Raw genomic sequence first — 56,158 nt, forward strand, 5'->3', positions numbered from 1 at the left:
TTCCCTACACGACCCCCTTCCGATATCGGCGTCCGGCGAGATCACGGGGGAAGGGGTCACGCTCGACGGGGCCGGCTGGTTGCGCCTCGGGGCCGGCGCCGCGGGGTGTCTGGGGGCCGCCGCACCGCCGCCCGGCCGCGTTGTCGATGCCGCCGTGTCGCCGCCCGCGCCGCCGCGCACGCTGGCCTCGGTGCCGGTGGCGACGTCGCCCTGGGCCATGTCCAGCGCCCGGTGGCGCACGATGCGCGGCGTGATCGACAGGATGACTTCGGTCTTGGCCTTGGTCGTGCTGTCGGTGCCGAACAGCTTGGACAGCACCGGCAGCTGGCCGATGCCCGGGATGCGGTTGCCGGTGCCGCGCTCGTTGTCGCTGATGAGGCCGGCCAGCACCTGGGTCTCGCCGTCGCGCAGGCGCAGCGCGGTCTGGGCGCTGCGGGTGCCGATCTGGTAGGCCAGCGAACCCTGGGGTCCCGAGATCTCGCGCACGATGTTGCTGACCTCGAGGTTGATGCGGATGCCGACCTCGGATTCGGCATAGACCTGGGGCTCGACCTCGAGCTTGAGGCCGACGTCGATGTACTGCACCGAGCCGGTGACGACCGGCGCGCCCGACTGCACCGGCGTCACGGTGTTGACGATCACCGGCACCTTGTCGCCGATCAGGATCTTGGCCTTCTCGCGGCTGCGCGCCCGCAGCCGCGGGCTGGCCAGCAGGTTGGCGTCGAGGTCGCGCAGCTTCAGATTCAGGCCCACCGCCAGCCCCGGGCTCAGGATCAGGTCGTTGCCGCTGAGCGCGCGCAGCGCACCCACGGTGGCGCCGGTGGCCGAGGGCGTGCTGAGGGTGGCGCCGGTGGGCCAGCTGATGCCCAGCTCGGTGAGGCGCTCGCGCGAGACCTCGAGGATCTCGACCTCGAGCATGACCTCGGGCTCCACGCTTTCCTGCGAGGCGATGATGCGCTGCGCCACGTCCAGCGTCTCCAGCGTCTCGCGCAGCACGATGGCGTTGGCGCGCTCGTCGACCACCACGTCCTTCACCTTCAGCAGCGTGCGCAGCACGTTCTGCACATGCTTGGCGTCGGCATTGCTGAGCAGGAAAGTGCGCAGGTGCAGATCCTGGTACTCGCGCATCTTCTGCGCCGTGGCCGGGTAGATCAGCACCGAGTTGGCCGTCAGCATGCGCCGCGCCAGCTGGTTCTGCACCAGCAGCAGGTCGATGGCTTCCTCCAGCGGCACATTGGTGACGAAGATGGTGGTGCGCAGATCGGCCTTGACCTCCTTGTCGAAGACGATGTTGATGCCGGTGCTGCGCGACAGCGCCTCGAACACCTGCTTGAGCCCGGCCTCGCGGAACTGCAGCGACACCGGCTTGGCCATCGGCGATTCGGCGCGGCGGCGCTGTTCGGCTTCGCGCTGCTGGCGCGTCTCCTGCTCGGCTATGCGCTGCATCAGCTGCACCGCGGCCAGGTCGGAGCCGTCGGCACGCATCAGCTCCTGGGCGATCTGGCGCGCCGCGGCGTAGTCCTGCTTCTCGAGCAGCTTCTCGGCCTGCTGCTTGTGCTCGCCGCGCTGGCGATGGGCCTGCACCGCCAGCACGCCGCGCTGGGCGCCGACATGGCTGGGCTGCCATTCCAGCATCTCGCGGTAGACGGCCAGCGCCGCGTCGTGCTCGCCCTTGGCGAGCAGGCCCTCGGCGCGCGTGCCCTGGCTGCTCATCCAGCCATTGAGTTCGCGCAGATAGGCCAGGCGCAGGCGCGCATTGGTCGGTTCGAGCTGATGGCCCTGGCGCAGCAGGCTCAGGCCTTTGAGGCCCTGGCCGGATTCGATCAGCTGCAGGCCCTCATCGTGCAGGCGGGTGGCGGCGCAGCCGGCCAGCGTGGCCGCCAGCAGCCAGGCCGCGACGGTCATCCAGAGGCGCTTGCGCGGCGGGGTCAGGGCTAGAGTGGGATGGTTCATTCAGCCCCCAGGCGGGACGGTGGCAAGGGTGAATTCAATCCGTCGCTGCTCGGGCAGGACGGTGACGACGACTTTCTGGGCATTGACGGTGTCGATCCTGAAGCGGCCGTCTATCAGGTCGCCCACATGGGCCAGCACCAGGCGGTCGGCGATGGTGAAGTAGACCTGCGGCGCCGGCGATTCAGTCTTCACCACGCCTAGCAGCTGCAGCGGCGGGACCGCGGGCGGGGCCGGTGGCTGGGCCTTCGCCGGCGCCGCTGCCGGCGGGGGCGGTGGTGGCGGTGCGGGCGCGGCGGCCGGCGGCGGCGGCGGCGCCCAGGCCTTGTCCATCAGGCCGCGGCCGCTGTCGGGGTCCACCGGCGCGCGCCCCTGGGCCTGCAACGCGGGGGCCAGCGCGCCCGCTGCGGCAGGCGACGCGCTGCCGCCGTTGGCGGGGCGGGTCGGCTCCACCAGCTCGGCCGGCGCGCCGGCTTCGGGCGCGTCGCCCAGCACCACCCACAGCAGCGTGGCGGCCAGCGCCGCCCACCAGATCGGGCTTACCTTGGGCATCACGGTGCCCTCCGGTGGTAGAGCACGATGCCCAGACGGGCCTCGGACTGGTCGGACTCGATCTCGCTGCGCGCCCACGAGGCGCCGCTGATGGCCGCGTTGGGCAGGCGGTTGAGCAGATCGACGATGAGCGCACGCCAGGCCTCGTAGCCCTGGCGGCCCTCGAGCGTGATCTCCAGGCGCTCGATGCCGGGCGAGCGTGCCTCGAGCACGCGGTAGCGGGTGGGCATGTCCTGCAGGCCGCGTGTACGCATCGCCGCCATCAGCTGGGCGATGTCGTCGGGCCGCTGCGCCAGCGGTGGCAGGCGCTCCAGCTGGCTGGCGGCGAGCCCGGCCGCGGTCGGCGCCGGTGCGGGGCGCGGCTGGCCGGCGCTGCGCAAAGCCTGCTGCAGGCGCGCCTGTTCGTCGGCCAGCGTGGCCAGGCGGGCCAGGCCGGCGGCCAGCAGCAGGGCCGCGGCCAGTGCCAGGGCCAGCGCCACCAGCCCGGGCAGGCCCAGGCGCTGGCGCCAGCGCCAGCCGGCGTGGCGCAGGCCGGCCAGGATCTGGGGAGCGGAGAGGCGTGCGGCCATGGCTCAGGGCTCCTGGCGCTGCCAGCGCGCCGACAGACGGAACTGCACCGGCAGCCGCAGTGCCCGGTCTGGCACTTCGTGCGACAGCAGCTGCACGTCGGCGAGCACGCGGCCGTCGCCCAGGCTGCGGGCGTAGGCCAGCGCCGCCTCGGGGCTGGCGGCGCTGCCGCCGATCAGCAGATGGCCCGTGCGGGCGTCGGGTTCGAGCTGGGTCAGCGCCACGTCGCGCCGGTTGTGTCCGGCCAGGTGCTCGAGCAGCGGCCCCCAGCCGACGCCCAGCTCGAGCGCGGTCTGGCTGGCGTCGCTCTCGACCAGCGGGTCCAGCGGCGCCGTGGCCACCGCACTGGCGCGCGGCCGCGCCTGCCGTGCCAGTGCAGCATTCAGGCGCGCTGACTCGGCTTCCTGCTGCTGCCACTGCAGGCCCACCGAGGTGGCCGCCACCAGCAGCACGGTGGCCAGCAGCACCGCTGCCCAGGCCCAAGCGCCCCAAGGCGGCCGGGCGACGAAGTCCAGGCCTTGCGGCAGGCGGGCTGTGCGCGGCAAGGGCCTGCCGCCGGCCTTGGGCTGGCGTGCAGGCTTCATGCCGATGCTCCGAGCAGCTGGCGTGCGTCCTGCCAGCCTTCGAGCGGGGGCCCGCCGGCGTGGGCGGCGGCCCAGCACAGGCCTTCCAGCGGCGGCAGGCCGTGGAAGCGGCCCAGCGCCAGCGCGCGCTGGTGCAGTGCCGCATCAAAGGGCCGCAGCTCGTTGACCATGGCGATCCAGCTGTCGCCGCTGCGGCAGGCCAGCAGCACGCCGCTGCCATGGGCCAGGGCCAGCACGGCGTCGCGCGGCCAGCGGGCGGCGGGCCGCAGGAAGCGCTGCGCCGCCGGCGCCAGTGCGGCCAGCGTGAGCCCGGCCTCGGCGGCGGTCTCGACCAGGCGCTGGCGCAAGGCCGCCGGCAGGGCGGCCACCCAGAGCGAGCGGCCGTCGGGCTGCGTCAGTGCACACAGGGCCAGCTCGGACGCAGGCTGCCCCAGTGCCTGGGTGAAGAAGCCGGCTGCGGCGTCGGCCACGGCGCGTGCGCTCATGGACTGGAAGTCGCCGCGCAGGCAGACGTGGTGGACCCAGGCATCGTCGATCTCGATGGCCAGGCTGCGCGGCCAAGGCAGCGCCTCGCGGCCGAGTTCGTCGCGTGCCAGCACCAGCGCCTCGCGCAGCGCGTCGGCGCAGCCGGCGCGGGTGGGCACGCCGGGCAGGTCGAGCCGCCACAGCGTGCGCGCGGCTCGCCAAGGCAGGCGGCTGGCCAACTGCAGTTGCAGGCCCAGCGGGCCCAGGCGGGCCTCAAGCCGCGTCGTCCAGCGAGCTGACACGGTTGATCTCCTCCAGCGTGGTCAGGCCCTCGGCGACGAGGTCCAGGGCGGTGTCGCGCAGCGCGCGCATGCCCAGCTTGCGGGCGGCGGTGCGGATGGTGCGCAGCGGCGCGCGCTGGCTGATGAGCCCGCGCATCTCGTCGTCGATGCTGAGGGTTTCGACCACCGCGCGGCGTTGCTTGAAGCCGGTGCCGCGGCAGTGGGCGCAGCCCAGGCCGTGCATCAGCTGCTTGCCTTCCAGCCAGCCGGGCGGCAGGCTGCTCACGTCCAGCAGGGTGGCGTCGGGCACCAGCGGCACGGCGCACTCGGGGCAGTTCAGGCGCACCAGGCGCTGCGCCAGCACGCCGTTGAGCGCGGCGGCCAGGTTGTAGGCATCGGTGCCCATCGATGTGAGCCGGCCCACGACGTCGATGACGTTGTTGGCGTGGACGGTGGCGAAGACCTGGTGGCCGGTGAGCGCCGCCTGCACTGCGATGGTGGCGGTCTCGGCGTCGCGGATCTCGCCGACCATGATCTTGTCCGGGTCGTGACGCAGGATCGAGCGCAGGCCGCGTGCAAAGGTCAGGCCCTTGGCCTCGTTGACCGGAATCTGCAGCACGCCCTTGAGCTCGTACTCGACCGGATCCTCGACGGTGACGATCTTCTCGAGGCCGTTGTTGATTTCCTGCAGCAGCGCGTACAGCGTGGTGGTCTTGCCGCTGCCGGTGGGGCCGGTGACCAGGAACAGGCCATGGGGCCGCGCCGCCATGCGCCGCGCAAAGGCAGCGTCGCGCGGCTCCAGGCCCAGGGTCTCGATGCTCAACGTCTCGCGCCCGGCCGACAGCGCGCGCCGGTCCAGCACGCGCAGCACCGCGTCCTCGCCGTGCAGGTTGGGCATGATGGACACGCGCAGCGCGATGCTGCGGTCGCCGAGCGCCACCGCCAGGCGGCCGTCCTGCGGCACGCGCTGCTCGGCGATGTCGAGTTCCGACAGCACCTTCAGGCGCGAGATGAACTGCGCCGCCGCCGCCTTGCCGTCGACGCGGTTGATGGTGTTGAGCACGCCGTCGAGGCGGTAGCGCACGGTCAGGCCGTCGGCGTCGGTCTCGATGTGGATGTCGCTGGCGTCGACGTTGAGGGCGTCGATCAGGGTGCCGTTGACCAGGCGCACGATGGGGCTGTCGGCCGCATACAGGTCGGCCATGGTCAGCGACAGGCCGGACTCGCCGCGCTTGGCTTCGGCCCCAGGCGTGGCGGCGGCGCTGACGCGCACGTCGCGCTCGCGCCGGCGCAGGTAGGCCGTGAGCACATCGCGGCCGGCCACGACCCAGCTCACCGGCGTGCGCGGATGCAGGAACAGGCGCTGCTCGATCCACAGCCGCAGCGATTCGTTCAGCGGGTCGGCCACCACGATCAGGCAGGGCCCGTCGGGCGGATTGAAGGCCAGGCACTGGCGCCCGCTGGCCTCGACGAAGGGCACGAGCTCGAGGTCGAGGTGGGCGCCCAGGGCCTCGAGGGCCTCGGGCGCCAGCCAGTCCAGGCCCAGCGCCTGCGCCAGGCGCTGGCCGGCGGCATCGGCGTCGTCGCCCAGCGCATCGAGATAGGAGCCGCGGCCGGCCTGGCGCGCACGCTGGCGCGCCGCGTCGACGGCGGCGTGGTCGGGCAGGCTGCTCGCGGACGGCGGCGGGGGAAGGTCTTCAGGGGCGCCCATGTGCGGTCTATTCGATGGCCGTGGCCAGTTCGAGGATGGGCATGTACATCAGCACCACGATGCCGCCCACCACGAGGCCGATGAACAGCATCAGCAGCGGCTCGAACAAGCGCGTGGCCCAGTCGATGCGGCGCGAGACCTCGATGTCCATCAGCATCGCGACGCGCTGGAACTGCTGGCCCAGGGTGCCGCTGCGCTGGCCGACCTCGACGAGGCGGATTACCAGGTCATCGTCGATGCCCTCGGCGCCCAGCGCCCCGGCCACGTCCTGGCCGGCCGACAGGCGCGCGACGACGCCGCGCATGCGCTCGCGGTTGACTTCGTCCAGCGTGTCGCTGGCGAGTTCGATGGCGCGCACCACCGTCAGGCCTCCGCGCAGCAGCAGCGCCGCACTGTTGAAGAAGCGCGCCAGGTGGTATTCGTGCAGCGTGCGGCCCCAGGCCGGAATGCGCGCCAGCAGGCGGCCGACGAGAGCGCGCCCGCGGGCGGTACCAAAGGCCAGGCCGGGCAGGGCAGCCACCGCCAGCAGCAGCACCAGGGTCAGGGCGCCGCCGCGGTGCATCACCGCCGACAACTCCATCAGCACGCGGCTGCCGCCGGAGATCTTCATGTCGGCCTGCAGCACCATCTCGGCAAAGCGCGGCATGACGTAGGTGAGGAGGAAGCCGATCACCAGCAGGCCGACCGAGACCACGACGGCCGGGTACAGCGCCGAACCCAGCACGCGCCGCCGCATCGCCTGCTGCGCCCGCATGTCGCTGCTGTAGCGGCTCAGGCTCTCGCCCAGGTTGGAGGTGCGCTCGGCGCTCTGCACCAGCGCCACCAGCACGTCACCGAAGACCTGGCGGTGGCGCCCGAGTGCGGCCGAGAGGCTGAGGCCTTCGCGCAGCGCGCGGTCGAGTTCCTGTACCAGCCGGGCCAGCGCCGGCGAGGCGGCACGCTGGCCCAGCGTGTGCAGCGCGTCGAGCACCGGCAGCCCGGCCTCGAGCAGCGCCGCCAGGCTTTCGGCAAACAGCGCCGGGTCTATGCGTCCGCCGCGCGCCACACGCGTGGCCGGCTCGGCGCGCTCGGGTGTACCGATCACGCCGTGTTCGTCTACCGCCGGCAGGGGACGCTGCCCGTTCATCGGGACACCAGGTCGGCGTTGTCGCCGCTGCCCCCCGGCAGCCCGTCGGCGCCGAGGCTGTAGACACGGTATTCACGCCCGTCGCTGCCCGGCCGCTCGTAGCCATAGGGCCGGCCCCAGGGATCGGCCGGAAGAGCCCGCTTGAGGTAGGGGCCGCGCCACGGCGTGGCACCGGCCGGCGCGGTGTGCAGCGCGGCCAGGCCTTGCTCGGAGCTGGGGTAGTGGCGCGCATCCATGCGGTACTGGTCGAGCGCCTTTTCAAGCAACTCGATCTGGGCCCGGGCCGCCTGCGCATGGGCGCCCGAGTGGCGCTCCAGGAAACGCGGCGCAACGACGCCGGCCAGCAGGCTGAGGATGGCGAACACGATCAATAGCTCGAAGAGGGTGAAGCCGCGGCTCATGGCGACAGGGTTGATGCGCAGGTTCCGGCGGCTGGCGGGGTCAGGCCCGGCCGGGAAGGGGCGGGACTCGCGTCCATCCCGGCGCCGGCAGCGGGTGCCGCCGTCCGGACCATTCCGGGCGCCTGCACCGTTAGCCGGTCTGACGATCAAGGACGATACGGCATGCGCGAGGCCTTTCGGCGGCGGCCTTCGTGGAATTGGCCACCGCTGCGGCCGTTTCCTGGCCCTGCGGCCCGCGGCGCGGGCCGAGGCGGCGCGGGCTCAGGCGGCCAGCAGGGGCCGTGCGGAGCGCGTCTGCCACTCGGCCTCGGGCGCGGCGTCGCCCAGGCACAACAGGCGGTCGGCCTCGCCGACGATGGCGCAGGCGAGGCGATGCTGTTGCTCGGGCGCCAGGGCTGCGCCATCGCACAGTGCTGTGGCGGCCTCGCGGATGGCGTCCAGGCTCTGGCGTTGCTCGCGCGCCAGCGCGGCGGTCAGCGCATTGCGCAGGGCCTGGGTCTCGGCCGCCTCGCGCAGCCGCGCCGCACCGTGCAGGGTGTCGGCGCGGTCCAGTGCCGCGGCCATGCGGTCACACAGGTCCTGGGCATTGCCGCGGGCGCGCTCGTCGGCAAGCGCAGGGTCGGCGAACTGGACCAGGGCCGCGCCGAAGGCGGTCTGACGGCGCTGTATCGGCAGCAGCCAGCAGTCGCGCCCGGCATGCCGGGCCGTGCCCTTGCCCATCGGCAGTTGCTGGCGTGCGCATTGGCGCAGCAGTGCACGCTCTTCGTCGTCGGCGTTGCCGAACCAGATCTCGCGCGAGCCGGCCTCGCTTGCCGCTTCGGCGTAGAGCAGCAGGCCGACCGAGGCGCCGCCCAGCGAGGCCAGGGCCCCCTGCAGATGGGCGCCGCGGGCGCGCGGATCCTCGACTTCCTGCAGCGACTCGCCAAGCGCCCGCAGACGCTCGGACTGCTGGGCTTGCCGGCGCAGGCTGTCGGCCAGGCGGCGCAGATGCCCCATTGCCAGGCTCGCGGTCCAGATCATCGCCAGCATCAGGGCCAAGGTCAGGGCGTGGCGGGAGGGCGCCGCTGCAATCTGTTCGCGTGGTGCTACGAAGAGTTGGTCGAAGGCCAGCACGGCCAGGGTGCCGGCGACGACCGAAATCCGGGTCGGTTGCCAGTACGCCGCCAGCAGCAACGCAAACACGAAGGCCAGGACCTGGGTGCTGCGGTCGAACGGCCAGTCCAGGGCTGCCGCGGCCGACCAGGCCGCCAACCAGGCGACGGGCGCGATCCAGGGCCGCAGGCGCTGCAGCAGCCGGTGGCCGGGCCCGGACGGATCCAGGCCATCCAACGGATGGGGCAGGGTGGAGGCCGGCGGTGACGGGTGCTTGGACATCGGATGGGTTGTTCTTGAGGCAGGGTGCAGGCTGGGGTGGCTGGCAGGGAGCCGGCCTCAGCGTGCGCCGCAGGCTGTCAGCGTTCGAATCGGCGCGCGCCCAGCAGCACCGCGACCCCCATCAAGGCCAGGGCCGATGACGGTGCGTCGGGTGCGGCCGGCAGATGCGACGCTTCGGCGGCGGGTTCGGCCTGGCTCACGGCGGGCGAAACGGCCGCCGCCGGCGCTGGCGCTGGCGCCGAGGCAGCCTGGGCGCAGCCGATGGACAGGGCTGTCAAGGCGGTGCAGCAGGAGAGGCGGATGACGCTGTTCATGGGATTTCGGCGGGCGGATTCCTGAGGGGCTGTCCAAGCAAATGCAAGAGCCGGACCAGACCCAGGTCCGACCGCCGCGGCAGCCCCTGACACCGGGCTGTCACAGGCGCAACGGCGCACGCCCAGCGGTCCGGGGCCTGCGCCCGCCAGCGCCGGTTTGGTGGAATTGACCCGCGGACCTGGGGCAAATTGCCCAATAGTTCGCACCACCGGGAGTCCGGCCTGCGGCCCGACCCGCAGGCCAGCGGCTAACCTCGGCCGGCCCTGTCACGCCCCCTTGCCGTTGTGCCCTGACGGCTGCGGCGGCGAGTCCGGCGCTTCCCCCAGAACTCCCTTGCCGCCCCATCCATGAGTCGAACACCCCGAGCCGCCCCTCTACGCCTGCTGCGCTGGTTCGCCGGGCTCGGTGGTGCGGTGATCGCGCTCATCGGCCTGGCCAATGCGTGGGTGATCTCGAGCTTCCTGACCTGGCAGCTGCTCGAGCGCGAGGCGGCGGTGTCGGCCGAGTTCGTGCAGAACATTCTCTCGTCCGACGGCTCGCTGGGCTATCTGGTCGACCAGAACTCGGATCAGTTGCGCGAGCGCTTCCTCGGCTCGGTGCTGCACCTCACCAATCTGAAGGGCGTGCTGCGCGCCAACGTCTACGGCGTCGACCGCCGCGTGCTGTGGTCCAGCGATGCCCAGCTGATCGGCAAGCGCTTTGGCGAGAACGACGAGCTCGACCGCGCGATGGCGGGCGAGCTGGTCGTCGAAGGTGGCCGCCTCAAGGACGACGACCTGAGCAAGCGCGAACACGAGGGCCTGTCGCCCGCGGCGGCCTTCTTTGTCGAGACCTACATCCCGGTGCAACTGCCCGGCGGCGCGAACGTCGATGGCGTCGTCGAGCTCTACAAGGCGCCGCAGGCCCTGACCGCGGCCATCCACGAGGGGCAACGCTGGGTTGCGATGTCGGCGACGGCCGGGGCGCTGGTGCTCTATCTCAGCCTGTTCTGGCTGGTGCGGCGGGCCGACCACACGCTGCGCCGCCAGCACGAGCAGTTGCGTGACGCCGAGACCATGGCTGCAATGGCCGAGCTGGCGGCCTCGGTGGCGCACAACATCCGCAATCCGCTGGCCTCGATACGCTCGTCGGCCGAGCTGAGCCTGGACGCACCGGGCGAGCAAAGCAGCGAGCACGCCGCCGACATCCTGATCCAGGTCGACCGCATCTCGACCCGCATCAACGAACTGCTGCGGCTGTCGAGCACGGGCGAGGGCAATGTACGTCTGGTCGACGTGGCCGACCTGCTGCGCGACTGCGTGGCCGATCACCAGAGCACCTTCCAGCAGCGGCGTCAGGTGCTGGTGTTCGAGAACGCGGCCTCCCAGACCCACGCCAGCACCGACCCGCAACTGCTCAAGCAGGTGCTGCAAAGCCTGCTGTCCAACGCCTCCGAGGCGATGGGCAGCGACAAGGCCTGCCAGGTGGTGTTGCTGGGCGAGGCGCCCGGGCCACTGCTGATCGAGGTGCGCGACGCCGGCCCGGGGCTGGAGCCGGCCCAGGTGGAAAAGATCTTCCGCCCCTTCTTCACCACCAAGCCCCAGGGCCTGGGCCTGGGCCTGACCCTGGCCCGGCGCATCGTTGACCGCCTGGGCGGCAGTCTGGGCCTGGACAGCCGGCCCGGCGAGGGCACCACCGTGCGCATCAAACTGCCCCGATCCTGAACCATGACTCACATCCTGATCGTCGACGACGAGGCCACCTTCGCGCGCAATGCCGCGCTCTATCTGGCACGCACCGGCAATGAAGTCGCCGTGGCCGGAACGGCCGCCGAAGGGCGGGCGCTCTATGCCGAGAAGCCGCCGGACATCGTGGTGCTGGACTACCGGCTGCCCGACGCCACCGGCCTGGAGATGATCGAGTTCATCCGCAACACCGACAAGACCGTGCCCATCGTGCTGATCACCGGGCACGGCAGCATCGAGCTGGCGGTGGAGGCGATGAAGGCCGGCGCCAATGACCTGCTGACCAAGCCGGTCTCGCTGGCCGAACTGCGCAGCCGCGTCGAACTGCTGGCGCAGCGCCAGCGCGAGTCCAGCCGCCTCAACTACTTCGAGTCGCGCGAGCGCGAGGCCAGCCACGAGATCCTGGGCAACTCGCCCGAGATGCAGGCCCTGCTGCAGCGCATCGACCGCATCGCCTCGATCGACGGCGGCGGCCAGGGCATGCTGCCGCCCATCCTGATCACCGGCGAGACCGGCACCGGCAAGGAACTGGTGGCGCGGGCCTGCCATTACCGCAGCGCGCGGCGGCAGCGTCCCTTCATCGAGATCAATTGCGCCGCCCTGCCGGCCACGCTGTTGGAGACCGAGCTCTTCGGCCACGAACGCGGTGCGTTCACCGATGCCAAGCAGCGCAAGCTGGGCCTGCTCGAGGCCGCCGACGGCGGCACGCTCTTCCTCGACGAGATCGGCGACATGGACCTGGCGCTGCAGGCCAAGCTGCTGAAGATCATCGAGGACGGGCGCTTCCGCCGCATCGGCTCGGTGCAGGAGCAGCAGGTCCAGGTCCGCATCGTCGCGGCCACCAACCAGGATCTCGAGGCCCGCGTCGCACAGGGCGTGTTCCGCGCCGACCTCTATTTCCGCCTGCGCGTGCTGCAGCTGATGGTGCCGCCGCTGCGCCAGCGCGCCGGCGACGCCTTGCTGTTGGCACGCCATTTCTGCCAGACCTTCGCCCAGCGCTACCGCCGCGAGGGCACGCGCCTGGGCGCCGCCGCCGAGGCGGCCATTGCCCGCCACGGCTGGCCTGGCAATGTGCGCGAGTTGCGCAACCTGATCGAGCAGGCAGTGATGCTGGCGGCCGCCAACGAGATCGTGCCGGCCGAGCTGATGCTGCCCGACGGCGGTGTTCCGGCCGCTCTGTCTGTGCCAGTCGAGGATGGCGGCAATGGCGGGGGCGGGAGCGGCTCGTCGCTGGACCGTGTCGAGCGCGAGATGCTGGTCAACGCCATGCGCGAGGCACAGCAGAACGTCTCACGCGCGGCGCGACAGCTCGGCATCAGCCGCGACACCTTGCGCTACCGGCTCGAGAAGCACGGCCTGCGCGTCTGAGCCTCAGGCCTGCAGGACATAGTCGCCCGGCGCCGGGCCCAGCGGCGGGTAGGCGGCACTGCCCAGCATGCGCGGCGCCTTGACGCGCGCCCCGCTGCGCGGCGCCAGCCAGGCACCCCAGTGCGGCCACCACGAGCCGGATCGGCGCTCGGCGCCGGCCAGCCAGGCCTCGGGCGCGGGCGGCAGCGCCTGCCCGGTGAAGTGCTCGGTGCGCGGCAGCCGCGGCGGGCGCAGGATGCTTTGCACATGGCCGCTGTTGCTGAGCACGAAGCTGTGGCTGCCGCGGAAATGCCGCGCCGCGCGGTAGACACCCTGCCAGGGCATCAGGTAGTCCTCGCTGCCGGCGACGAAATAGCCGTCCACCTGCAGGCGGCGGAAGTCGATGGCGCAGCCGCCGATGCTCAGCGCGCCGGGGCATTCGAAGACCCGGCGGTCGACCATGTCGACGAAATCGCGGTGCAGCGCGGCGGGCAGGCGGGTGGAATCGTTGTCCCAATGCAGCACGTCCAGCGGCGGCGGCTGGCGCCCCATCAGGTAGTTGTTGACCCAGTAGTTCCAGACCAGGTCGTTCGGGCGCAGCCAGGCGAACAACCGCGCCAGTTCGGCGCCGTCCATGCTGCCGCGCTGGGCCGACCAGGCCACGCTGGCGCGCATGGTGTCGCGCGAGGCCAGGCTTTCGAGCACCGAGCCATTGCCGGCCAGCGGCGCTGTCACCAGCATCGAGTGGTGGGCCACCGGGCGCTGGCGCTGCATCGCCAGCAGGCCCATGGCGGCGATGGCGGTGAGGCCGCCGGCGCAGGCGCTGATCAGGCCCAGCGTGGCCGAGCGCGTGATCGAGCGCACCACCTCCACCGCCTGCAGCGTGGCCTGCACATAGGCGGTCAAGCCGGCGTCGCGCAGCGCCGCGTCGGGGTTGCGCCAGCTGATGGTGAAGACCTGGAAGCCCTGTGCGAGAAGCCAGCCGAAGACGCTGTTCTCGGGCCGCAGGTCGAAGACATAGAACTTGTTGATCTGTGGCGGCACCATCAGCAGCGGCCTGCGGTGTACGGTGGCCGCGGCCGGCGCGTACTGCAGCAACTCGAACAGCGGATGGCGGTAGACCACGGCGCCGGGCGTGGTGGCGAGGTCGATGCCCACCTTGAAGGCATCGGGCCTGATCTGCTGCGGCATGCCGCCGTGGTGTACGGCGTCGTGCGCCCAGGCCTTGAGGCCCTGCACCGCGCTCGCGCCCACGGTGACCTCGGCGCGCTTGAGCGCCGCGGGGTTGAGCGGCAGATTCGAGGGTGCCAGCGCCGCCACCAGCTGATCCAGCACGAACTGCACGCGCTTGCGGTCTTCGCAGCCGAAGTGCTGGCCGGCCGCCCAGGCGCCCAGGGTCTGCTGCCAGGCCAGGTAGACCTGCACCAGCATGCGGTGGACCGGGCTGGTGCGCCACAGCGGATCCTTGAAGCGGCGGTCGGCCGGGTCGGGCTCGAGCTCGCTTTCCTGGCGCGCCGCCTGCAGCACCAGGGCGGCGAAGCGCGCGTAATGCTGCGACAGCGATTGCGGATCGTCGAGCACGCGCGCCAGCATCAGGCGCAGCGTGTGCAGCAGGCCGGAGCTGGACAGGCCGCTTTCCGCGGCCGTGGCGGCCTCATCGGCGGTGTCGCCGGCCCCGACCGGGCCGAAGTGTTCGTCACGCAGCCAGTCGACGAAGCCGGCCACTTCGCCCAGCAGGCGCTGCAGGCGTTCGGCGCCGGGTTCGCGTGCCTGGGCGTCTTGCGGCGCCGCTGCCGACGCGTCCATCGCGCCCTGGGGCCGCGCCGCGTTCAGCGTTTGGCGCGCGCCGTGCGCGGGGCGCTGGTTGATGCCTCGGGCGCCTCGGGTGCGTCGGTGGCCGTCGATGGCGGCGCGGCGTCCGGTGCGCCACCCCCTTCGGCGGCCAGGCGGCGCACGATGAAGGGCACGCCCTGGGCCGCCAGGCCTGGGGCGACCACGGTGCCGGGGTGGTCGCGCTCGGCCTCGAGCTTGTCGTCGATGGGCACGACGATGCGCACGATGGTGCCCTTGCCGGCATCCAGCGAGAAACGCGCCGGGTCGAGCCGCACACGCTCGTCGCCGAGTTCGCCCTGCACCAGCAGATGAACCTGGATGGGCTTGTCGCCGGGGTTGTTGATGGCGAAGGCGGCGTTGGCAAGGTCGCCGCTGCGGCCGGCGATGAGCAACGGCGCCCGCGCCGGAGCCGTGGCCGGCGGCGGTGCCGGCGCGTCGTCGCGCGTGAGCACCTCGCCGGCGTCCTTGAGGTAGTCCTTGGACAGGTGCAGCAGGGTTGAGGTGTAGCGCAGGTTCAGCTCCACCGCGCCCTTGAGCAGGTCGGTCACCCGGCTCATTTGACGACCCCCACGGCGACGCCGCCGGGCACGCGCGCCGGTGCACCGGGGCAGGGCCGCGCGATGTAGAAATGGTCATACCAATGCAGCACGTAGTCGGGCTTGTCGTCGACGATGACCTCGTGGCAGCAGGGCTTGCTCTTGGCCACTTCGTCGATGCTCCAGCGCAGGTAGTGGTTGCGGCAGCCGCGCACCCAGATCAGGGCTTCGTGGTCTATGCAGCGGCAGTCTTCTGCGCCCTTGTTGTCGCGCGGCACGCTGAAGGTGGCGGTGACGGCGATGCGCTCCTTCGGTCCCAGCACCGCACCGGCCTGCGAGAAGCTCACGTTGGCGGCCGACTTGCCACTGGCCACGAACTGGTAGCTGTGCGGCCGGAAATCGTGGTTGGTGACGACCAGGCAGACCGTGCCCTTGTCGCCGGGTGCCAGCTGGCAGCTGATCTCGCCCAGCGGCAGCGGCATCCAGCAGGGTTCGGGGATCTCGCAGCCGCAGCCGCCCTTGGGCAGTCGCATCGCACCGGCCCGGTCCATGGCCGCGCTGCCGGCGCTGCCAAGCAGGCGCACCAGTTCCTTGCCCAGCAGCAGCTGCGCATGGAAGAGCGACCTGATGCCGTCCTCGATGCCGCTGTCGGTGCAGCCATTGCCCGTCTTGCAGTCCTTCATGCCTTTGCTCCTGTGCTGCGCCCGTCATCTGCGCGGCGCTTGCTCACCGCCACCTCGACCGCGATGCCGTGGCCGGCCATCTCCAGCACCCCGTGGTAGCCGTGGCCGGGCACGAGCTTCTCGCCCAGCCGGGCCTCGAGTTCGAGCACGCGACGCTCACCCACCGCCAGCGGGCCTGCGCCCTGGCGCACGCGCAGCTTGAGCAGGCCGCCGTGGGCCTCGCGCAGCTTGCTGAAGGCGTGGCCGACGATTTTGTTCACGTCGTGGCTGTCGAGGTTGTAGACCGAGGCCATCGCGGCCTCGATGCCGTCGTCGTCAAAGAGGCCGGCCACCAGCACCGGGCCTATCTCTACGGGCACGTTGCCGCGGTTCTCGAGAAGCAGGGCCGCGCAGGCGCTGGCGCCGGCCGCGGCCGTCAGGCGCAGGGCCGACGGTGTGACGCGCAGCCGCGGCCGTGCTTGCACATCGACGCTGGCGCACTGGCTCTTGCCGCCGGCCAGCGCCAGCGTGATGTCGTAGCGGCCGGGTGGGGTGTCGGGCGGCAGGCGCAGGCGCGCACGCGCCGGGTCGCCGCCGCGCCGCAGCGCGGGCCGGGCACGCCGGGGCTGCAGCGCCTCGGGCAGTTGCACGCCTTCCACCTGGGCCCATTGGCGCGCGTCAACGCCGGCCAGGCGCAGCCGCCCCGGCGGGCCCATGAAGCGCGGTGTGGCCGGCGCGCCCTTGTCCTGCTCAGCCACGGTCCAGCTCCGCGACCAGGCGGTCCAGCGTCTGCAGGTCGGGCTGGGGTTGCAGCACCGCCGCCGGGCGTGCCTCGCAGGGGTTGGGGGCATAGGGCTCGGTGATCACCTGGCCCTGGCCGCACAGGCGCACGCACAGCAGTTCGGAGCCCAGCACGCTGAGGCCGACGCGGTAATCCAGCGGCAGGTGTACGCGCACCGAGGGGATTTCCTTGACGCGCAGCGAGAAGTCGATGGGCTTGATCTCGATAGGCGCCAGGTCCAGGTGCATGGACAGCGGCTCGACCTTGGTCGCAATGCTGTAGCTGGTGGGGATGCCGGAGATGTCGAGATCGACACCCAGGTCGATGCCGAAATCGAAGCTCGAAGGGATCTTGACGCTCATGCCGACCTCGCGAGGGTGCGCGGGTCAGGGGCCGGCGCGGCCCCGGACCGCCCGCTCCGGCAGGGGTACCGGAACGGGCGCAGTCTAGGCCTGCGTTCCTGGCGCGGCCCTCCCTAGAACCGCGGGCCGCGTAAGCAGGCGCGTCAGCCGCGCAGCACCGCCGTTGCACGCAGGCGGCCGACCGCGATGCCGCGCCAGTTGCCGAGGCCGACATCGCTGAGTCCGCGCATGAAGCTGGCATCGCTCTCTTCCAGCGGCAGCAGGCGCTCGATGATGGCGGCCAGCGCCACTTCGCAAGCGCGCGCCGTGTTGCCGTCGTCCATCTTGATGGCCACGCCCAGGCCCAGTTCGGGGATCGCGGCGCAATGCACGCCCTCGGCGCCCACCTTGCAGAAGACGCGTGTGCCCAGCCGCTCCATCAGCCGGGTGTCGAAGCGTCCGCTGCCGGCCACCATGTGGGGCGCCGCGGCCACCGCCGCACGCAGGCGAGTCGCGGCCCGCGCGTGCTCGGCCGACAGTCCGACGCCGGTGGCCACGCGGGCGAAGGCCAGGGCCAGCTGGCGCAAGGGGATGGCATGGGCGGGGATGCTGCAGCCGTCGGTGCCGACCGGCATGCGCGCCAGGTCGCAGCCGGTGGCGGCCTGCAGCGCCGCCGTCACCTCGCGCATCACCGGGTGCCCGGGCCCGACATAGCCGCGCAGGAAGGCGCGGCGGTCACCGCCCTGCGCCCCCTTTTCGGCCATCAGGCAGCCCAGGCAGACGAAGCCCGCATGCTTGCCCGAGCAGTTGTTGTGCAGCGCGCTCGGCGCCTGGCCGGCGGCGGCCAGAGCCTTGAGCGAGCCGTCGTGATAAGGCCAGTGCGCGCCGCATTCCAGCGCCGCGGCGTCGACGCCGGCCTTGGCCAGCATGGCCGCCGCAGTGGCGGCATGGCGGGGCTCGCCGCCATGGCTGGCGCAGGCCAGCGCCAGCTCTTCGTTGGTCAGGCCATAGCGTTCGGCGGCGCCGCTGGCCACCAGGGGCAGGGCCTGCAGCACCTTGACGGCCGAGCGCGGGAAGATGGGGCGGGCTATGTCGCCCAGTTGCGTGTGCACGGCGCCGTCGGCGTCGACGATGGCCAGGGCGCCGCGGTGGACCGATTCGACGGCGCCGCCGCGCAGCGCCTCGACGAGGATGGGATGGGCTGTCATGGGGTCGACTCTAGCCGGCGGCGCCCGCGGCAGAATCGGCACATGCCCCTGACCGCCCTGCTGCTCGTGCTGCTGGCCGCCCTGGCCCACGCGAGCTGGAATATCGCGGCCAAGCGCGCCGGTGGCGACCACCGCTTCACCCTACTGACCAGCCTGCTGACGGTGGTGGTGTGGCTGCCGGCCGGGCTGTGGTTCGGCGTGCAGGAACTGCCGCGCTGGGGCGGGCTGGAATGGGGTGTGGTGGTGGCCAGCGCGGTGGTTCACCTGCTGTACTTCAATGCCCTGCTCACCGGCTACCGCGTCGGTGACCTGACCGTGGTGTATCCGCTGGCGCGTGGCAGCGGGCCGCTGATGACGGCGACGGCCGCGGTGCTGCTGCTGGGCGAGACGCTCGGCGCCGTGGGCCTGGCCGGCGTCCTGGGCGTTTGCGTGGGCGTGTTCCTGATTGCCGGTGGCCCGGCGCTGTGGCGGGGCGCACACGATCCGGCCCAGCGCGCCCGCACCCTGGCCGGGATCCGCTGGGGGCTCATCACCGGCACGCTGATCGCCGGCTATTCGGTGATCGACGGCTATGCCATCAAGGTGCTGGTGATCGGCCCGGTGATCTTCGACTACATGTGCAACCTCTTGCGCCTGCCGCTGCAACTGCCGCTGTTCTGGCGTGACCGTGCCGGCTTCACCTCGGCCTGGCCGCGGCAGTGGAGGCACGCGCTGGCGGTGGCCGTTCTGGGTCCGCTGGGCTACATCCTGGTGCTGTCTGCGCTGCAGCTGGCACCGCTGTCGCATGTGGCGCCGGCACGCGAGGTGTCGATGCTGGTGGCCGCCGTGCTGGGGGGGCGCCTGCTGGGTGAGGGCGACCGTGGCCCGCGCCTGCTGGGCGCGGCCTGCATCGCTGGCGGCGTGATGGCGCTGGCGGTCGGATGAAACTGCTCGGCGTCGACTTCAGCAGCGCGCCGAGCCGGCGCAAGCCCATCGTCGTGGCGCTGGGCAGTTTCGACGGCCGCCTGTTGCGCCTGACGGGCCTGCAGGTGCTGCCGTCCATGGCCGGCTTCGAGGCCTTGCTGGCCGAGCCCGGTCCCTGGCTGGGCGCTTTCGACTTCCCGTTCGGCCTGCCGCGAGAATTCGTGCAGTCGCTGGGCCTGGGCGACAGCGCCGCCGCGGTGAGCGCCGAGTTGCACCGCCGCGCACCCACGCGCATGGCGCTGCGGGAAATCATCGACGCCTGGGGCAACACGCGCCCTGCAGGGCAGCGCCTGCTGCATCGCGCCACCGATACGGCCCTGCCCGGCGTGCGCTCCACCAGCCCGCTGCAGACGCGCTATGTGCCGGTGGGCTTCATGTATTACGAGGGCTTTTCGCGCCTGCTGGCCGCGGGCTTGGACCTGCCGGGCCTGCAGGCCGGCGACGCGGCGCGCACCGCGCTCGAAGGCTATCCGGGCCTGCTGGCCCATGAGCTGGTCGGGCGCCGTTCCTACAAGAACAGCGCCGCGCCCGACCGCCTGATTGCACGCAAGGACATGGTCGATGCGCTGGAACAGGGGCGCACGCGGCTGGCGCTGCGGCTCAAGCTCAGCCACGCCCAGCGCGAGGCCCTGGCCGACGATGGCAGTGGCGACCGCCTCGACGCCGTGCTCTGCCTGGCCCAGGCCGCCTGGGCCAGCCGGCAACCGCGCTGGGGTCTGCCCGAGCGCATCGATCCGGTCGAGGGCTGCATCGTCGGCGCCCAAGGCTGAGGCGCCGGCTTGCGCGATCAGTTCTCGGTGTCGTTGCGGCCCGCGCCGGGCTTGCCCGCCCCATCGTCCGGCTCGCTGCCCAGCTTGCGCAGCGCCTGTCGCAGCAGGGTGAACTGCTGCTCGACTTCGCGGCAGGCGTCGCAGATCACCAGGTGCAGGCGCAGCCGGGCGCGCTCGGGCGGAGGCAGAGCCTGATCGAGGCCGTCGCTGAGCAGGCGCGAGACCTCGCGGCAAGTGAGCTTGTCGGCCATCAGGACTGCCCTATCCAGCGCTGCTCCAGGCAGCCGCGCAACTGCATGCGGGCGCGGTAGAGCATGACGCCGCAGTTGCTGCTCGTGATCTGCATTTCGTCGCAGATCTCGGCCACTTCCAGTTCGAGCCATTCGCGCGCCATGAAGATGCGCGCCAGGCGCGGCGGCAGGCGGTCTATGCAGCTTTGCAGCACCTCGAGGAACTGGGCCTGGTGCAGCACGGCCTCGGGCTGGCCCCAGGGCTGGGGCTTGTGGTCCCAGTGGCCGTCGGCGCGGAAGTGCGCGTCGATGGCCTCGTCCAGGCTTTGCTCGTCCAGCGGCTCCAGGGGCAGCTCGCGGCCGCGCCGGCGCAGGGTGTCGACCAGCTTGTGCTTGAGGATGGCGGTGGCATAGGTGCGCAGCGAACTGGCGCCGGCAAAGCCCTCGGGGCGCTCGAGGATGGCCAGCAGGGTTTCGGAAACCGCGTCCTCGGCCAGGGCTGCGTCGCGCAGCTGCAGCTGGGCATAGCGCAACAGCGGGGTGCGCAGAACCACGAGTTGCTGATCGAGCGTCATGCCCGGCCTCCTGTTGCGGCTGGCCCCACCGCTGCCGGCCCTTGCGAAGGCGCGAAGGCTACTGCGGCGATTGGCCGCCGGCAAGCCGCCTGGCGTCTGCCGGCGGCTCACCCCCTACTTCGGCTGTAAGCGCGGCCACCCCGGTGCGACGAACGGCCGTCCCGCTCGACATCGGCAAGGCGCCGGCGGCAGCGGGCACCCTACCGTCCCACCCAGGAGCAGCCACCATGATTCTTCAGCGACGTGCCTTCATATCCAGACTGGCCGCAGCAGCGGCGGCCACCAGCGTCGGCGTGCCCGGGCTGGCCCGCGCCGACGGCCGCACGCTCTTTGTGCGGAGCGCGCACGAAAACGCCGACAACACCGCCACCTTGCCGCTGTACCGCGGCAGCAGCCGGGGCCGCGCCGTGTGGTTCATCCTGCTCGATGCCTCCGATGGCGGCGAGGCCGACCGGCTGGGCGTCAACCGCTCGTCCAAGCTTGAGGTGGCACGCGGCACGGCCGCGGTGCAGAAGGTGAGCGTCGTCGACGGCGTGATCGACTTCCCGGCCACGGTGCGCTTCGACCGCCAGCGCGTCGTCGTGCCCGGGCCCACCGGCTTTCCGCCCGCCGCCGCGATGCATGGCCCCGAGGGTGAGTTCGGCTACAGCCCGCTGATCGAGCTGCCCGACGGCAGCATCCTCAACGCGCCCCAGATGGCCAACGACAGCGGCCGCCACCCCAAGGTGGCCGCCATCGACTTCGCCCGCGGCACGGTGGCGGTGGCGCAGTCCTTCGGTTATGCCAACGGCCGCCGCGTCAAGTACATCTCCACCGACGCCTCGGTGAGCGATGTCGCGGCGCTGGAGAACGCGACCCTGGCCGGCGCGCTCAACGCCGCGCCCCGGGCGGGCGGCGACGGCACGGATTCGGCGCGCACCACGCTGGTGGCCTTCATCAACGGCCAGACCGGCCTGGGCAACCCGCAGCGCCAGGGCCTGAACTCGGCCCTGCTCGACGGCGCCGACCCGCTGAACCTGCTGTTCTGGGCGCCCAAGCAGGGCCGTTACAGCCCCCTGTGGGATGTGTTCCCGGCGGCCTGGACCGAGGCCGCCATCGGCGCCGGCTTGAACGTGGCGCAGAAGGACCGCAGCGAACTGCTGGGCCTGGTGAGCAAGGGCCTGGTCACCGGCCCCGGCGGAGCGCGCTTCGGCGCCGCCGGCTTCGTCGTCAACTGCCCCATCGTCAGCAGTGACTGAGGCAGCCGGTGCGCCGCCGGCCTACGTGGCCGCGGCCAGCACGCCTTCCATCCACGCACCCATGGCGACGCCGAGCTTGGCGTAGCCGCTGCGGTTGGGGTGGATCTCGTTGACCCAGTCGCCCGAGGACCCGGTCTTGCTGGTGTCGGGCGGCTGCAGCACCACCGCGGTGGCCGAGTCGAAGACGCGCACCGCGGGCAGGGCGTTGGCGTGGCCGGAGCCGGCATCCAGCGACAGCAGCAGGCGGCGCAGGCGGCCGAACAACTCTTCGGCCACGCCCTGTCGCTCGGCCGCGGGGATGCCGGCAGCCTCGAAAGCCGGGTAGAGCCAGCCCTTCTTGCTGCCCACCGTGCCCACCGGCCACACCGTGGGTACCGAATAGGTGTGCAGCAGCAGCGGCCGGCCGCGGCTGGGGCCTTCGTCACGCCGCGCCACGAGCACGCGGAAATTGGCCAGCAGGAACTGCTCCAGTTGCTGCCAGCCGGGCTCGCTGACATAGCGCGTCGCGCCCTTGGCCTTGGGGTTGAGCTTGGCGGCCTCGGCCGGCGTGAGCAGCAGCCGGTGCTCGGTGGGCGTCGGCTTGCCGGCCTGGTCGACCAGGGGCAGCTGGGCGGCGGCTATGAGGTCGTTGCCGCCGGCCGAGACGACGATGGCCTCCCAGTAGCTGGCGAAATTGGGCTTGCGCAGCATGCGGTCGAAGTCGGCGTCGTTGATGCCGGCCACCATCTGGACCAGTGTGTCGCCGGGATAGGCGCAGTTGACGACGATGGTGGTGGTGGTGACCTGCAGCTCGTAGAGCAGGTTGGAGTTCTGCAGCAGGTTGAGACCGCCCAAAGTGAACCAGGAGTCGCCCTCGGCCAGCAGACGCCGGCCAAAGCCTTCCAGCGGCGGCGGATTGTTGGATCGCAGTTCGGCAGGGTTGGTGAGGCTGACCTTCAAGGCGGGCTCCTGGCGGCGGGGGTGGGCGCGATGCTAGAACGTCATCGAACGGCTTGCCAGGGCCCTAACCCCGATGCGGCGGAGTTAGGGAGTGGCGCGGTGAGGTGCGGTGTTGCGCTTTGGCGCGGCGACAATGCCGGCCGCGATGACGATGCGATCACGATCCTCCGCTGGCGGCCTGGTCTACTCCACCGAGGCCGGCCGCATGTGCCCGGACTGCCGCCGGCCCGCGGCCGACTGCGCCTGCAAGGCCGCCGCCGCCCCGCGCGACCAGGGTCCGGTGCGCGTGAGCCGCGAGACCAAGGGCCGCGGTGGCAAGGCCGTGACCCTCGTGCGCGGCCTGGCTCTGGAGGCCGAAGCCCTGGCCGCGCTGGCCAAGCGCTTGCGCACGCTGTGCGGCGCCGGCGGCACGGTCAAGGACGGCGTGGTCGAGATCCAGGGCGAGCACTGCGAGCGCGTGCTGGCGGCGCTGGCGGCCGAGGGCATCACGGCCAAGCGCGCCGGCGGCTGAGGCGGCGCTCGGGTACTCCGCCGCCGGTTTCACGCCGGGGCTGAGAATGGCGCCCCTGGCCCCGTCCGGCCCGCCACCCCGCCCCGTCAGAACGGCGAAGGGGTCATGGTCTAGATTCCGGCCGCGCAACCCCTATCCATGCTGGAGGAACGACATGACCGCAGGCAAGTCCAGGATCATCTACACGCTCACCGACGAGGCGCCGCTGCTGGCCACGGCCGCCTTCCTGCCCATCATCCGCGCCTTCACGGCGCCGGCCGGCGTGGAAATAGCCAAGAGCGACATCTCGGTCTCGGCGCGCGTGCTGGCCGAGTTCCCCGAGTTCCTGAGCGATGAGCAGAAGGTGCCCGACAACCTGGCCGAGCTGGGCAAGCTGACGCTGCTGCCCGACACCAACATCATCAAGCTGCCCAACATCAGCGCCTCGGTGTCGCAGCTGATGGCCTGCATCAAGGAGTTGCAGGCCAAGGGCTACAAGATCCCGGCCTATCCCGAGGATCCGAAGACCGACGAGGACAAGGCCATCCGCGTGCGCTACTCCAAGTGCATCGGCAGCGCGGTGAACCCGGTGCTGCGCGAGGGCAACTCCGACCGCCGCGCGCCGCGCGCCGTCAAGGAATACGCACGCAAGAACCCGCATTCGATGGGCGAGTGGAGCCAGGCGTCGCGCACCCACGTCTCGCACATGCACCACGGCGATTTCTACCATGGTGAAAAGTCGATCACGCTGGACCGCGCCCGCGACGTGCGCATGGAACTCGTCACCAAGAGCGGCAAGACCCAGGTGCTCAAGGCCAAGGTCGCGCTCAAGGACGGCGAGATCATCGACAGCATGTTCATGAGCAAGAAGGCGCTGTGCGACTTCTACGAGCGCGAAATGGAAGACGCGCGCAAGTCGGGCGTGATGTTCTCGCTGCACGTCAAGGCCACGATGATGAAGGTCTCGCACCCCATCGTCTTCGGCCACTGCGTGCGCATCTTCTACAAGGAAGCCTTCGCCAAGCACGGCGCGCTGTTCGACCAGATCGGCGTCAATGTCAACAACGGCATGGTGAACCTGTACGACAAGATTGCCACCCTGCCCGAGAGCAAGCGCGAGGAGATCATGCGTGATCTGCACGCCTGCCACGAGCACCGGCCCGAGCTGGCCATGGTCGACTCGGCCAAGGGCATCACCAACTTCCACTCGCCCAACGACGTCATCGTCGACGCCTCGATGCCGGCCATGATCCGCATCGGCGGCAAGATGTGGGGCGCCGACGGCCGCCCGAAGGACGTCAAGGCCGTGATGCCGGAGAGCACCTTTGCCCGCATCTACCAGGAGATGATCAACTTCTGCAAGTGGCACGGCAACTTCGATCCCAAGACCATGGGCACCGTGCCCAATGTCGGCCTGATGGCCCAGCAGGCCGAGGAATACGGCTCGCACGACAAGACCTTCGAGATCGCCGAGGACGGCGTGGCCAACATCACCGACATCGCCACCGGCGAGGTGCTGCTGAGCCAGGACGTCGAGGCCGGCGACATCTGGCGCATGTGCCAGTGCAAGGACGCCGCCATCCGCGACTGGGTCAAGCTGGCCGTCACGCGGGCGCGCAATTCCGGCATGCCGGCGGTGTTCTGGCTCGACCCCTACCGCCCGCACGAGAACGAGCTGATCAAGAAGGTCAAGACCTACCTGAAGGACTACGACACCAGCGGCCTGGACATCCAGATCATGTCGCAGACGCGCGCCATGCGCTTCACGCTGGAGCGTGTGATCCGCGGCCTGGACACCATCTCGGTCACCGGCAACATCCTGCGCGACTACCTCACCGACCTCTTCCCCATCATGGAGCTGGGCACCAGCGCCAAGATGCTGTCCATCGTGCCGCTGATGGCCGGCGGTGGCATGTACGAGACCGGTGCCGGCGGTTCGGCGCCCAAGCATGTGCAGCAGCTGGTGGAAGAAAACCACCTGCGCTGGGATTCGCTGGGCGAGTTCCTGGCGCTGGCGGTGTCGCTGGAAGACCTTGGCATCAAGACCGGCAACGAGAAGGCCAAGCTGCTGGCGCGCACGTTGGATGCCGCCACCGGCAAGCTGCTCGACAACAACAAGAACCCCAGCCCCAAGACCGGCCAGCTCGACAACCGCGGCAGCCAGTTCTACCTGGCCATGTACTGGGCCCAGGAACTGGCCGCGCAGACCGAGGACGCGGCGCTGCAGGCCCACTTCGCGCCGCTGGCCAAGGTGCTGACCGAGAACGAGGCCACCATCGTGGCCGAGCTCTCGGCGGTGCAGGGCAAGCCGGTGGACATTGGCGGCTACTACAAGGCCGATGCCGCCAAGTGCGTGGCCGTGATGCGCCCGAGCCCGACCTTGAATGCCGCGCTGAAGTCGGTCAAGGCCTGATCGTCGCAGGGCAGGGGGCCTCGAGGGCCCCGCCCTTCAATGCCGCCCGCGTGTGCGCACCTGCGCCAGCGGGCGGTGTCCTTTGAGCTGGCGCTCGATGCCGTCGTTGAGCGCGCCGCGCAGCGCCACGACCTCGGCTACGTGGCCGTAGATGCCGGGAAAGCGCAGGTCCAGCCACAGCCACAGCGTACACGCGCGCAGGGCCTGCTCCATGCGGTCGAGGCGGCTGTGGCCGTCCACCTCGTCCAGGAACCAGGGCTTGCCGGCGCGGTTGGTCGTGGCGTGGTTGGCGGCCCAGTCCAGGTAGTGCTGCACCTGCGTCGGCGTGCGCGTGTCCACCGGGGCCTGGGCGTAGATGAAGCGCTCGCGCAGGCTCAGGCGGCCGGCGTGGCTGTCCAGCTGCTCGGCCAGCTCCAGCATCTGTTCCAGCTCGGCCACCGCGAAGTGGGCGTTGTCCAGCTGCAGCTGTTCCATGAAGACATCCAGCACCTCGCGCAGCCGGCGCAGCTGCAGGCGCTCGGCAATGGTGTCGATGTGCCAGCCGTTGGGCGCCACCGGCGCCTTGAAGTCCTGAGGTGCGCGTGGCGTCTTGGGCAGCAGGTCTCGCAGCGCGCGCAGGGCGTTCGGCTCGGCCTCTTTCAGCACGCCGACGAAGCCTTCCTCGTGGATGCCGTAGCGGCCGGCGCGGCCGGCGATCTGGTGTACCTCGCCCTCGTCCAGCGGGCGGTCGCCCTGGCCGTCGAACTTGCTCATGGTGCTGAAGAGCACGCGGCGTATGGGCAGGTTCAGGCCCATGCCGATGGCGTCGGTGGCCACCAGGATGTGGCTCTCGCCCAGCGAGAAGCGCTCGGCCTCGCGCCGCCTCACTTCGGGCGGCAGGGCGCCGTAGATCACGCTCACCGGGTGGCCGGCGGCGGCGATGCGGTCGCGCAGCATCAGCACGTCGCGTCGGCTGAAGGCCACCACCGCGTCGCCCAGCTTCAGCGTGGCCGTCGGCACCGGCGCCGGCAGCAGCTCGACATGCTGCTTGCGCTCGAAGTGGCGCACCGTGCAGCGCTCGCCGCACAGGCCGAGCAGGTTCTCTATCGCCGGCACCGCGTAGGCGCTGCAGATGATGATCACTTCATTGGCCGGCACCGCGACGATGGCCTGGGTCCAGGCCCAGCCGCGCGAGGCGTCGAAGATCATCTGCGCTTCGTCGATCACCGCCACGTCGATGGGCTTGCCGGTGCCCACCATCTCGATGGTGCTGCTGACCACGCGGGCGCCGTCGGCGGGCACGTTCTCTTCGCCGGTGAGCAGCGAGCAGGGCACGCCGCGTGCGGCCAGGCGGTCGCGGCCTTCCAGCGCCAGCAGGCGCAGCGGCGCCAGGTAGGCGCCGTCGAAGGCCTGGGCCAGGCGCTCGAAGGCGGCGTGGGTCTTGCCGCTGTTGGGTGGGCCCACAAACAGCTTGACGGTGCGCTGCAGCTTGCGCGCGGTCTCGAAGGTGTCGGGATAGCCCTGGAAGGCGAGTTCCTGGTTCAGGCCCTCCAGCGCCTCCAGTTCGGCGACGCGCCGCTCCCAGCGGTCTTGCGCCCGCGTGCAGGCGGCCTTGAGCCCGTCCAGCCCTTGCGGCGTGGCGCATTCCGACTGCAGCCGCGGCAGCAGCGAGGCCAGGTGGCGCGGCTGGTAGGCGCGGCTGCGCGCCAGCAGGCCTTCGATGTGGGCCGCCAGTTCGCCGGCGTGCAGCCAGGCTGGCGGCGGGCCCAGGGCGGTGTCCAGCGCCGCCCTGTCGCCATGGCGCAGAAAGGCCCACAACGGTGCTTCCTCAACGGCCGACAGAAAAGGCACGGCCAGCTCCCAGCCCGGCTCGGGCAGGGCCAGGCGGTGGCTGACGCGGCGGCTCCAGCGCCCGGCCTGGCGCGTGATGCCCAGGGCTTCCAGCGCCACGAAACGCTCCAGCATCAGTGGCCGCGCAGCCGGGCCCACGCCGACGGCGTCCAGGTGGGCCAGCGCGCTGTCCATCAGCGCCGGGTCTATCCAGCGGCTGGGGCGCGAGCCGGCCACCGCCTTCTGCAGCAGGACGAGGCCCAGGGCGTGCAGCTTCTCCTCGCCGGCCTTCGCGTGCTCGGTGCCGGGCTCGGCGCCGTAGTCGGCCGGCTTCACCACCTGGGGCAGGGCGTAGGCGGCCTGGCGGATGCGGGCCAGCTGCTGGGGCCCGATGTGCGGCGGCAGCCGGGCCGCGTGGCGCGGGTCGGGCAGGTTCAGGGGCGGCGGGGTGGGGATGGGATGGGGGTGCATCGGTGCGTCGGCCAGGGGGCCGGGGGTCGGCGGTCCAGGCTCCGATAATCGCTCATGAACAGCCCCCTGACTTCGCCGCCGCCCAAAGGCGCATCCGGCCCCTCCTTCAGCGAACTGCCGCTCTCGCCCGCGACGCTGGAAAACCTGGCCCGCCTGGGCTATGACGCGATGACGCCGATCCAGGCCGCCAGCCTGCCGCTGGCCCTGGCCGGCCACGACCTCATCGCCCAGGCGCGCACCGGCAGCGGCAAGACGGCGGCCTTTGCGCTGGCGCTGCTGGCCAATCTCAACCCGCGCCGCTTCGCCGTCCAGGCCCTGGTGCTGTGCCCCACGCGCGAGCTGGCCGAGCAGGTGACCCAGGAGCTGCGCCGCCTGGCGCGTGCCGAGGACCACATCAAGGTGCTCACGCTGTGCGGCGGCGCCACCATGAGGCCGCAGCTGGCCAGCCTGGAGCACGGTGCCCACATCGTCGTCGGCACGCCCGGGCGGCTGCTGGACCACCTGGAGCGCGGCAGCCTCAAGCTCGATGCGCTGAACACGCTGGTGCTCGACGAGGCCGACCGCATGCTGGACATGGGCTTCCACGATGACATCGCTGCGGTGGCCAGGCAGTGCCCGGCGCAGCGCCAGACCCTGCTGTTCTCGGCCACCTATCCCGAAGGCATTGCCAAGCTCAGCGCCGCCTTCCTGCGCCAGCCCAAGGAGGTGAAGCTGGCCGAGCGCCCGGCGGCGACGCAGATCCGCCAGCGCTTCTACGAGGTGCGCGAGGACGAGCGCCTGCACGCCGTGGGCCTGCTGCTGGCCCATTACCGGCCCGTCAGCACGCTGGCCTTCTGCAACACCAAGCAGCAGTGCCGCGACCTCGTGGCCGTGCTGCGCGCCCAGGGCTTTGCGGCCGAGGAACTGCACGGCGACCTCGACCAGCGCGAGCGCGACCAGGTGCTGGTGCGCTTTGCCAACCGCAGCGTCAGCGTGCTGGTGGCCAGCGACATCGCGGCGCGCGGCCTGGACATCGCCCAGCTCGAGGCGGTGGTGAATGTCGACATCTCGCCCGACCCCGCCACCCACACCCACCGCATCGGCCGCACCGGGCGCATGGGTGAAGGCGGCAGTGCCGACGGCTGGGCCTTCAGCCTGGCCAGCCTGGACGAGATGGGCCGCGTCGGCGCCATCGAGCAGGCGCTGGCCTTTGCCAGCGAGTGGCAGCCGCTGGCCAGCCTGGTGCCGGCCGCCGGCGGGCCGCTGCTGCCGCCCATGCAGACGGTGCAGATCGTCGGCGGTCGCAAGGAAAAGATTCGCCCCGGCGACGTGCTGGGCGCGCTGACCAAGGACATGGGATTCGCCGGCGCGCAGATCGGCAAGATCAATGTCAACGAGTTCAGCACCTATGTCGCGGTGGCGCGCGAGATCGCGCCGGCGGTGCTGAAGAAGCTGGCCAGCGGCAAGGTCAAGGGCAAGACGGTGAAGGCGCGGCTGCTGTAGCGCGGCCGTCAATGAAAAAGGGCGCCCCCGTCGCCGGGAGCGCCCTGGTGCGCGAGGCCTGTGGCGGGCCGATCAGGCGCGGCGGCGGCGCGCGGCGCCGAAACCCGCCAACGCGAGGCCGAGGCCGGCCAGCGCGACGGAGGTGGGCTCGGGCACGGCATTGGCGTTGCGCACGGCCTGGATGGTGTTGGCGCTCACCATGAAGCCATCGTTGAAGAAGGAGATGCCGGCGGCATTGCTGCCCCACTGCTGCAGCCAGCGGTAGTTGATGCTGCCGTCGGGGTTGGTGGAGTAGTTGCTGGCGGCCAGCACATTGCCGGCGGCGGCCGGTGCGGCGATGACGCGGCCCTGGGCGAGGTAGTTGTTGTAGGTGATGCGCTCGACATTGTTCTGGCCGTTGTAGCTGCCCAGGTAGTCGAAATCCAGCTGCGCCGCGAGCAGGCCGTCGACCACGAAGAAGAGCTTGTTCGAGGCGAAGCTCGAATAGAGGTTGGCGATGTACAGCGTGATGTCGGGCGTGTTGGCCATCAGGCTGCTGGCGTTGGTGGGCGCGCCGGTGAAGCTGCCCGCCGCGCCGGAGCCGGAGTACAGGAAGGGGTCGCCGTTGTTGCCGGCGTAGAAGGTGGTGAGGGCGTGGTTGGCGAGGGTGTAGTCCTCGAACTTGATGTAGGCCGCCTGGGCTGCCAGGGGTGCTGCGAGACTGAGTGCCAGCACGGCGGCTGAGCTGAAATTCTTGATCATCGACTGCGCTTTCTAGGTATGGAGTGATGCTTGCGGCCAGCAGCGCCGCCGCTGGCGGGCGGCCACGGCGCCGTGGTGGCCAGCTGCAATGCAAATACCAAGCCACGTATATAAGCCGTTGATTCGCAAGGAATTTGCGGTTTCTGCCGGGCGCGATGTCAAGCTCCCCGACGGGCCTCGCGGTAATAGTTGGCAGCTCGGCATCCGCGGTCCCACGTACACGGCGGGTGCCGCCGGACTGCTAACCTCGCGCCCTGCCCAGGCGCACCTGTGGATGCGCCCTCACCTCAGGAGACCGGATCCATGAACAGATTTCCCCATTCCCGTACCCGCCGTCTGTGGCTGACGGCCGCGCTGGGCGCACTCACCGCCGCCGCTCAGCCCGCGCTGGCCCAGGAGGCCGCCAAGGACTACCCGAGCAAGGTCATCACGATGATCGTGCCGTACGCCGCCGGCGGCAGTTCCGACACGCGTGCGCGCCAGCTGGCCGAGAAGATCGGCGGCTACCTCGGCAAGACGGTGATCGTCGAGAACAAGCCCGGCGCCGGCGGCAACATCGGTACCGAGGCCATCGCCCGCGCCAACCCCGACGGCTACACCATCGGCATCGGCAATTTCGCGCCGCTGTCGGTGAACAAGGCCTTGTTCCCGAAGATGGGCTACGACGCCATCCGCGACCTCGCGCCCATCATCCTGATCGAGCGCGGCCCGCTGGTGCTGGTGGTGCCCGAGAAGTCGCCGCTCAAGACGATGAAGGACTTCATCGCCAACGCCAAGGCCAACAGCGGCAAGGTCAGCTACGCCTCGGCCGGATCGGGCGGCGCCTACCACCTGGCCGGTGAACTGCTGGAGGACACCATCGGCACGAAGATGATCCATGTGCCCTACAAGGGGGGCGGTCCGGCCGTCAACGACCTCATCGCTGGCACGGTGGACTTCATGTTCGACATGCTGCCGTCGACCACGCCCTACATCAAGTCAGCGCCGGCGCGCATGCGCGCGCTGGCCGTGGCCACCGACAAGCGCCTGCCCCAGCTGCCCGACGTGCCGACGCTGGCCGAATCCGGCCTGCAGGGCATGGAGATGTCCAACTGGTTCGGCGTCATCGCACCCAAGGGCGTGCCGGCGCCCATCATTGCCAAGCTCAACGCGGCGCTGAACAAGGCGCTGCAGGATCCCGAGCTGGCCCAGCGCATCACCGGCCCGGGCAACATCATTGGCGGCGGCACGCCCGAGGCCTTTGCCAGCTTCGTCGCCGCGGAATCGGTGCGCTGGCAGAAGCTGATCAAGGATCGCGGCATCAAGCCGGAGTGACCGCCATGGTGGACGCCGCCATCGTCAGTGCCTTCGCGCCCGCGGGCGTGCTGCGCGCCTCCATCAACCTCGGCAACCCGGTGCTGGCTCACGCTGGCGCCGGCGGCGTGCCCGGCGGCGTCTCGGTCGACCTGGCGCGCGGCCTGGCCGAGCGCCTGGGTGTGGCGGTCGAGTTCCAGGTCTTCGACACCGCCGCGCGCTCGGTCGAGGCGGTGACGGGCGGTCAGGCCGACATCGGCTTCTTCGCCATCGACCCCGCTCGCGGCGCCACGCTGGCCTTCACGCCGCCCTATCTGCTGATCGAGGGCTGCTACCTCGTGCGCGACGACTCGCCGTTGCAAGCCAATGAGGAAGTCGACGCGCCGAGCCGCCGCATCGCGGTGGGCAAGGGCAGTGCCTACGACCTCTACCTGACGCGCGAAATCCGCCATGCCGAGCTGGTGCGCGCGCCCAGCTCGCAGACGGTGGTCAGCACCTTCGTCGAGCAGGGCCTGGACGTCGCCGCCGGTGTGCGCCAGCAACTGCTGGCTGACGCGCCCCGCTACGGCGGCCTGCGGCTGCTGCCGGGCCGCTTCATGGTCATCCGCCAGGCCATGGCCTGCCCGCGCTCGCGCGGGGAGGCGGCGGCGGCCTTCCTGGCCGCCTATGTCGAAGCGGCCAAGGCCGGCGGCGCGGTGGCCGCGGCCCTGGCCCGTCACGGCGTGGCCGGCGCCGCGGTGGCGCCGCCCGGCGACGGCTGAGCCGGCTGCCGAAGTCCCGGGGGCCTGCATGGGCTCCTGGGGTTTACCTTGATTCTGCTTGATCCGGTATGTAGAATTCATGCATACCGAATCGCCGGCCCCGGCCTGCAGAGAAGGAAACGCATGGAAGCCACCGTAGCCGAACGCGGGCAGATCACCCTGCCCAAGGCCGTGCGCGACGCGCTGGGCCTGACCAAGGGCACGCAGCTGAAGGTCGAGCTCGACGGCAGCCGCATCATCCTGCGCAAGAACGTCGACGACGCCATCTCGCGCCTGCGCGGCCGCTTCAAGCTCGACGGCTTTGCCTCCACCGACGAGGCCATGCGCGCCATCCGCGGCCGTGCCCCCGGCGACCCCTACCTGCCGCCCGAGGACGAAGCGGCTTGATCGCGGTCGATTCCTCGGTGCTCATCGAACTGCTGGGCGACGGTGAACGCACGGCGGCCGCGGCCGATTCGCTGCGCGACGCGCTGCACCAGGGGCCGGTGGTCTTGTGCGACGTGGTGCTGGCCGAGGTCTGCACCGCGCTGCAGAACGGCAGCGATGCGCTGCAGTTGCTCGAGGACGCGGGCCTGGTCTACCTGGCCATCGAATCCAAGGCCGCGCTGCGCGCCGGCGAGATGCAACGCCGCTACCGCCAGCGTGGCGGCCGCCGCGAGCGCACCATTCCCGATTTCCTGGTCGGCGCCCATGCCCTGCTGCAGTGCGACGGCCTCGTCACCTTCGACGCCGGTTTCTTCCGCGACTATTTCAAAGGCCTGAAGGTCATCGTCCCGCAGGTTTGACGTCAGCCTGCCCTGCCATCCTCCCCCCGTTCACTTCCGGAGCCACCCCCCATGCTGCAAGCCTATCGCCAACATGCCGCCGAACGCGCCGCGCTCGGCATCCCGCCGCTGCCGCTGACCGCCCAGCAGGTGGCCGCGCTGATCGAGCTGATCAAGTCGCCGCCGGCCGGCGAAGAGGCCTTCCTGCTGGACCTGCTCACCCACCGCGTGCCCCCGGGCGTGGACGATGCCGCCAAGGTCAAGGCCAGCTTCCTGGCCGCCGTGGCCCACGGTGACGTGAAGCTGGGCCTGATCGGCAAGGCCAAGGCCACCGAGCTGCTGGGCACCATGGTGGGCGGCTACAACGTACACCCGCTGATCGAGCTGCTCGACGACGCCGAGGTCGCCGGCGTGGCCGCCGAGGCGCTGAAGAAGACGCTGCTGATGTTCGACTTCTTCAACGACGTGGCCGAGAAGGCCAAGGCCGGCAATGCCCACGCCAAGGGCGTGATGCAGAGCTGGGCCGATGCCGAGTGGTTCACCAGCCGCCCCGAAGTGCCGCAGACCATCACCGTCACCGTCTTCAAGGTGCCTGGCGAGACCAACACCGACGACCTGAGCCCGGCGCCCGATGCCTGGAGCCGCCCCGACATCCCGCTGCACTACCTGGCGATGCTGAAGAACACGCGCCCCGGCGCCGCCTTCAAGCCCGAGGAAGACGGCAAGCGCGGCCCGATGAAGTACATCGACGAGCTCAAGAGCAAGGGCCATCTGGTGGCCTACGTGGGCGACGTGGTGGGCACCGGCTCCAGCCGCAAGAGTGCCACCAACAGCGTGATCTGGGCCACCGGCCAGGACATCCCCTTCGTGCCCAACAAGCGCTTCGGCGGCGTCACCCTGGGCGGCAAGATCGCCCCCATCTTCTTCAACACGCAGGAAGACTCGGGCGCGCTGCCCATCGAAGTGGATGTGAGCAAGCTCGAGATGGGCGACGTCATCGACATCCAGCCCTATGCCGGCAAGATCGTCAAGAACGGCGCCGTCGTCACCGAGTTCCAGATCCGCAGCGAGGTGCTGTTCGACGAGGTGCGCGCCGGCGGCCGCATCAACCTGATCATCGGCCGCAGCCTCACCGCCAAGGCGCGCGAGTTCCTGGGCCTGGCCGCCAGCACCACCTTCCGCCTGCCGCAGGCGCCGGCCGCCACCAAGGCCGGCTTCACGCTGGCGCAGAAGATGGTCGGCCGTGCCTGTGGCCTGCCCGAGGGCCAGGGCATGCGCCCGGGCACCTATTGCGAGCCGCGCATGACCAGCGTCGGCAGCCAGGACACCACCGGCCCGATGACGCGCGACGAGCTGAAAGACCTGGCCTGCCTGGGCTTCAGCGCCGACCTCGTGATGCAGAGCTTCTGCCACACCGCGGCCTACCCCAAGCCGGTGGACGTGAAGACCCACCGCGAGTTGCCCGCCTTCATCAGCAACCGCGGCGGCATCGCGCTCAAGCCCGGTGACGGCGTCATCCACAGCTGGCTCAACCGCATGCTGTTGCCCGACACCGTGGGCACCGGCGGCGACAGCCACACCCGCTTCCCCATCGGCATCAGCTTCCCGGCCGGTTCGGGCCTGGTGGCCTTCGGCGCTGCCACCGGCGTGATGCCGCTGGACATGCCCGAATCGGTGCTGGTGCGCTTCAAGGGCCAGATGCAGCCCGGCATCACGCTGCGCGACCTGGTTCATGCCATCCCGCTTTACGCCATCAAGAAGGGCCTCTTGACAGTGGCCAAGGCCGGCAAGATCAACGAGTTCTCGGGCCGCATCCTCGAGATCGAGGGCCTGCCCGACCTGAAGGTGGAACAGGCTTTCGAGCTGAGCGACGCATCGGCCGAGCGCAGCGCCGCCGGCTGCACCGTGCGCCTGAATCAGGCGCCGATCATCGAGTACCTCAACAGCAACATCGTGCTGCTGAAGAACATGATCGCCCAGGGCTATGCCGACAAGCGCAGCCTCGAGCGCCGCATTGGCAAGATGCAGGAATGGCTGGCTGCGCCTTCGCTGCTCGAGGCCGACAAGGACGCCGAGTACGCCCACGTCATCGAGATCGACCTGGCCGACATCAAGGAGCCCATCCTGTGCTGCCCCAACGATCCGGACGATGCCAAGTTCCTGAGTGAAGTGGCCGGCACCAAGATCGACGAGGCCTTCATCGGCAGCTGCATGACCAACATCGGCCACTTCCGTGCGGCCAGCAAGCTGCTCGAAGGCAAGCGCGACATTCCGGTCAAGCTGTGGGTGGCCCCGCCCACCAAGATGGACGCGGCCGAGCTGACCAAGGAAGGCCATTACGCCAACTTCGGCAGCGCCGGCGCGCGCACCGAGATGCCTGGCTGCAGCCTGTGCATGGGCAACCAGGCGCAGGTGAAGGAAGGCGCGACGGTGGTCTCCACCAGCACGCGCAACTTCCCCAACCGCCTGGGCAAGAACACCAACGTCTACCTGGCCTCGGCCGAGCTTGCGGCCATCGCCAGCAAGCTGGGCCGCCTGCCCACGGTGGCCGAGTACCACGCCGACATGGGCGTCATCAACGCCGACGGCGCCCAGGTCTACCGCTACATGAACTTCAACCAGATCGAGGAATACGCCGAGGTCGCCAAGGCAGTGACGGCCTGATCGGCCAAGGGCACGCCGCGCCATGGAAAGGCCCGCTTCGGCGGGCCTTTTTGTCGGGCGTCTGGCAAGACTGCAGGCCTGGGTGTAGGCGCCCCTCGGCCGGCGTGCATCGCCCACCAACCGGAGTGAAGACGATGAGCTTGACGATCATCCGCGACAAGCTGCTCACGCTCGAGGCCTACGCCAAGGTGCGCAAAGGCAGCCGGCCATCCGCCATCGCGCACCGGCGCCTGCGCAGCGTGCAACTGGGTGGGCACATGACGCTGCAGTTCGAGGACGAGGCCACGGTGTGCCGCCAGATCCAGGAGATGCTGCACATCGAGAAGATCTTCGACGAGGCTGGCATCCAGGGCGAGATCGAGGCCTATGCGCCGCTGCTGCCCGACGGCAGCAACTGGAAGGCGACCCTGCTGCTTGAATACCCCGATCCGCACGAGCGCAGATGCGAGCTGGCACGGTTGATCGGGGTCGAGGACCACCTGTTCGTCGAGGTCGAGGGCCATGCCCGCGTCTACGCCATCGCCGACGAAGACCTGGACCGCGAGAACGCCGAGAAGACCTCGGCCGTCCACTTCGTGCGCTTCGAGTTCGGCGCCGCGCAGAAGCAGGCATTGCGCGCCGGCGCGGTGGTGAAGCTGGGGTGTGACCACAGCCACTACCCCGTGCATGTGCAGATGGGGGCGGAGACGCTCGCGAGCCTGGCTGGCGATCTGCGCTGAGGCGGCGGCGTCGGCGCCGCCGCGCGCTCAGGGACGCGGCATTTCGAACACCAGCGTCGGCTTCAACCCCTGGTCGGGCGTGGGGTGGAACAGGTAGACCGCGCCCCGGTTGCTGACCAGCAGCAGCGCCGCCGCGGCGGCCTGCGGCGTCAGCAGCAGCGCTTCGGACGGCGCCAAGCCCGGGGCCACCAGCAGCACCCGGCCCAGGGTGGTGGCCAGGGTGGCGAACAGCTGCCGCCCCTGGCGGGCGAGGCGAACCTGGGTGAGTTGCTCGCCTTCGCCCAGCAGCCCGCGGTCGAACTCGACCTCATTCACCTGGGTCGCGCCCGGCACGCCGGCGCGCAGCGCCACGCTCAGCAGGCGCAGCAGTGCCACCGGCCGGCCTTCGCGCTCGCGCTCGACCAGTTGGGCCAGCAGCGCCGCCGGCGCCGACGCCCAGGGCAGGCCGACCTCGAGCTGCAGGCCCAGGATGCGGCTGCGGCGAACACCCGGGTCGGCGGCCAGCAAGGCGTGCTGGGTGGCCGCACCGTCGGCGCCGAACACCTGCAGCGAGACCGCCGCCGACGCACGTTGCGCCTGCAGCACCAGGGTGCGGCGTTCGACGTCGTCGGCCACCACCTGCAGATCGTGCGCGGCCAGGCGGCCCAGCACGCGCTGGCCGGTGATGGCCGGCGCGGCGGAAAGCTCCAGCCGCGTCAGCGCGCCATCGGCGGCCAGCAGCGTGAGGCTGATCGAGGCATCGCGGTGTTCGACCGGGCGGCCAGCGATGGCCGTGGCGGCCGGCAGCGCCAGCGTGCGCAGGGGCGCGGGTGGCTGGTCGGCCGTCACGCGCAGCCAGTGCAATTCGGCGCCCTGGGTCCACACCACCCAGCGCGCAAAGTCGGCCGCGAAGGAGTCGAGCGTGGCGAAGTCGGTTTCCGAGAGACGCGGCTGGGCCTCGGCCGGCAGTTCGAAGCTGACGCGCTTGTCCGGCGCGCCGATGCTGCCGGTGTGCAGGAACTGCAGCACGGTGGTGGCCGGGCTGCCTTCGTGGCAGCGCTGCAGCACGGCGGTGATGTCGAGCGCGGCGCGGCTGCGCGCCACGTCGAACCAGCCGCAGCGGGCTGCCTGCTGCGTCAGCACCGCCGGCGCGCTGGTGACGGCCGGGCCGCCGGCTGGCTTCTGGAACTCGCCGCGCACGCGGTAGATGCCGGGCAGACCGGTGTCGAAATACTCGGCCAGGTCCAGCTCCCATTCGAGGCTGGCGCCGCCGGCCAGCCACTGGGGCGGTGCCGGGGCGCGCTTGAGCGGCGGCGTCGTGCGGCGTTCGCCGTGGCGCGCGCGCGCCAGCACCTCGCCGTCCTCGCCCACCAGCAGCAGCGTCAGGCTGTCGGCGGCCTCGCGCAGCGGCGGCAGCGCCAACTGTTGCGGGCCCTGGTTGGTGAGCCTGACATGCACCCGTGCCGGCTCCTGCACCAGCGCGACGGGGCGCGCAAACTCGAGGGCAAGGTCGATGCCAGTCATCTCAACTCCGATCGGGCAGGCCGGTGATGATCCGCCAGCCACGCAGCTTGAGCGTGCACTTGCCGCAGAAGCGCGCCTCGGTGGTGTCGCCGATGTCCCAGCTCAGGCGCGGACGCGAGGTCACGCCGTTGGGGTAGCTCATGGTGCAGTTGTGGTCGCTCAGGTCGTGGTGCTGCCTGCTGTCGTAGTTGGGCAGGCGGAACAGGCCCCGCAGGCCCCGGCTGTGCGAGGTCTCGTGGTGCCACAGGAAGCGCGTGTGCGCGACTTCGTGCGAGTACAGGAAGCCGGGCTGCTCGGTCGCCGTCATCTGGTTGTTCATCTGCACCACGCCGTCGGGGCCGGCCTGGCAGAAGAGGCCGAACTGGTTCTGGGCGACGCCCCCGATCACCGGCGCCGGGCACCAGTCCATCTCCCAGATCACGGCGCCGGCGCGGCAGGTCGCGCGCACGCGGGCGGCGATCTGGGTGCTCAGGTCCATCATCATCTGGCCGCCGTCGGCGTCGCCGAAATCCTGCATCAGCTCGGCCAGGCGACCGTAGTAGTCGTTGTCGTCCTCGGCAATGCCTTGCGCCGGCAGCGCCCAGGGGAACAACTCGGCGTTGATCGCCGGCGCCGGGAAGGCGTTGGTGGGGTCGAAGGCGGCCTGCATCGTGCCGAGGAACTGGGTTTCTTCGGGCGAGCCCAGCGCAAACAGTGCCACCGGCGCCAGGTTCTGCGCCGCGCCGGCGTCGAATTCGCACAGGGCCTGCGCATAGGCGGTGGCCATCGCGCCCCAGTTCACGGCCCGTCCCGAGGCCGGCCAGTTGACCACCGCCGCGGCATGGTGGCGGCGCCAGAGCACGATCTTGCCGGTCTTGCGGGCCAGCACCTCCTCGGCCTTGCGGTTGGCGTTGGCGGGCAACTGGCCGTGGTGGGCTTCGTGCAGGGCCTGCAGCGTGGCCTTGTTGCCGAGGTCGACGCCGGCCTGCGTGAACGAGACATTGGCGTGCAGGATGTAGTCGTCACCGGCGATGGTGGAGCCCCTGAACAGCGCGCCGGCCCGGCCCAGCTTGGGCGCGTGTGCGGGGTCGACCGAGCAGGTGCCGAAGATCTCGTCGCCGACCAGCGTCACCGTGTAGGGCTCGAGTTCAACGCCGACGCGGAAATAGTCGCGGTCGGTGCTGCTGGCGCGCTCGCCGTTCTGCGCCTGCGGGCAGTTGTCGAGATCCGGATCGCCGGCACGCGTGGCCTTCAGTGCCTTGTTGACGTACTCGCGCACGGGGCTGGGTATGTCGGCATTGCGCGGCTTGTTGGTCGGCAGGGTCGAGGTGTCTTCGGCCGGGTCTTCGACATGAAAGCGGATGTCGATGTCGCCCACCGCCGCGGGCGCGTTGATGCCCACGCTCACCGCCGTGCCGTCGTCGGCCTTGCCCACCAGCAGCACCCGGCATTCGAGCGGCGTCTCCCAGCGGTCGAGCTTGGCCTGGTCCTTGGTGACGGCGCCGTCGGCCTGGGAAAACTCGGCGATGGACGAGAAGAAGTAGTCGTGGTCGATGTAGGCCCGCGCCGTCGTCCCCTCGGCCGGCAGTGCGCCCCCCTGCAGCCAGGTCAGCGCGCCGTCGCCATTGGCCAGATGCGTCACGAAGCTGGCATCGGCGTGGTTCTGGATCTCCTTCTGCCCCGCGTAAAGCCCCTCGTGGGCATAGGTGTAGCGGGCAACCGCGCGTTGCAGCTGCGGCGTGACCGCGCCCGTCACCGGCCCGGCAAAGTAGCCCAGCCGGTTGAGCTCGTACTGGGCCCACTTGATCGGATCAGCCAGCCGGGCGGGCGCGGCACCGGGAACCCAGGTGCCTTGTTCGAGCACCACGCTGTGGTACAGCACCTTGAATTCGACCTCGCGCACGCCGTCGTGGCCGAGGTTGGTGCTGAGCTTGACCTTGTAGGGCGCGTACTTGGGATTGATGTACAGCGTGCCCGCCAGCGGCCCGGCGGGGCAATTGGCCTTGCCATCCCAGGCGATGATCTTGTCGTCGCCGTCGTCGCGTTCGGCATCGCTCAGGTTGCGGCTGTAGACCGGGTTGTTGGGGTAGTTCGTGCCGGTGATCTCGAGCTTGACCGTGCGTCCGCTCAGGTTCTTGATGTGGTACTTGATGTCCAGCGTTTCGACGCTGGGCGCGAAGTGGTCGTCGACCGAAACCAGTTCAAGCTTGCGCGGCTTGAGCCACAGCGTGGCCCCGACGACGGCTCCGCTGCGCGGCAGCACCGGCGGCGCCACCGCCGGCAGCGTCGGGCGCCAGCGGTACTGCTTGCGCGTCTCGCCTTCTAGATGGGGCTCGACGCTGTAGTTGCCGGCGTCTATGAACTCGAAGCTGGACACCCCCTGCGCACTGCTGGTCAGCTCGAGTGGCGCGGCGGCGCCGGCCAGCAGGGCGCGCACCTTGACGCCGGCGACGACTTCGTTGCTGTCCTCGTTGCGCACCGTCACCTTGAGCGTCGGCTTGGGTTCGAGCAGAAGGTCGATGGCGGTGGTGGCGCCGTCGTTGGCCAACACCGGCGTCGCGGCGACACCGTCCCAGAGGTAGCGCTTGGTCTGATCTGGATCGAGCATCAGGCCCACGCTGTGGTTGCCGGCCTCGACCCGGTCGAGCCGCGCCACGCCGTCGCCACCGCCGGTGGCCTCAAGGGTGTGGCCGTTGACGATGCTGCGCACCTTGACGCCGGCCACCACGGCCTGGGTGTCGTTGCGCTTGACCGTGACGTGCAGCGAGGGCTTGGGCGGCAGCAGCAACTGCAACACCTGCTGCTGGCCGCGCACCAGCGTCACCGCGCTCTGCGCGACGGCCACGTACTCGGCCGGCGGCGTCACGTCCACCGTGTAGTCGCCGTGGCTCAGTTGCGGGAAGTGAACCTTGCCGTTGAAGGCCGTGGGCGTGGTGCGGGCGCTGCTCGGCCGCACCGGCGCCGCAGCGCGGTTGGAGGGGCCGGTGACGACGACATCGGCCTTGGCCACCGGGGCGCGGTCGGTGCTGCGCAAAAGCTCGACCACCAGGGAGGCATAGGGATCGACGACGACATCGCAGAAGGTCTGCTGGCCCACCGTGACGGCGACATTGGGCACCGCGTCCGGCACCTCGTAGAGCGCCGCGTTGCGGTCGGCGAGGCTCACCGACACCGTGTACTGCCCCTGGGCGCAGGGCTGGTAGGCGGCCGAACCGACGCCATTGGTGGGCTTGGCGCCGGCGGTAGGCCCGCCGGCCAGCGCGACCTGGGCACCAACGACGGCCGCGCCGGTGTCGGAGCGCGTGACCAGCACAAAGAGCTCGCCCGGAAACGGGCAGGGCGCCACCGGCTGGACGCGCGGACGGCGGGAGAACAGGCGCCAGGGCATGGGGGCTCGTGCCGGTTCAGGCCAGGCCGTCGGCGGCCAGGCGCCGTGTGGCCAGCGCCAGCTTCTCGTCGCCCGAGACGCCTGCGACCTGCAGCAGTTCTCGCAGGGCGGCCAGGCGCGGTTCGGTGTCGAAGGCCGCACCCCAGCGGAACAGCAGCCAGACGACGAAGGCCGTCTGCTGCTCGGTGACCATGCCCCAGGCGTCGGCGCGAGCGATGGCCTGCTCGACCTGCCGCCGCGTGCCAGCTTCGCCCAGGCGCGCGCAGCTGTCGGCGAAGGCCAGGCCCACCATCTGCAGCAGACGCTCAACGAGGCGTGCTTCGAGCGGCGCGTTCAAGGCCTGCATCTGGGCTCGACGTATGACGATCATCGGGCGGCGCTGTCCATGGCGGTGGCGGGGCGAGCCGGGATGATGCATCAAGAACGGCCCCGGCCGCGCTATCGTGCGCGCTACCGCCACCTCGCCTGCCGCCGATGAACACCGCTGCCCGCGCCCTGACGCTGTCGCCCATCGTCGCCGGCCTCTGGCGCATGGCCGAATGGGGGCTTGACGTGCCCGGCCGCATCCGCTGGATCGAACAAGCGCTGGACCTCGGCATCACCAGCTTCGACCACGCCGACATCTATGGCGGCTACACGGTCGAGGCGCTGTTCGGCGAGGCCCTGGCGGCAGCGCCCGGGCTGCGCCAGCGGCTGCAGATCGCCACCAAGTGCGGCATCAAGCTGGTCAGCGCGCAGCGGCCGGCGCACGCCATCAAGTCCTATGACAGCGGCCGCGCCCATGTGCTGGCGAGCGTGGACGCCTCGCTGCGCGCGTTGCGCACCGACCGCATCGACCTGCTGCTGCTGCACCGGCCCGACCTGCTGCTGGACCCCGACGAACTGGCCGACACCTTGCGCCTGCTGCTGGCCGCCGGCAAGGTGCTGCACTTCGGCGTCAGCAACCACAGCCCGGGGCAGCTCAATGTGCTGCGCAAGCGCCACCCACTGGCCACGCACCAGATCGAGTTCTCGCCGCTGCAGATGCAGGCCCTGGCCGACGGCACGCTGGAGCAGTGCGTTGATCTGGGCCTGCGGCCCATGATCTGGTCGCCGCTGGGCGGCGGCCGGCTCCTCAGCGGCCAGGATGAGCAGGCGCGGCGCGTGCGCGGCGCGCTGGCCGAGCTGGGCGCGCGCCATGGCGGCGCCTCGGCCGCGACCCTGGCCTGTGCCTGGATACTGCGCCACCCCAGCCGGCCCATCCCCATCACCGGCAGCGGCCGCATCGAGGGCTTGCGCGAGGCCGTGGCCGCGCTCGACATCCGCCTGAGCACCGAGGACTGGTACCGCGTCTGGCAGGCCAGCATGGGGCGCGAAGTCGCCTGACCGATCAGGAGGCCGGCGGCGCGCCGCCCGCACGACGCAGGGCGTCGGCACTCACCAGGGCCAGGGCCGACCAGATGAGGGCAAAGCCGATCAGGCGCTGGGGGTCGAAGGGCTCGCCGAAGGCGAACACGCCCAGCAGCAGCTGCAGCGTGGGCGAGAGGTACTGAAACATGCCCAGCGTGGCCAGCGGCATGCCGCGTGCGGCGGCGCCGAAGAAGAGCAGGGGCAGGGCGGTCATGGGCCCGGCCAGCAGCAGCCAGCCCAGCAGCACCGGGTTGCCCTGGGTGAACACGCCGCCGTGCTGCCAGGTCCACCAGGCCAGGGCCGGCAGCACCAGCGGCGCCATCAAGAGGGTCTCGAGCGTCAAGCCTTCGAGCGCGCCCAGCGCCGCCGTCTTGCGCATCAGGCCGTAGAGGCCGAAGCTGGCCGCCAGCGTGAGGGCGATCCAGGGCGGGCGCCCGACCAGCCAGCCCAGCCAGGCCACGCCGGCCGCGGCCAGCGCCACCGCCACCCACTGCGGCGTGGTCAGCCTTTCCTTCAGCACCAGCACGCCCAGCACGACGCTGAACAGCGGGTTGATGAAGTAGCCCAGGCTGGCCTCGACGACATGGCCTTCCTGCACGGCCACGATGTAGACCAGCCAGTTGACGGACAGCAGCAGGGCGCTGACGGCAAAGCGGGCCAGCAGGCGCGGCTGGCGCGCCACCTCGCGCAGCCAGGCCAGGCGGCCCAGGGCGGCCAACACCGCGAGCAGGAAGACGAGGGCCCAGGCCGAGCGCTGCAGCAGCACTTCCATGGCCGGCACGCCGGCGAGCTGGCGGATGTAGAGCGGCATCAGGCCCCAGAGGCCGAAGGCGAGCAGGGCGTGGACGGCGGGGTGGCGCATGGGGCCGCCGATTGTCGGCTGTGCGGGCGAGCGGCCGGCCCGCGCCGGCCAGAATGGCCCCATGAGCCTGCCCGCCACCGCCATGCCCCGCGTCATCGCGGCCGAGGCGGTGTCCAACTTCGGCAGCATGCTCAGCCGCCTGGCCATCCCCTGGCTGGCGACGCTGGCGCTGCAGGCCACGCCGGCGCAGATGGCGGCCCTGCTGGTGGCCGACGTGGCGGCGGCGGCGCTGGCCGCACTCGTGCTGGGCGCCTGGGTCGACCGCCATGGCCGCCGCGCCGTGATGCTGCTGGCCGATGGGGCACGCGCCGCCGTGCTGGGCCTGCTGGCGCTGGCCGCCTGGCGCGGCTGGCTCGGCATGGCCGGCCTGCTGCTGGCGGCGGCGGCCGGTGGCGCCTGCACCGTGGTGTTCGAACTGGCGCGCTCGGCCTGGATGGCCCAGGCCTTGGCCGAAGCGGACCTGCCGCGCCGCAACGCCCAGATCGCGGTGGCCGGCAGCCTGTCGGAAACAGCGGCCTTTGCGCTGGGCGGCTGGCTCTACCAAGGCCTGGGTGCCCTCGCGGCGCTGCTGGTGGATGCGGCCAGCTATGCGGCCTCGGCGCTGTGCCTGCGCGGCGTGCCCGAGCAGCGGGCCGCTGTCACGCCGGCAACCGATGAATCGGCCTGGCGGGCCTGGCGCCGCGACACTGCAGCCGGCCTGCAGGCCATCGCTGCGCGACCGCCGCTGCGCGCGCTGGCGGTGATCGAGGGGCTGCTGGCCTTCAGCATGGCGCTCACCGGCACGGCCTACATGATCTTCGTCAGCCGCGACATCGGCCTGCCCACCGGCCAGCAGGGCATGGTCTTCGCGATGGGTGGGCTGGGCGCGGTGCTGGGCGCGGCGCTGGCGCCGCGCCTGGGCCGGGGCATCGGGCCCGGCCGCACGATGGCGCTGGGGTTGGCTTTGCATGCGGCGGGCCTGTTCTGCCTGACGCAGATTCCCGGCCCCGGCTGGTTGGCGCTGGCGCTGCTGCTGGCCCAGCAGATCGTCGGCGACGCCGGCCACACGCTGCACCAGGTGCACGACCGCACGCTGCGCCAGACCGCCGTTCCCGCCGAACTGCTGGCGCGCGCCGATGCCGGCCTGCGCGGCGTCGGCCAGGCCGCCACGCTGCTGGGCGCGCTGGCCGGCGCCGCGCTGGGCGAGATCTGGCCGGTGCGCGGCCTGCTGGTGCTGGCGCTGGCCTTTGCCGCGGCGGCGGCACTGTGGGCGGGTTGGCGGCTGGCCGAGAAGTCTCAGCCGGTGTCGCCGTCGACGTAGAACCAGCGGCCACCCTGGCGCAGGAAGCGGCTGGTCTCGTGCAGGCGCGTGGCGCGGCCGCTGCTGTGTTTGCAGCGGGCGACGAACTCGACCGTGGCGTGGTCGGCGTCCTGCGCCTGGTGGCGGCGCACCTCCAGCCCCAGCCAGCGCAGCCCGGGCTCGAAGGCGATGGCCTCGGCGGGACGGGTGTCGGCGTGCCAGGTGTCGCGCAGGTAGTCACCCAGCCCGAGTACAAAGGCGCTGTAGCGCGAGCGCATCAGGCTCTCGGCATCGGGCGCCTGCAGGTGCTGCACGCCGGCGTGCCAGCGGCCGCAGCAGCGGGCGTAGCTGCGGGCGGGGTCGCAAGGGCAGGGGGCTTCTTCGCTCACGGCGGCGATTGTGAGGGCCGGTGAGGGCCGCTGATCGCCTTGCTAGACTGGCCGCAGACCCTTGCGGAGCCCCATCGACATGCCCATCCCCGCCCCCCAGCTCGACCCCCAGGCGCGCGCCCTGATCGACCTCATCATCGAGCGCAAGGTGCCGCCGGTACACACGCTCAGCGTCGAGGAAGGCCGGCGCATGTACCTGGAGCGGCGCTTCTTCACCCAGCCGCATCCGCCGGCCGTGGCCGCGGTGAGTGAGCTGCGCACCGACGGCGGCATTCCGCTGCGCCTTTACCGGCCGCTGGCGGATGGCAAGGCGGTGCTCGTCTATTTCCATGGCGGCGGCTGGACCATCGGCGATCTCGACACCCATGACGTGCTGTGCCGCCAACTCTGCGCCGCCGGTGGCGCTGCGGTGATTTCGGTGGACTACCGGCTGGCGCCCGAGCACCGATTCCCGGCCGCCTTCGACGACTGCCTGGCCGCCACGCGCTGGGTGCGGCGCGAGGCCGCCGCGCTGGGCCTCGACCCGGCTCGTCTGGCCGTGGGCGGCGACAGCGCCGGCGGCAACCTGGCCGCTGCCGTGTGCCTGGGGCTGCGCGAGGCGGGTGAGCCGCAGCCGGCGCTGCAGTTGCTGATCTACCCGGCCACCGACCAGCGCGCCGGCTCGCCTTCCCACGCCAGCCGCGGCCAAGGCTATCTGCTCACCGCCGACAGCATCGCCTACTACCGCGGCCACTACCTGCCCGACCCGGCGAGCTGGGCCGACTGGCGCGCCAGCCCGCTGCTGGCCGCAAGCCACGCGAGCCTGGCGCCGGCCCTGGTGCTGACGGCCGGCTACGACCCGCTGGTGGACGAGGGCCGCCAGTACGCCGATGCGCTCTCGGCCGCCGGCACGCCGGCGCAATACCTGTGCTTCGAGCGCCAGATCCACGGCTTCATCACGATGACCAAGGTGATTGCCGAGGCTCGCACCGCGGTGGCGGTCTGCGCCGCGGCGCTGCGCGAGGCGCTCGGCACGCCGTCCTGACCTGAGCCTCAGGCGCCCGGGCGCAACAGCGCGCGGAAGGGCGCAAACAGCCAAGAGCGCATGCCGATCACCAGCGTGAAGGCCTGGCGCTCGGCCGGCGGCAGCTTCTGGTCGGCCAGGTGCTGCTGGGCGAAGTCATGCGCCAGGCGCTGCAGGCGGTCGTTGAACAGCGCCGCATGCGCCGGGCTGATCTGGCCGTGTACCAGGGTCAGCATCTCGCCGTTGCCGTCGAAGCCGCCGTCGAAGTAATCGCCCATGGCGTGGCGGCGGAAGAAGTCCATCACCGGGCCGTTGGGCAGCCAGCGAAAGGTCTTGTCCACGCGCAGCCGGTAGCGGTTGTTGGCGCGCAGCTCGATGATGCCCAGGCGGTCCAGCGCCAGCAGGCAGGCCACGCCCTGGGGCTTGCTGAGGGTGTAGGTCTGCACCATCTGCTCCAGCGTCCACTGGCTCAGCACGCAGATGGCGGCCAGCAGCAGCTTGGGGTCGGCCACCACGGCAGCCTCTTGCTCGGGCGTGAGCTGCTGGCGCGCCGGCGAGGCCAGCGCCACCTGGCGCGCCAGCTCGGCGAAATCCAGCTTCAGCACCGCCAGCACCTCGTCGATGCGCGACAGCGGCATGTCGCCTCGGGCAAAGATGCGCTTGACGCTGCTTTCCGCCAGGCCCAGCTCGGCCGCCAGCTGCGCATAGGTGATGCCGGCGCGGCGCAGCTCGGCCTTGAGCACGGCGACGAGATCCTGGCTGCTGCTCATGGCATCCCCTAAAAGTATCGCATTACGATACCAAAAGGCCGGCCTAGTGCCACGTCATTCGGTGTGATTGATACTTTTTGGGCGCTGGCCGACGATGGAGTCCTCATCCACTCCAAGCCCCCACCATGACCACCCTCCGCCCCGACACCAAGGCCTGGAAGCTCCAGGTCTGGGCCAGCTTCGGCACCGCCGCCACGCTGGCCGGCACCGGCCTGGCCTGGCTGCCGGGCCAGGATCTGGACCGCGCCTTCATGGTCATGGGCTATCTGTTCACGCTTTCTACCGCCTTCGTGGTGGCCAAGCATGTGCGCGACCGCGAGGCCGGCCGCACCGACACGCCGCTGTGGGGCGGCGTGGTCTGGAGCGGCTTTGCCGGCGCCATGCTGCTCACCGCCTGGGGCCTGTGGCGCATGGACATCAACCCCACCTACAAGGCCTTTCTGGCCGTCTCCTGGCTGTTCCTGATCTCGACCGTGTTCACGCTGGCCAAGACCCTGCGCGACGCCCACGAGGCCGCGCTGGCGGCGGCGCGCGAGCAGGGCTCATCGCCACTGTGACCGCACTCTGAAGCTTCGCAACGACCAGGAGAAACCGCATGAAGAAGCTCGTCCTCATCGCCGCGCTGGGCCTCGCTCTTGCCGGTGCTGCCCGCGCCCACGACGGCGCGTCCGAAGCCAGCGCGCTCTCGGCCCTGCCCATCGCGGTCTCGGTGGCCGCGCCGGTGGGCCTGCTCTCGGCCGGCGCCATGCTCACCGTGGTGGCCGTCGACGCCGCCTCCGACGGCACCGTGTGGGTGCTGGAACGTGCCTCGGACGGCGCCCGCGCCAGCGTCAGGCTCAGTGGCCAGGTGGCGGGCGGCGTCTCGGTGCTGGCGGGCACCGCGGTGGTGGCCACGGCCTTCAGTGCCGGCTGGGTGCTCTCGGCGGCCGGCAAGGCGATTGCCTATATCCCCAACGAGGTCGGCCGTGCCCTGCTCTACAACGAGAGGGTGACGCGATGAAGCGCCGACTTGCCGCGCTCTGTACCGCCCTGGCCCTGGCCGCCGCGGCGCCGGCCCGGGCCGGCCGCAACTGCGAGGCGCGCCTGCCCGATGCGACAGCCGTGCAGCGCTCGCTGCAACTGGCCGAGCGCGCCGCGCGGGCGCTCGATGCCAGCGGTGCCGACGTGGTAGTGCTGGCGCGTGCCGGCCAGGATTTGAGCAAGTACCGCCTGCGCTGGAGCCATCTGGGCCTGGCCTACCGCGACCAGGGCCAGTGGCGCGTGCTGCACAAGCTCAACCAGTGCGGCAGCGCGCGAGCCGAACTCTGGCGCCAGGGCCTGGGCGAGTTCTTCCTCGACGACCTGCACGAGTACCGCGCCGCCTACGCCCTGCCCACGCCCGCGGTGCAGGCCGGCCTGCGCGCGCTGCTGGCCGACAACCGTCGCATCGCGGCCCTGCATACCGGCGCCTACAACATGGTGGCCTACCCCTGGGCGCAGAAGTACCAGCAGAGCAACCAGTGGGCCATAGAGACCCTGGCCTGGTCGCAGGAGCCCGCGGCCGCGACGCGCGAGCGCGCCCAGGCCTGGCTGCGCTTCAAGGGCTATGAGCCGACTGTGCTGCGCATCAGCCCGCTGGTGCGCCTGGGCGCGCGCATGACGGCGGCCCACATCGCCTTCGACGACCACCCGGACGACAAGCGCTACAGCGACCGCATCGAGACCGTCACCGTCGATTCGGTGTTCGACTGGCTCGAGCGCGCCGGCCTGGCCGGCGCGCCGCAGGAACTGCGCTGACGCCGCCGCACCCGCAGCCGCTACAGTGCCCCCGCCAGACAGCCGCGTCTTTGCCACCTGAGGTCCAAGATGTCAGACCCCGCCCACGCCCATCCCAACCAGTTCGCGCTGCTGGTCCAGCGCCGCTTCGGCCCCTTCTTCTGCGTGCAGTTTCTCGGCGCCGGCAACGACAACCTGTTCAAGTTCGCGTTCACGGTGCTGGTCACCTACCAGCTGCAGGTGAGCTGGCTGCCGGCGTCCATGGCCGGGCTGGTGATCGGTGCGCTCTTCATCGCGCCCTACCTGCTGTTCTCGGCCACCAGCGGCCAGCTGGCCGACAAGTACCCCAAGGAAGTGCTGATCCGCCTCGTCAAGAGCCTGGAGATCGCCATCATGCTGCTGGCCGGCTGGGGCTTCGTGCAGCACGACGTGCCCCTGCTTCTGGCCTGTGTCTCTTTGATGGGCCTGCATTCCACGCTGTTCGGCCCGGTGAAGTTCGCCTACCTGCCGCAGCACCTGAACGAACGCGAGCTCACCGGTGGCAACGGCATGGTCGAGATGGGCACTTTCGTCGCCATTCTGCTGGGCCAGGTGGCGGGCGGCCTGCTCATCGCCCTGCCCGAGGTCGGCGCGCGCTACACCGCCTGGGCCTGCCTGGCGGTGGCGGTGCTGGGGCGCGCGGTGGCGCAGGCGGTGCCGGCCTCGCCGGCCACCGACCCCCAGCTTGCCATCAACTGGAACCCCTTCACCGAGACCTGGCGCAACCTCAAGCTGGCGCATGGCAATGTGGCGGTGTTCCGCTCGCTGCTGGGCATTTCGTGGATGTGGTTCTTCGGCGCCGTGTTCCTGTCGATGTTTCCGGCCTTCGCACGCGATGTGCTGCACGGCGACGAGCAGGTGGCCTCGCTGCTGCTGGTGGTGTTCTCGGTCGGTGTCGGCACGGGCGCCTTGCTGTGCGAGATGCTGGGCCGCCGCCATGTCGAGATCGGCCTCGTGCCGCTGGGCGCTTTGGGCATGACGGTGTTCGCGGTCGACCTCTTCTTCGCCGCAAGCGCGCTGCCGCCGGCCGTCGGGCTCACGCTGGCGCAGTTCGTCGGCGTGCCGGCGCACTGGCGCGTGATGGCCGACCTCTTCCTGCTGTCGCTCTTCACCGGCATCTACAGCGTGCCGATGTACGCCCTCATCCAGCTGCGCAGCCAGGCCACGCACCGGGCACGCATCATCGCCGCCAACAACATCCTCAACGCCCTCTTCATGATCGTCAGCTCGCTGGGCGTGGGCCTGCTGCTGGGCGCGGGGCTGACGATTCCGCAGGTCTTCCTCGTCGTGGGCCTGCTCAATGCGCTGGTGGCCGGCTACATCTTCCTCATCGTGCCGGAATACCTGCTGCGCTTCATCGCCTTCATGCTCACACGCTGCGTCTACCGGCTGCGCGTGCGCGGCGGCGACCACATCCCGGCCGAGGGCGCGGCGGTGCTGGTGTGCAACCACGTCAGCTTCGTCGACGCCGTGCTGCTGATGGCGGCCAGCCCGCGACCGATACGCTTTCTGATGGACCACCGCATCTTCGCCACCCCGGTGCTGGGCTGGCTGTTCCGCCTCGGCAAGGCCATTCCCGTGGCGCCGCAGCGCGAAGACCCTGCCGCCTACGAGCGCGCCTTCGAGCAGGCGCGCCAGGTGCTGGAAGAAGGCGAGCTGCTGGGCATCTTTCCCGAGGGCGGCATCACGCGCGATGGCGAACTCGGCGAGTTCAAGGGCGGCGTGATGAAGATCCTGCAGGGGCGGCCGGTGCCGGTGGTGCCGCTGGCGCTGCAAAACCTGTGGGGCTCGTACTTCTCGCGCATCGAGGGCGGCGTGGCCATGGCCAGGCCCTTCCGCCGCGGCCTCTTCAACCGCGTCGGCCTGGTCGCGGGGCCGGCGCTGGCCGCCGCCGAGGTCACGCCCGAAAAGCTGCGCGAGCGCGTCGCGGCCTTACTGGCAAGTTGACGGGAAGATTCGGTCTGGCGAGTTGATACGCTTGTCACTCCGGGTATGCACGGAGAGCCAGGCGGCGCGGCTTCGCGTGTCATCGCGCCGTCCCAACCCCGGAGATTGCCCATCATGCGCACCCACCCCTTGATTGCCCGTGCCGCCACGCTGGCGGCCGCCGCGCTGCTGTCGGCCTGCGCCACCACGCCGTCCACCGGCCCGATGGGCTTCTTTGTCACCAGTGTCGGCAGCGGCAAGGGTGGCGACCTCGGCGGCCTGGCCGGCGCCGACGCCCATTGCCAACGCCTGGCCACGGCGGCCGGTGCCGGCAAGCGCAAGTGGGCCGCCTACCTGAGCGCCAGTGCCACCGCCACCCCAGTCGCGCCCGCCATCCATGCGCGCGACCGCATCGGCAAGGGCCCCTGGTACAACGCCAAGGGCGTGCTGGTGGCGGCCAGCGTCGACCAACTGCATGGCGCCAACAACATCACCAAGACCACCGCGCTCACCGAGGCCGGCGCCTCCGTCAATGGCCGCGGCGACACGCCCAATATGCACGATGTGCTGACCGGCTCGCGCCCCGACGGCACGGCACTGTCGCCCGCGCCCAACCTGACCTGCGGCAACTGGACGGCCGGCGGCGAGGGTTCGGCCATGCTGGGCCACCACGACCGCACCGGCCTCACCACCGACCCCTGGGCGCTGTCGTGGAACGCCTCACACCAGTCGCGCGGCTGTGGCATGGACGCCCTCAAGGCCACCGGCGGCGCGGGGCTTTTCTACTGTTTCGCGACCGACTGACCACGGCCTGATCGCGCCGGGCTGATCCTGATCATCGGCTGTGGGGCTCGGCCAGTCCGGCCGGGCCGCCGCTGCGGGCATGATGGGCGCATGAAGCGACCCCCGCGATGCACCAAGAAGCAATCCAGCCCGGCCTGCTGATCCTGCACGGCAACCGCCTCGAGCACCTGGCCGAGGCGGTTTTTGCATGGCTGGCCCGCCACCCGCTGGCGCCGCTGGAGGCCGAGAGCTTTCTGGTCCAGAGCAATGGCATGGCCGAGTGGCTGAAGATGTCGCTGGCCACGGCCCACGGCATCTGCGCCGCCACCCGCGTCGAACTGCCGGCGCGCTTCATCTGGCGCTGCTACCGCGCGGTGCTGGGCCGCAACGCGGTGCCGCCGCAGTCGGCGCTGGACAAGACGCCGCTCACCTGGCGTCTGATGCAACTGCTGCCCGTCCTGGTGGGCCAGCCGGGCTTCGAGCCCGTTGCCTCGTTCCTCGGCGATGGAGACCCCGCGCGCCGCCTGCAGCTGGCCCGCCGCCTGGCCGATCTCTATGACCAGTACCAGGTCTACCGCGCCGACTGGCTGCAGGACTGGGCCGCCGGGCTGGACCGGCTGCGCGGCCCGACCTCCCTCGACGGCGAAGGCGCGCCCACTGTGCCGCCTGACCAGCGCTGGCAGCCCGCGCTGTGGCGCGCCGTGCTGGCCAGCCTGGCGCCAGACGACGGCGCCGCCGCTCGGGCGCTGCTGCACCAGCGCTTTCTGCAGGCGCTGCAGGCCGATGAAAGGCCTGCCGGCCTGCCGCGCCGCGTGGTGGTCTTCGGCAGCACCCATGTGCCGCAGCAGACGCTGGAGGCCGTGGCCGCGCTGGCCCGCCACTGCCAGGTGCTGATGGCCGTGCCCAACCCCTGCCGCTACCACTGGGCCGACATCATCGACGGCCGCGAGCTCTTGCGCGCCACCCGGCCCCGCCACGCGCTGCGCGGCGAGCGTGATCTGTTCAATGTGCCGCTGCAGGAGATGCACGCCCACGGCCATCCGCTGCTGGCCGCCTGGGGCCGCCAGGGGCGCGACTTCGTGCGCCAGCTCGACGCCTTCGACGATGCACAGCAGGCACGCCAGCGCTTCGACATTCCGCGCATCGATCTCTTCGATGAGGTGGCGGGCCTGGGCGAGGGCGGCACCCTGCTGCAGCAGGTGCAGGCGCGCATCCGCGATCTCGTGCCGCTGGCCGAACATCCGCCAGCGACGCCGGCCGCCGACGACCGCTCCATCGTCTTCCACCTCGCCCACGGCGCCCAGCGCGAGGTCGAAATCCTGCACGACCAGCTGCTGCAGCTGTTGGCCCACCCACCCGGCGGCCGCCCGCTGGCGCCCCGCGACATCGTCGTGATGGTGCCCGACATCGACCTCTTCGCGCCCGCCATACGCTCGGTCTTCGGCCAGCATGCGCGCGGCGCGGCGCGCCACATCCCCTGGGGCATTGCCGACCAGAAGGAGCGCGGCCACGCGCCGCTGTTGGTGGCGCTGGAATGGCTGTTGCGCGCGCCGCAGCAGCGCTTCGGCCACGGCGAGCTGCGCGACCTGCTCGACGTGCCGGCGCTGGCGCGGCGCTTCGGCCTGGCCGCCCGAGACCTGCCCACGCTGGTGGCCTGGATCAGTGATGCCGGCATCCGCTGGGGCCTGCACGCCGAGCAGCGCGGCAGCCTGGGCCTCGCGGCCTGCGGCGAGGCCAATACCTGGGCCTTCGGCCTGCGCCGCCTGCTGCTGGGCTATGCCACGGGCGCGCTGGCGGCGATGGCGACCCTGGACGAAGACGGCGAGCTCGCCGCCATCGAGCCCAGCGCCGAGGTCGGCGGCCTGGACGCCGGCCTGGTGGGCGTGCTGCACGAGCTGCTGGGCGTGGTCGAGGCCTGGTGGCGCGACGCATCGCAAGCGCGCAGCCCCGCGGCCTGGGGCGAGCGCCTGCGCGCGCTGCTGGCGGCCGTGTTCGCGGCCGGCGACGATGCCGAGCGCGCGCTGTTGTCTGCGCTGGACCAGGCCCTGTCCGACTGGCTGCAGGCCTGCGAGCGCGCCGGCTTTGCCGACGCGGTGGACATCGCGGTGGTGCGCGAGGCCTGGCTGGACGGCGTCGACGAGCCCGGCGTGGCGCGGCGCTTCCGCGCCGGCGGCGTCACCTTCTGCACCCTGCTGCCGCTGCGAGCGATTCCCTTCGAGGTCGTCTGCCTGCTGGGCATGAACGAGGGCGACTACCCGCGCCGTGGCGCGCGCAGCGATTTCGACCTGCTGGCCCTGCCCGGCCAGGCGCGGCCCGGCGACCGCTCGCGCCGCGACGACGACCGCCAGCTCATGCTCGATGCCCTGCTCTCGGCGCGCCGCGTGCTCTATGTCAGCTGGGCCGGCCGCAGCCAGCGCGACAACCAGGCCCAGCCGCCTTCGGTGCTGGTGGATCAGCTGCGTGACTACCTGGTGGCCGGCTGGGGCAAGGACGTGGTGAGGCAGCGCAGCACCGAGCACCCGCTGCAGCCCTTCAGCCGGCGCTATTTCGAGCCCGGCGGCCTGTTCACCTATGCCGGCGAGTGGCGCGGCGCGCACGTCGAGGGCGGGGCGCCTGTCGTACCCGCAGCGAGCGCGCGTGTCGACACCGCCTTGCGCCTCAACCTCGCCATGCTGGCCGGCTTTCTGCGCAATCCGGTCCAGGCCTGGTTCCGCCACCGCCTGCAGGTGGCTTTCGACGAGATCGACGCACCCACCGCCGACGACGAGGATTTCGACAGCCGCGGCCTGCAGCGTTGGCAGCTGCTGGACGAGGTGCTGCGTGAATCGCGAGCGCCCCTGGCCGTGACCGGCGTCGATGCCACGGCCATCGTCGCCGCCCAGGTGGCGCGGCTGCGGCGTGCCGGCCGCCTGCCGCTGGCCGGGCCGGGCCGGCTGATCGAGGTGGCGCTGATGCAGACCCTCGAGCCCATGCTGGCGTGCTGGCAGGCCGAGCGCGCGGCGTGGCCCGAGCCCGGCGACAAGCGCCCGCTGCGCCTGGCCGACCCGCAGGACGCCGGCCTGGTGCTGGACGACTGGCTGCTCGAGCTGCGCCAGGACGGCGCCGGCCACGCGGTGTGGCTGGCGCTGCAGGCCGGCGGCATTGCCGACAAGAAGCGGCTGCCGCGCGCCGACAAGCTGTTCGCGCCCTGGCTGCGCGGCCTGGCCGCAGCGGCCTGCGGCGGGCCGGTGGGCGGCATCGTCATCGGCAGCGACGCCGTGGCGCGCCTGGCGCCGCTGCAGCCTGACGAGGCCCGCGACACCCTGCTGGCCCTGATGCGCGCCTGCCGCGACGGCTTGCTGGGCTCTGCGCCGTGGCCCACCGCGGCGCGCACCGGCCTGGCCTGGCTGACCAAGGATCCGGCCAAGGCCGCCGAAGCCTACGACGGTGCCGCCTTCAGCGCCATGCCCGGCGAGGGCCGCGAGCCCTGCCTGGCGCGGCTTTACCCCGACTTCGCGACGCTGGCCGCCCAACCCGGCTTCGAAGAGGCGACGCGGCGGCTTTACGAGCCCTGCATAGCCTGGCTGGCCGCCGCGGCAGGCGTCGAGCCGCTGCAGGCCAATGACGAGCCCGACCATGGCTGACCGGCTGGACCCGCTGAACCTGCCCCTGCGCGGCAGTCGCCTCATCGAGGCCAGCGCCGGCACCGGCAAGACCTGGACCATCGCCGCCCTTTACCTGCGCCTGGTGCTGGGCCATGGTGGCGTTGCCGGGCCGGCGCGGGCGCTGCTGCCGGGCGAGATCCTGGTGATGACCTTCACGCGCGCCGCCACGCGCGAGCTGGCCGACCGCATCCGCCAGCGCCTGGTCGAGGCCGCGGCCTGCTTCCGCGGGGAGGCCGCTGCCGGCGACGACTTCATGGCCCGGCTGCTGGCGGATGTGCCCGCAGGCGACGCACGCAGCCACGCCGCCCACCGCCTGGCCATGGCCGCCGAGGCCATGGACGAGGCTGCGGTCCACACCATCGACGCCTGGTGCCAGCGCATGCTGCGCGAACACGCCTTCGACAGCGGCTGTCTCTTCGACGAAGAGCTGCAGGCCGACCCCGCCGCGCTGCGGGCCGAGGCGGTACACGACTACTGGCGCCAGCAGGTCTACCCGCTGGACGGCGAGGCGCTGGCGCGCGTGCTCGATGTGTGGTCCGGCGTCGAGAAACTGGCCGAAGATGCCGGCGCCCTGGTCGAGCTGCCGCTGCCGCCGCGGGCCGGGCAGGGCAGCCTGGCCGAGTGCATTGCTCGCATCGACAGCGATCGTTTGGCCACGCTGGCCACGCTCAGGCAAGGCTGGGTCGAGCGCACGACCGAGATGCGTGCCTGGCTGGAGGCGCAATGGGCGCGCAAGGACTGCCCCATCGACAAGCACAAGCTGGGCGTGTCCCGCGGCGGGCGCTGGCTGCAGGCCCTGCACGACTGGGCCGCCGACCCGGAGATCGATCTGCCCGACGTCAAGGCCGGCGCCCAGCGCCTCACGGCCCTGGGCGTGGCCGAGGCCTTCAAGCCGGGCCAGTCGGCCGCCATTCCCGCCTGCTTCGAGGCCTTCGGCGCGCTGATGGCGGCGCTAGACGCCTTGCCGACCCCCGGCCCGGCGCTGCGCCTGCACGCCGCGGCGCGCGTGGCGGCGCGCATGGCGCAGCTCAAGGCGAGTGCCGGCACCTTCGGCTTTGCCGACATGCTGCAGCGGCTGGACGAGGCGCTGGACGAGGCCCGCCACGGCGAGCGCGCACGGCGTCTGCGCCAGCGCATCGTCGATCAGTACCCGGCCGCGCTGGTGGACGAGTTCCAGGACACCTCGCCGCGCCAGCTGAGCATCTTCGACCGCCTCTACCGCATCGCCGACGATGACCCGGCCCGCCTGCTGCTGCTCATCGGCGACCCCAAGCAGGCCATCTACGGCTTCCGCGGTGCCGACATCCAGAGCTATCTGCAGGCGCGCACCGCCACGCGCGGGCGCCACCATGTGCTGGGCACCAACCAC

At 71.2% G+C, this 56,158-nt stretch carries 51 protein-coding genes (1 of these 51 cut by a window edge); 24 read left to right on the forward strand and 27 right to left on the reverse strand.

What is annotated here, in order from left to right; genetic code table 11:
* The 10 genes from JMV16_RS07000 to JMV16_RS07045 all read right to left on the reverse strand — a co-directional run.
* The coding region (locus tag JMV16_RS07000; protein WP_201493493.1) for a secretin and TonB N-terminal domain-containing protein at positions 1-1,953 on the reverse strand (1,953 nt) is incomplete at its 3' end.
* Positions 1,954-2,505 (reverse strand): hypothetical protein, encoded by a 552-nt coding sequence (locus tag JMV16_RS07005; RefSeq protein ID WP_201493495.1) that lies wholly within the window; start codon positions 2,503-2,505, stop codon positions 1,954-1,956.
* Positions 2,502-3,071, reverse strand: coding sequence for a hypothetical protein (locus JMV16_RS07010; protein WP_201493496.1), 570 nt, complete (start codon positions 3,069-3,071; stop codon positions 2,502-2,504). The genes JMV16_RS07005 and JMV16_RS07010 overlap by 4 nt, the downstream gene beginning before the upstream one ends.
* A gap of 3 nt (positions 3,072-3,074) precedes the next feature.
* Positions 3,075-3,653 carry a hypothetical protein gene (locus JMV16_RS07015; RefSeq protein ID WP_201493497.1) on the reverse strand — a complete coding sequence of 193 codons (579 nt, stop codon included), beginning with the start codon at positions 3,651-3,653 and terminating at the stop codon, positions 3,075-3,077.
* Entirely contained in the window at positions 3,650-4,420 is a 771-nt protein-coding gene (locus JMV16_RS07020) for a hypothetical protein (RefSeq protein WP_201493498.1), read from the reverse strand. The genes JMV16_RS07015 and JMV16_RS07020 overlap by 4 nt, the downstream gene beginning before the upstream one ends.
* Complete coding sequence (locus JMV16_RS07025) at positions 4,392-6,110, reverse strand: GspE/PulE family protein (RefSeq protein ID WP_201493499.1); 1,719 nt, start codon at positions 6,108-6,110, stop codon at positions 4,392-4,394. Before JMV16_RS07025 ends, JMV16_RS07020 begins: the two co-directional genes overlap by 29 nt.
* Before the next feature lie 7 nt (positions 6,111-6,117).
* Positions 6,118-7,236 carry a type II secretion system F family protein gene (locus JMV16_RS07030; RefSeq protein ID WP_201493500.1) on the reverse strand — a complete coding sequence of 373 codons (1,119 nt, stop codon included), beginning with the start codon at positions 7,234-7,236 and terminating at the stop codon, positions 6,118-6,120.
* Entirely contained in the window at positions 7,233-7,637 is a 405-nt protein-coding gene (gene gspG / locus JMV16_RS07035) for a type II secretion system major pseudopilin GspG (protein ID WP_201493501.1), read from the reverse strand. The genes JMV16_RS07030 and gspG overlap by 4 nt, the downstream gene beginning before the upstream one ends.
* Positions 7,638-7,898: 261 nt before the next feature.
* A complete protein-coding gene (locus tag JMV16_RS07040) occupies positions 7,899-9,011 on the reverse strand; it encodes a DUF4118 domain-containing protein (RefSeq protein ID WP_201493503.1) in 1,113 nt (370 codons plus the stop codon).
* A 77-nt stretch (positions 9,012-9,088) separates the two neighbouring features.
* The gene (locus JMV16_RS07045; protein WP_201493505.1) at positions 9,089-9,325 is read right to left on the reverse strand and encodes a hypothetical protein; all 237 of its coding nucleotides are present in this window, start codon (positions 9,323-9,325) and stop codon (positions 9,089-9,091) included.
* A gap of 348 nt (positions 9,326-9,673) precedes the next feature.
* Between JMV16_RS07045 and JMV16_RS07050 the strand changes: the two genes are divergently transcribed.
* Together JMV16_RS07050 and JMV16_RS07055 are read left to right on the forward strand one after the other, a co-directional pair.
* Complete coding sequence (locus JMV16_RS07050) at positions 9,674-11,029, forward strand: sensor histidine kinase (RefSeq protein WP_201493506.1); 1,356 nt, start codon at positions 9,674-9,676, stop codon at positions 11,027-11,029.
* Positions 11,030-11,032: 3 nt separating this feature from the next.
* Entirely contained in the window at positions 11,033-12,418 is a 1,386-nt protein-coding gene (locus JMV16_RS07055; RefSeq protein WP_201493507.1) for a sigma-54-dependent transcriptional regulator, read from the forward strand.
* Positions 12,419-12,421: 3 nt separating this feature from the next.
* On the opposite strand, the gene JMV16_RS07060 is transcribed toward JMV16_RS07055, so the two are convergent.
* The 6 genes from JMV16_RS07060 to JMV16_RS07085 all read right to left on the reverse strand — a co-directional run bounded on the left by JMV16_RS07060 (position 12,422) and on the right by JMV16_RS07085 (position 17,758).
* Positions 12,422-14,203, reverse strand: a complete 1,782-nt coding sequence (locus JMV16_RS07060) for a class II poly(R)-hydroxyalkanoic acid synthase (protein WP_201493508.1) — start codon at positions 14,201-14,203, stop codon at positions 12,422-12,424.
* 23 nt (positions 14,204-14,226) lie between these two features.
* The gene (locus JMV16_RS07065) at positions 14,227-14,787 is read right to left on the reverse strand and encodes a hypothetical protein (RefSeq protein WP_201493509.1); all 561 of its coding nucleotides are present in this window, start codon (positions 14,785-14,787) and stop codon (positions 14,227-14,229) included.
* On the reverse strand, positions 14,784-15,449 hold the full coding sequence (locus JMV16_RS07070) for a hypothetical protein (RefSeq protein WP_201493510.1): 666 nt from the start codon (positions 15,447-15,449) through the stop codon (positions 14,784-14,786). The genes JMV16_RS07065 and JMV16_RS07070 overlap by 4 nt, the downstream gene beginning before the upstream one ends.
* Positions 15,446-16,186, reverse strand: a complete 741-nt coding sequence (locus JMV16_RS07075; protein ID WP_201493511.1) for a hypothetical protein — start codon at positions 16,184-16,186, stop codon at positions 15,446-15,448. The genes JMV16_RS07070 and JMV16_RS07075 overlap by 4 nt, the downstream gene beginning before the upstream one ends.
* Entirely contained in the window at positions 16,179-16,571 is a 393-nt protein-coding gene (locus tag JMV16_RS07080) for a hypothetical protein (RefSeq protein ID WP_201493512.1), read from the reverse strand. The genes JMV16_RS07075 and JMV16_RS07080 overlap by 8 nt, the downstream gene beginning before the upstream one ends.
* A gap of 143 nt (positions 16,572-16,714) precedes the next feature.
* Positions 16,715-17,758, reverse strand: a complete 1,044-nt coding sequence (locus JMV16_RS07085) for an asparaginase (RefSeq protein ID WP_201493514.1) — start codon at positions 17,756-17,758, stop codon at positions 16,715-16,717.
* 42 nt (positions 17,759-17,800) lie between these two features.
* Between JMV16_RS07085 and JMV16_RS07090 the strand changes: the two genes are divergently transcribed.
* On the forward strand, positions 17,801-18,682 hold the full coding sequence (locus JMV16_RS07090; protein ID WP_201493516.1) for a DMT family transporter: 882 nt from the start codon (positions 17,801-17,803) through the stop codon (positions 18,680-18,682).
* Positions 18,679-19,491 carry a DUF429 domain-containing protein gene (locus JMV16_RS07095; RefSeq protein WP_201493518.1) on the forward strand — a complete coding sequence of 271 codons (813 nt, stop codon included), beginning with the start codon at positions 18,679-18,681 and terminating at the stop codon, positions 19,489-19,491. Before JMV16_RS07090 ends, JMV16_RS07095 begins: the two co-directional genes overlap by 4 nt.
* Positions 19,492-19,508: 17 nt before the next feature.
* On the opposite strand, the gene JMV16_RS07100 is transcribed toward JMV16_RS07095, so the two are convergent.
* Together JMV16_RS07100 and JMV16_RS07105 are read right to left on the reverse strand one after the other, a co-directional pair.
* Complete coding sequence (locus tag JMV16_RS07100; RefSeq protein WP_201493520.1) at positions 19,509-19,742, reverse strand: zf-HC2 domain-containing protein; 234 nt, start codon at positions 19,740-19,742, stop codon at positions 19,509-19,511.
* Positions 19,742-20,296, reverse strand: coding sequence for a sigma-70 family RNA polymerase sigma factor (locus JMV16_RS07105; RefSeq protein ID WP_201493522.1), 555 nt, complete (start codon positions 20,294-20,296; stop codon positions 19,742-19,744). The genes JMV16_RS07100 and JMV16_RS07105 overlap by 1 nt, the downstream gene beginning before the upstream one ends.
* Positions 20,297-20,523: 227 nt before the next feature.
* On the opposite strand from JMV16_RS07105, the gene JMV16_RS07110 reads away from it, so the two are divergent.
* Entirely contained in the window at positions 20,524-21,534 is a 1,011-nt protein-coding gene (locus JMV16_RS07110; protein ID WP_201493524.1) for a hypothetical protein, read from the forward strand.
* A gap of 21 nt (positions 21,535-21,555) precedes the next feature.
* On the opposite strand, the gene JMV16_RS07115 is transcribed toward JMV16_RS07110, so the two are convergent.
* Complete coding sequence (locus JMV16_RS07115) at positions 21,556-22,473, reverse strand: hypothetical protein (protein ID WP_201493526.1); 918 nt, start codon at positions 22,471-22,473, stop codon at positions 21,556-21,558.
* 151 nt (positions 22,474-22,624) lie between these two features.
* Between JMV16_RS07115 and JMV16_RS07120 the strand changes: the two genes are divergently transcribed.
* Positions 22,625-22,984, forward strand: a complete 360-nt coding sequence (locus JMV16_RS07120) for a translation initiation factor Sui1 (protein ID WP_201493613.1) — start codon at positions 22,625-22,627, stop codon at positions 22,982-22,984.
* Positions 22,985-23,138: 154 nt separating this feature from the next.
* Positions 23,139-25,376: an NADP-dependent isocitrate dehydrogenase gene (locus JMV16_RS07125; protein WP_201493528.1), complete on the forward strand. Its 2,238-nt coding sequence runs from the start codon at positions 23,139-23,141 to the stop codon at positions 25,374-25,376.
* Between the two features lie 36 nt (positions 25,377-25,412).
* Here the strand turns inward: JMV16_RS07125 and JMV16_RS07130 are convergent, their stop codons facing one another.
* Positions 25,413-27,656, reverse strand: coding sequence for a helicase-related protein (locus tag JMV16_RS07130; RefSeq protein WP_201493530.1), 2,244 nt, complete (start codon positions 27,654-27,656; stop codon positions 25,413-25,415).
* Between the two features lie 54 nt (positions 27,657-27,710).
* On the opposite strand from JMV16_RS07130, the gene dbpA reads away from it, so the two are divergent.
* The gene (gene dbpA / locus JMV16_RS07135) at positions 27,711-29,138 is read left to right on the forward strand and encodes an ATP-dependent RNA helicase DbpA (RefSeq protein ID WP_201493532.1); all 1,428 of its coding nucleotides are present in this window, start codon (positions 27,711-27,713) and stop codon (positions 29,136-29,138) included.
* Between the two features lie 72 nt (positions 29,139-29,210).
* On the opposite strand, the gene JMV16_RS07140 is transcribed toward dbpA, so the two are convergent.
* Entirely contained in the window at positions 29,211-29,879 is a 669-nt protein-coding gene (locus JMV16_RS07140; protein WP_201493534.1) for a PEP-CTERM sorting domain-containing protein, read from the reverse strand.
* Positions 29,880-30,182: 303 nt separating this feature from the next.
* On the opposite strand from JMV16_RS07140, the gene JMV16_RS07145 reads away from it, so the two are divergent.
* The 6 genes from JMV16_RS07145 to JMV16_RS07170 all read left to right on the forward strand — a co-directional run bounded on the left by JMV16_RS07145 (position 30,183) and on the right by JMV16_RS07170 (position 36,080).
* A complete protein-coding gene (locus tag JMV16_RS07145) occupies positions 30,183-31,193 on the forward strand; it encodes a Bug family tripartite tricarboxylate transporter substrate binding protein (RefSeq protein WP_201493536.1) in 1,011 nt (336 codons plus the stop codon).
* Positions 31,194-31,198: 5 nt separating this feature from the next.
* A complete protein-coding gene (locus tag JMV16_RS07150) occupies positions 31,199-31,933 on the forward strand; it encodes a transporter substrate-binding domain-containing protein (RefSeq protein WP_201493538.1) in 735 nt (244 codons plus the stop codon).
* Positions 31,934-32,056: 123 nt separating this feature from the next.
* Positions 32,057-32,320 (forward strand): AbrB/MazE/SpoVT family DNA-binding domain-containing protein, encoded by a 264-nt coding sequence (locus tag JMV16_RS07155; protein ID WP_201493539.1) that lies wholly within the window; start codon positions 32,057-32,059, stop codon positions 32,318-32,320.
* On the forward strand, positions 32,317-32,718 hold the full coding sequence (locus JMV16_RS07160; RefSeq protein WP_201493541.1) for a type II toxin-antitoxin system VapC family toxin: 402 nt from the start codon (positions 32,317-32,319) through the stop codon (positions 32,716-32,718). The genes JMV16_RS07155 and JMV16_RS07160 overlap by 4 nt, the downstream gene beginning before the upstream one ends.
* A 51-nt stretch (positions 32,719-32,769) precedes the next feature.
* Positions 32,770-35,361, forward strand: coding sequence for a bifunctional aconitate hydratase 2/2-methylisocitrate dehydratase (gene acnB / locus JMV16_RS07165; RefSeq protein WP_201493543.1), 2,592 nt, complete (start codon positions 32,770-32,772; stop codon positions 35,359-35,361).
* Positions 35,362-35,495: 134 nt separating this feature from the next.
* On the forward strand, positions 35,496-36,080 hold the full coding sequence (locus JMV16_RS07170; protein ID WP_201493545.1) for a DUF3501 family protein: 585 nt from the start codon (positions 35,496-35,498) through the stop codon (positions 36,078-36,080).
* A 27-nt stretch (positions 36,081-36,107) separates the two neighbouring features.
* On the opposite strand, the gene JMV16_RS07175 is transcribed toward JMV16_RS07170, so the two are convergent.
* The 3 genes from JMV16_RS07175 to JMV16_RS07185 are packed head-to-tail and all read right to left on the reverse strand — an operon-like array spanning position 36,108 to position 41,320.
* Positions 36,108-37,583 carry a hypothetical protein gene (locus JMV16_RS07175; protein WP_201493547.1) on the reverse strand — a complete coding sequence of 492 codons (1,476 nt, stop codon included), beginning with the start codon at positions 37,581-37,583 and terminating at the stop codon, positions 36,108-36,110.
* A 1-nt stretch (position 37,584) separates the two neighbouring features.
* Positions 37,585-40,950: a hypothetical protein gene (locus tag JMV16_RS07180; protein ID WP_201493549.1), complete on the reverse strand. Its 3,366-nt coding sequence runs from the start codon at positions 40,948-40,950 to the stop codon at positions 37,585-37,587.
* A gap of 16 nt (positions 40,951-40,966) precedes the next feature.
* Positions 40,967-41,320, reverse strand: coding sequence for a hypothetical protein (locus JMV16_RS07185; RefSeq protein ID WP_201493551.1), 354 nt, complete (start codon positions 41,318-41,320; stop codon positions 40,967-40,969).
* A 104-nt stretch (positions 41,321-41,424) separates the two neighbouring features.
* Here JMV16_RS07185 and JMV16_RS07190 point away from each other — a divergent pair, with 104 nt between their 5' ends.
* The gene (locus tag JMV16_RS07190) at positions 41,425-42,315 is read left to right on the forward strand and encodes an aldo/keto reductase family oxidoreductase (protein WP_201493553.1); all 891 of its coding nucleotides are present in this window, start codon (positions 41,425-41,427) and stop codon (positions 42,313-42,315) included.
* A 4-nt stretch (positions 42,316-42,319) separates the two neighbouring features.
* Here the strand turns inward: JMV16_RS07190 and rarD are convergent, their stop codons facing one another.
* Positions 42,320-43,201 (reverse strand): EamA family transporter RarD, encoded by an 882-nt coding sequence (rarD, locus tag JMV16_RS07195; RefSeq protein ID WP_201493555.1) that lies wholly within the window; start codon positions 43,199-43,201, stop codon positions 42,320-42,322.
* Between the two features lie 61 nt (positions 43,202-43,262).
* Between rarD and JMV16_RS07200 the strand changes: the two genes are divergently transcribed.
* Positions 43,263-44,501, forward strand: coding sequence for an MFS transporter (locus JMV16_RS07200; protein ID WP_201493557.1), 1,239 nt, complete (start codon positions 43,263-43,265; stop codon positions 44,499-44,501).
* Here JMV16_RS07200 and JMV16_RS07205 read toward each other — a convergent pair.
* Complete coding sequence (locus JMV16_RS07205) at positions 44,477-44,869, reverse strand: YchJ family protein (RefSeq protein ID WP_201493558.1); 393 nt, start codon at positions 44,867-44,869, stop codon at positions 44,477-44,479. The genes JMV16_RS07200 and JMV16_RS07205 overlap by 25 nt on opposite strands.
* 79 nt (positions 44,870-44,948) lie before the next feature.
* Here JMV16_RS07205 and JMV16_RS07210 point away from each other — a divergent pair, with 79 nt between their 5' ends.
* Positions 44,949-45,893: an alpha/beta hydrolase gene (locus JMV16_RS07210; protein WP_201493559.1), complete on the forward strand. Its 945-nt coding sequence runs from the start codon at positions 44,949-44,951 to the stop codon at positions 45,891-45,893.
* Between the two features lie 8 nt (positions 45,894-45,901).
* Here JMV16_RS07210 and JMV16_RS07215 read toward each other — a convergent pair whose 3' ends face one another.
* Positions 45,902-46,642, reverse strand: coding sequence for a helix-turn-helix domain-containing protein (locus JMV16_RS07215; RefSeq protein WP_201493560.1), 741 nt, complete (start codon positions 46,640-46,642; stop codon positions 45,902-45,904).
* Positions 46,643-46,767: 125 nt separating this feature from the next.
* Between JMV16_RS07215 and JMV16_RS07220 the strand changes: the two genes are divergently transcribed.
* The 7 genes from JMV16_RS07220 to recB form a co-directional block, all read left to right on the forward strand.
* A complete protein-coding gene (locus JMV16_RS07220; RefSeq protein WP_201493561.1) occupies positions 46,768-47,199 on the forward strand; it encodes a YiaA/YiaB family inner membrane protein in 432 nt (143 codons plus the stop codon).
* Between the two features lie 38 nt (positions 47,200-47,237).
* The gene (locus JMV16_RS07225; protein ID WP_201493562.1) at positions 47,238-47,642 is read left to right on the forward strand and encodes a hypothetical protein; all 405 of its coding nucleotides are present in this window, start codon (positions 47,238-47,240) and stop codon (positions 47,640-47,642) included.
* A complete protein-coding gene (locus tag JMV16_RS07230) occupies positions 47,639-48,418 on the forward strand; it encodes a DUF2145 domain-containing protein (protein ID WP_201493563.1) in 780 nt (259 codons plus the stop codon). The genes JMV16_RS07225 and JMV16_RS07230 overlap by 4 nt, the downstream gene beginning before the upstream one ends.
* 69 nt (positions 48,419-48,487) lie before the next feature.
* Complete coding sequence (locus JMV16_RS07235; protein WP_201493564.1) at positions 48,488-50,383, forward strand: MFS transporter; 1,896 nt, start codon at positions 48,488-48,490, stop codon at positions 50,381-50,383.
* Between the two features lie 114 nt (positions 50,384-50,497).
* A complete protein-coding gene (locus JMV16_RS07240; protein ID WP_201493565.1) occupies positions 50,498-51,166 on the forward strand; it encodes a hypothetical protein in 669 nt (222 codons plus the stop codon).
* Between the two features lie 107 nt (positions 51,167-51,273).
* Complete coding sequence (recC, locus tag JMV16_RS07245) at positions 51,274-54,768, forward strand: exodeoxyribonuclease V subunit gamma (RefSeq protein ID WP_201493567.1); 3,495 nt, start codon at positions 51,274-51,276, stop codon at positions 54,766-54,768.
* Positions 54,761-56,158 carry the 5' end (the start) of an exodeoxyribonuclease V subunit beta gene (gene recB, locus JMV16_RS07250; protein ID WP_201493569.1) on the forward strand. It continues 2,292 nt past the right edge of the window, so 1,398 of the gene's 3,690 nt are visible here — the first part of the coding sequence; it begins with the start codon at positions 54,761-54,763; the stop codon falls past the right edge of the window. The genes recC and recB overlap by 8 nt, the downstream gene beginning before the upstream one ends.

It is taken from the genome of Rubrivivax sp. A210 (assembly GCF_904426505.1).
In the GTDB taxonomy this organism is placed as follows: domain Bacteria; phylum Pseudomonadota; class Gammaproteobacteria; order Burkholderiales; family Burkholderiaceae_C; genus Rubrivivax.

Bases quoted from the DNA above. Each gene is read 5' to 3' on its own strand.
- JMV16_RS07010 (WP_201493496.1), bottom strand. From the start codon at position 3,071: ATGGCCGCACGCCTCTCCGCTCCCCAGATCCTGGCCGGCCTGCGCCAC.
- JMV16_RS07015 (WP_201493497.1), bottom strand. From the start codon at position 3,653: ATGAAGCCTGCACGCCAGCCCAAGGCCGGCGGCAGGCCCTTGCCGCGC.
- JMV16_RS07025 (WP_201493499.1), bottom strand. From the start codon at position 6,110: ATGGGCGCCCCTGAAGACCTTCCCCCGCCGCCGTCCGCGAGCAGCCTG.
- JMV16_RS07030 (WP_201493500.1), bottom strand. From the start codon at position 7,236: ATGAACGGGCAGCGTCCCCTGCCGGCGGTAGACGAACACGGCGTGATC.
- gspG (WP_201493501.1), bottom strand. From the start codon at position 7,637: ATGAGCCGCGGCTTCACCCTCTTCGAGCTATTGATCGTGTTCGCCATC.
- JMV16_RS07040 (WP_201493503.1), bottom strand. From the start codon at position 9,011: ATGTCCAAGCACCCGTCACCGCCGGCCTCCACCCTGCCCCATCCGTTG.
- JMV16_RS07045 (WP_201493505.1), bottom strand. From the start codon at position 9,325: ATGAACAGCGTCATCCGCCTCTCCTGCTGCACCGCCTTGACAGCCCTG.
- JMV16_RS07050 (WP_201493506.1), top strand. From the start codon at position 9,674: ATGAGTCGAACACCCCGAGCCGCCCCTCTACGCCTGCTGCGCTGGTTC.
- JMV16_RS07055 (WP_201493507.1), top strand. From the start codon at position 11,033: ATGACTCACATCCTGATCGTCGACGACGAGGCCACCTTCGCGCGCAAT.
- JMV16_RS07060 (WP_201493508.1), bottom strand. From the start codon at position 14,203: ATGGACGCGTCGGCAGCGGCGCCGCAAGACGCCCAGGCACGCGAACCC.
- JMV16_RS07065 (WP_201493509.1), bottom strand. From the start codon at position 14,787: ATGAGCCGGGTGACCGACCTGCTCAAGGGCGCGGTGGAGCTGAACCTG.
- JMV16_RS07070 (WP_201493510.1), bottom strand. From the start codon at position 15,449: ATGAAGGACTGCAAGACGGGCAATGGCTGCACCGACAGCGGCATCGAG.
- JMV16_RS07080 (WP_201493512.1), bottom strand. From the start codon at position 16,571: ATGAGCGTCAAGATCCCTTCGAGCTTCGATTTCGGCATCGACCTGGGT.
- JMV16_RS07085 (WP_201493514.1), bottom strand. From the start codon at position 17,758: ATGACAGCCCATCCCATCCTCGTCGAGGCGCTGCGCGGCGGCGCCGTC.
- JMV16_RS07090 (WP_201493516.1), top strand. From the start codon at position 17,801: ATGCCCCTGACCGCCCTGCTGCTCGTGCTGCTGGCCGCCCTGGCCCAC.
- JMV16_RS07095 (WP_201493518.1), top strand. From the start codon at position 18,679: ATGAAACTGCTCGGCGTCGACTTCAGCAGCGCGCCGAGCCGGCGCAAG.
- JMV16_RS07100 (WP_201493520.1), bottom strand. From the start codon at position 19,742: ATGGCCGACAAGCTCACTTGCCGCGAGGTCTCGCGCCTGCTCAGCGAC.
- JMV16_RS07105 (WP_201493522.1), bottom strand. From the start codon at position 20,296: ATGACGCTCGATCAGCAACTCGTGGTTCTGCGCACCCCGCTGTTGCGC.
- JMV16_RS07110 (WP_201493524.1), top strand. From the start codon at position 20,524: ATGATTCTTCAGCGACGTGCCTTCATATCCAGACTGGCCGCAGCAGCG.
- JMV16_RS07120 (WP_201493613.1), top strand. From the start codon at position 22,625: ATGCGATCACGATCCTCCGCTGGCGGCCTGGTCTACTCCACCGAGGCC.
- JMV16_RS07125 (WP_201493528.1), top strand. From the start codon at position 23,139: ATGACCGCAGGCAAGTCCAGGATCATCTACACGCTCACCGACGAGGCG.
- JMV16_RS07130 (WP_201493530.1), bottom strand. From the start codon at position 27,656: ATGCACCCCCATCCCATCCCCACCCCGCCGCCCCTGAACCTGCCCGAC.
- dbpA (WP_201493532.1), top strand. From the start codon at position 27,711: ATGAACAGCCCCCTGACTTCGCCGCCGCCCAAAGGCGCATCCGGCCCC.
- JMV16_RS07140 (WP_201493534.1), bottom strand. From the start codon at position 29,879: ATGATCAAGAATTTCAGCTCAGCCGCCGTGCTGGCACTCAGTCTCGCA.
- JMV16_RS07145 (WP_201493536.1), top strand. From the start codon at position 30,183: ATGAACAGATTTCCCCATTCCCGTACCCGCCGTCTGTGGCTGACGGCC.
- JMV16_RS07150 (WP_201493538.1), top strand. From the start codon at position 31,199: ATGGTGGACGCCGCCATCGTCAGTGCCTTCGCGCCCGCGGGCGTGCTG.
- JMV16_RS07155 (WP_201493539.1), top strand. From the start codon at position 32,057: ATGGAAGCCACCGTAGCCGAACGCGGGCAGATCACCCTGCCCAAGGCC.
- acnB (WP_201493543.1), top strand. From the start codon at position 32,770: ATGCTGCAAGCCTATCGCCAACATGCCGCCGAACGCGCCGCGCTCGGC.
- JMV16_RS07170 (WP_201493545.1), top strand. From the start codon at position 35,496: ATGAGCTTGACGATCATCCGCGACAAGCTGCTCACGCTCGAGGCCTAC.
- JMV16_RS07175 (WP_201493547.1), bottom strand. From the start codon at position 37,583: ATGACTGGCATCGACCTTGCCCTCGAGTTTGCGCGCCCCGTCGCGCTG.
- JMV16_RS07180 (WP_201493549.1), bottom strand. From the start codon at position 40,950: ATGCCCTGGCGCCTGTTCTCCCGCCGTCCGCGCGTCCAGCCGGTGGCG.
- JMV16_RS07185 (WP_201493551.1), bottom strand. From the start codon at position 41,320: ATGATCGTCATACGTCGAGCCCAGATGCAGGCCTTGAACGCGCCGCTC.
- JMV16_RS07190 (WP_201493553.1), top strand. From the start codon at position 41,425: ATGAACACCGCTGCCCGCGCCCTGACGCTGTCGCCCATCGTCGCCGGC.
- rarD (WP_201493555.1), bottom strand. From the start codon at position 43,201: ATGCGCCACCCCGCCGTCCACGCCCTGCTCGCCTTCGGCCTCTGGGGC.
- JMV16_RS07200 (WP_201493557.1), top strand. From the start codon at position 43,263: ATGAGCCTGCCCGCCACCGCCATGCCCCGCGTCATCGCGGCCGAGGCG.
- JMV16_RS07210 (WP_201493559.1), top strand. From the start codon at position 44,949: ATGCCCATCCCCGCCCCCCAGCTCGACCCCCAGGCGCGCGCCCTGATC.
- JMV16_RS07215 (WP_201493560.1), bottom strand. From the start codon at position 46,642: ATGAGCAGCAGCCAGGATCTCGTCGCCGTGCTCAAGGCCGAGCTGCGC.
- JMV16_RS07220 (WP_201493561.1), top strand. From the start codon at position 46,768: ATGACCACCCTCCGCCCCGACACCAAGGCCTGGAAGCTCCAGGTCTGG.
- JMV16_RS07225 (WP_201493562.1), top strand. From the start codon at position 47,238: ATGAAGAAGCTCGTCCTCATCGCCGCGCTGGGCCTCGCTCTTGCCGGT.
- JMV16_RS07230 (WP_201493563.1), top strand. From the start codon at position 47,639: ATGAAGCGCCGACTTGCCGCGCTCTGTACCGCCCTGGCCCTGGCCGCC.
- JMV16_RS07235 (WP_201493564.1), top strand. From the start codon at position 48,488: ATGTCAGACCCCGCCCACGCCCATCCCAACCAGTTCGCGCTGCTGGTC.
- JMV16_RS07240 (WP_201493565.1), top strand. From the start codon at position 50,498: ATGCGCACCCACCCCTTGATTGCCCGTGCCGCCACGCTGGCGGCCGCC.
- recC (WP_201493567.1), top strand. From the start codon at position 51,274: ATGCACCAAGAAGCAATCCAGCCCGGCCTGCTGATCCTGCACGGCAAC.